Origin of the sequence: Candidatus Thiothrix phosphatis (assembly GCF_035668035.1) — a bacterium.
Classification (GTDB): Bacteria; Pseudomonadota; Gammaproteobacteria; order Thiotrichales; family Thiotrichaceae; genus Thiothrix; species Thiothrix phosphatis.
Map to the genome: position 1 here is coordinate 114,157 of NZ_JAYMYJ010000145.1, position 56,276 is coordinate 170,432.

Sequence of the window (56,276 nt, forward strand, 5' to 3'; positions counted from 1 at the left end):
CATACAACGTATTGCCATCATCCGACAGTTCAAGATCGCCTAAGCCTTCTTTGCCCACCTTGTCAAATACGGTCGGGTCGTGGCTGGGCAGGAATGGGTCGCCAGCCAGCCCACGGGCTGTATTGCTGTTGATGGAGCCGACGTCAATGCCTGCCAGCCCATCCACATTCAGGAAGTTGCTGACGGTTGGTGTCGCGGCAGAATAGTCAACCACATAAATCCCGCCAATACCTAGCGGCCCCATGCCCATGTGCCGCCTGACCACGGCGGATGCAAACGCTTTTTTGGTGTTGCGGTTATAAGCTAACCCCCAGATGCCGCCAACCTGTGAACCCAACGCATCCTGGCTGACGCTGGGGGCAATGCCGGAAGCGCTGTAGCCATAAGAGAGCAACGCGCCAAATGTGCCAGCCATACTGGCCGTGCTGATGGAAGTGTCGCCGTTCACATAGCGGGAGGTCAGCAGTTTCGGGTCGGCCTGACAGTAATCGACCGGGCTGTAAACCCCCATGTTGGCATCACAAGTGGCGCTGGCGGTGATGAACTGCACATTGGAGCCTGAATTTACGCCAGCGGCACCTGATTCGACGCCAGTTGGCAAATTGCTGAATTCCAGGCGGTATTGGGAGCCATTGGTCAATCCAGTCAATACATACCAGCCGTTTGCGTCCGTTGTGGCGGTGGCAGCGGTAGCATTGCTGCTGTTGTAGGCAGTGACGGTGACGCCCGCCAGCCCGATTTCCCCATTTTCATGAAGCCCATTCTGGTTATAGTCCTGGAAGATGATGCCGCCAAACTGCCCACTGGCAGCGTTGCAGGCTTTCACCGCATCATCGTCGATAATGGTGCCACGGGGTGGTTTGGGGTAACTGAAGAACTGTGCATTGACGACGTTGCTAATGTTCAGGCTCAGTTTTTCATTCGGCTCGACCTTGATGTCGCCCACAACCGGGATGGAAATGACGCTGCCATTTGCCCCTGCTGGGATGGTCACAGTGCCCGTTTTGGCTTGGTAGTCGCTATCGGCGGTGGTCGCGGTATCGTCCGCCGTGGCATAGTCAAAGCTGACGCCGCCAGCAGGTGCCGCTGCGCTCAATTGTACGGGGAAGTTCAGGTAGGCCAGGCCGCTGTCGCCTTCCGTCACAACGGCATCGCCGACGTTGAGGTAGGTGTCCGGCGCTGCTCCGCAAACATAGGTTTTCAGGAGCAGGTCATCCAGGATGACCCGGTTACTGACGCTATTGGCGACGCCGGTTTTGGAGACGCCGTAAAGATAGAAACGGATGTAATAAGTTTTGTTGGCCGCCAGGTTGACTGGCATATCCAAGTCGTAATGGCTGATGTAGTAATCGCTGCCATAAAGCGGCCCTTCACTGACGTTCCCGCCAGTGGTTGGGTTGTCTTCATCAATCTGGATCAGATTTTTAATGACGGTTGGTGAGCTAAAGGCTGCATTGTCGTCAAACTGAATCTGTATCTTATATTTCCCGCTGTGGTTCCAGGTATTGAGCGGGCCAAGCGTTGACATGGCCACGCCATATAGGATGTGGTCGTTGGCCAGCGATGACTGGGTGGTAAAGCTGTATTGGAAATATTTGTTGCCGCTGATGGCCTGTGCCAGGGTCGTTGGCAGGGTGCTTGTTTCTGTGTACTCCTCCCATTCTGTCGGGCCAACCGTCAGGTTGGAGGCGACTTCATTCGCTGCCGAAGCAATCAGGCCAGTGTTAAGGATGGCCGGAACCGGGTGGCCGCCCAGCACCTGGCTGATGGGCGTGTAAGGGTTATGGTTCCAGGTGATGCTGGAATTCGCCCCGGTGGTGGTGGGTGAGGGAGGTTGACAAGCCAGTGAGGAGGCATCAAAGCCAAAGTTCTGGTTGCTGGTTGTGGCTCCGCCTATCACTGCCACGCCAGTCAACGGATTGTCCGTGCCGATGCTGAGGCCAGCTGGGATGTCAGCATCAGCTGTATCCGCTTCAATCTGGTAATGGCCGGTTGAAAGGCCATAGAACGTGTATGCGCCATTGGAATCCGTGCTGCCGGTTTGCAGCACCGTGGTCTTCAGGTTGTCATACAACCTGACGGTAATATTGGGCAGCCTGCTTTCGGCAGGGTCCAGTATGTTGTTGGCATTGCTGTCGGTGTACACGATGCCGCTGATATTGCCCTTGACTGAACAACTGGAGCCTGCCGCATAACGGGCGGGCAAGACCATGTCCTGGCGGCTGCTGCTGGTCATGTTCCAAAGCCAGAACGTGGTCTGTGCAAGGTATTGGGTTTCACCATTGGTGCCCGCCACCCGGTCGGCCACTTTCTGCATCAACGCTTTCATGACCGTGATCTGGTTGGCGGTGAAATTGCTGTTGCCATCGATATGGGTGGAAACCAGCGTCGCCATATTCTCGTTGTAGAAGGTGTAATACCAGGTCATGTAATGCAGCAGGTCATCAAGCATCATCTGCTCGCCTACCAGTTGCTGCCAGGCCGGTGAGGCACGATGGATGCTGAACAGCACATCCGGGTCGTACATGGCGGAGAACAGCCGCGCCAGTTTGGATTTTTGCGCTGTTGTCAAACTCTGCCGGTCACTGTTATGAGCCTCGTAACTGTCATTGTTTTGAGGGTCGGGTTCTGTCCGTTCTGCACAATAGCCAGTCACCTGTTGGCTGGAGAACAGGAAGTCATACGTGCTGGGGTGGGCGTTTGCCACGCTTTCATTGGATACGCCGGTGCTGCCGCTATCCAAGCAGCCTTCCGGATGGGTGGCGGTAAAGCCGAAATCGTAGCCGCTGGCGGTGTTGCCGGAAGCAGGGCTGGTGACGGCGATAATCCAGTAATTCCCAGATACGGAGGCATTGGAGTCAAGGCTGGAATCGCCGCCGACATTCGCTTGGGCGATGCCCCAATCTGAGAACGGAGCCTGATTATCGAATTTGGCGATGCGCAACTGGTAGGCGGTGGACGCTTGCATGCCGCCGAGATCGGTAAACTGATATTGCCCGCTGGCATTGGTGGTCGCGGTGGCGACAACGGTATTGCTGGTGGGCTTATACAATTCGACTTGCGCCCCTTCGATGTAGGCATCAGCCCCGTCGTTCTGGATGCCGTCTTTGTTGCTGTCGAGCCAGACTTTGCCGGAAAGGACACTATTGCTCACAATGGTGGAAGATTTATAACCGAAATCCAATGAATGGTTATTTTGCCCGGCACCACCGCTGGTGAAGCTGATGACGGCATTGCCGCTGCTGACGGCTGCATCCGAGTCGCGGATATCTGTCTGGTAATTATTGTCGGTCTTGCCATCGGCGTTTTGTGTGGTCAGCGTGTAACCCGTGAGGCTGGCCTGCGAATTGCTGATGCTCAGTTTGCAGCTTTCCCCATTGTCCATGAAAGCAGCATTGCCGCCCGGTGCATTGCTAAAATAATATTCGCCATTGGCGTCGGTGGTTGTGGTGGCGGAATCTGTACCACAAGCGAGCGTAACGCTGACATTGGCGATGCCGGTTTCCCCTGCGTCCTGAATGCCGTCTTGGTCAGCATCCAGCCACACACGGTTGCCGACTTCAATGGGCGCCGGGTCGCATAACGCCTCCAGTTCACCCATGCCGGTGCTCTTGCTGAAGGTGGTCCAGGAAACGGCGTAACGGTTGTCAGCCGCTCCGGTTTTGTTGTTCAGCCAGGCGACACCATTGGTTCCCCAGGTATTGGCGTCATATCCGGACATCAAGACATCTCCCTTGCCGGGAACCATCGTCAGTCCGCCGGAAGCGATTTCGTTCATGCTTTCCCAGACGTTGCTGGTTGGCCCCGAATCGCCCCAGTAGTATTCATTGCCACTTTTGCTGGACACGGGAATCGTTGTGGAGCAGCCGGGTTCACCGTCGCTCAGGTAGCCGGTATCCGTTTTGCATAGGCGCAAAACATCCCCCAATCCTTCCGTATAATCCACGGTGGTGTCTGAACAACTGGGTTCGCCATAGGCGACGTTGCCATTTTGCAGGCCAGCGCGGTCAATAATGCCCACGATGATTGAGCCGTCGGAATCAAATTCCAGGTTGCCAACCATCGGCGAGTGGTAGTAAAGCCAGCTTTGGGCATCGGCTTGCGGGATCCAGCCATTCCATTGCGCAGTGCTGAATGCATAGCCATAGCGCGGCTGGTCGAGAGCGAAATCCTTGACGTAGGCGAACCCGGCACCAGCGTTGGCGGGGTCAAATTTCAGGACATAGCCCCGAACCTTACCCTGGGTGTACGGATCGCTGGCCGCATCACAGACACCGCCCACGTACACATAACCGCGATGGTATTTGACCGCCCAGGGGCGGAATGTGCCGGATGTGCAGCTGTAAGGCGACGGGAGGTTGATTGCATAGCCGCCCAATACGTCGCCCGCCACGGGTTGGGTCGCTGGCCTGACGTTGGCGATGCCGTACAGTTTCCGGTCGTTCAGGTTGACCAGCCACAAACGCTTGTTGGTTTCGTCGTAGTCCATGTCGCCTATGCCCACTTTGCCGACCATGTCCCAGGCAGCCACGTCGTGGGACGGCAGCCATGGGTCGGTGGAAAGGCTGTTGCAACTGTCAGCGGCGTTACGCGCGTCGTTGCCGGTTGGAATGCCAATGGTGCGCACATCGATGTAAGCGGAGGCTCCGGTCGTGGCGGTCGGGTCGCTCATATCCATTTTGTAGATGCCGCCAGTTCCCAGCGACCCCAGGCCAGAAAAGCGCCGCATGACAGCGGAGGCGTATAGGGTCTTGGTGGATTGCTGGTAAGCCATGCCCCACAGCACGCCGGTGTCGGAGGTATAGGCTTTGGTGGATGCGGGCGGTGTTGCACTGTCAATCAGGCCAGTGGCGTTGTAAGGGAAGGTATGGATGCTGGGATAGCCGCCGACATACGCTGCGTTGGGTGTGCCATTGACAAAGGCGTTTGCCGCAATATACGGGTTCGCCTGGCAATATTCCGCCGGGTCGCTGATGCCGTAATGGGCGGTGCAACTGCCACTTGCCGTAATGAAGCGGGTATTGGTGGCGCTATCTGTCCCGTGTGCGCCGGAAGCCAGCCCAGCAGGCAAGTTGGTGTATTCCAGCCGGTATTTCACGCCAGTGGTCAGGCCGCTGAGGTTGTACCAGCCACGGGTGTCGGTTGTGGTGTTGGCCACCGCTATGTTGGCGTTGTCATAGGCGGTGACAGTGACGCCAGCGATGCCTTCTTCCAGGCTGTCGCGGATGCCGTTTTGGTTATAGTCGCGGAATACCATGCCACCGAATTGTCCGGCGCTGGTGTCACATGCCAGATCAAAGCCAAAGTTCTGGTTGGTGAGTGTGCTATTGGCGCTTACCGTCACATCCGCGAGCGGGTTGGTGGTGCCGATGCTGGCGCTGGCTGGCAGGTCGGTGTCATGGGTGTCGACTTCTATCCGGTAATGCAGGGCGGAACTGACATTGTTGAAGCTATAGGAGCCGTCGGCGGCTGTGCTGGTGCTGGCGACGATGTTGTCATCCGTGGTGGTGTTGGTGGTGCCATTGTTGTCATACAGGTTGACGGTAATGTTGCCCAGGCTACTTTCTGTGGCCGCATCAAACGTGTTGTTGGTGTTTTTGTCAACGTAAACGAAGCCACGGATAGTGCTGCTGGGGCAAGCCGAAGCCAGGGCTACGGTGACATCATCGATGATCAGCTCATTGCCGTTTTTACTGATAGGGGCACCGCCGACCGTGCACCATGCGCTAGTGATGACCGAATTGGGGTCGCACAAGTGGTCATCCGTACCAATATGGCCATAGTTCACAAAGCTAATGGTTGAAGAGGAGCCGATTGCTGTAAATTCAATCTGGTAATGCTGGATGCCCTCCATTCCGCCGGGTGCCTTGAAGTGAATGGAGCCACTGGGTGTATCAACCCGCATGATGCCGGGGCCGTAGTATTCGCTGCCTGCGTCTTCAGGAATGGCCGCAAAATACAAGCGGTATTTCTGTCCGGCGACAGTGGTGAAGGTACGTGACAGTTTGACAGGGTTAGGCCCCCAGTCAGCTTCGCCGGAGTGTACGCTTGGTGTCGTATCGTCCGGGTCGTCACGCAGCTCGATGGCGGTCGGCGGTGCCAATAACTTGCCGTTGCCGTCGAATGCCGGGCTGATGCCAATATCCGGATAAATCCGGCGCATAAAGCCGTTGCCGAAATAGACCGAAGTGCCCTGGGAGGTAAACATTGTGGTCACTGTGCGGGCATACGTGTCATTGCCGCCGCCGGTCGCCGTCCAGTTGCGGATGACGTATGGTGTGGTGGAAGTGTTTTCTCCAAAGTACTGTTCGGCGGGCAAATCATCGAAGTTGTCTGTAAATACGGTGCTGCTGCAGGTTGGCGCTTCGCTGCGCACAATGGTCACATTCGGGCTATTCGGCGGAATATCCATGGCGACCGCAATGGGGTAATCCTCCACTTCCCCGTTGCTGGCGTTGCCGGTTGGGGTGCTGGTTGTGATGCTGGCGTCAGTGGTCAGGCGCAATCGGATGAAGGTGGTTCCCAATTTGATGTCCGTTGGGATGCTGTTCCAGGTGAGGGTGACAGTACCGTCGGTATTGTTGGGGACACTGGCTGATGCTGCTTCATCGGCCTGGAACGCGCCATTTTGGTCGAAGTCTATCCATCCATACAATTTGGCGACAGAGCCTGTTGTGTTGGTTGCCTTGATATCCACGCTATAGGACGTGGCAGTCATTTTCAGGATGGGGAACAACGCAATCCTTGGGTTTCGGGATTGATGGGGTGCCCCATCTTCATCGTAATTATCACCGTTGGCGTTGAAGCTATAGTAACTGGCGGTTTCGGCATCTGCCGGATTATCGCCAAGACGTAAGTTGTTGCTGATGGTATGGCGGGCTGCGCCATAACTGGCAGGTGCATCGCCGAAGTCATAGTAAGGGCTGGACGATACGGTCAGTTTGTAATCTTCCACTTCCCCGCTACTGGAGGGGCCAGTCGGGGATTCTGCTTCGCTTTTTGTCTGGCTAAGGCGCAAGCGGGCATAGGTTGTTCCCGCTGTCAGACCGGATGGAAGGGTAAAGGTGGGATAATAATAACCGCTTGAGTAAATGTATTGGGTGTCAGCTTTTTCCCCTGCATCCAGAAAATCCCCGTCACGGTTAAAGTCAATATAGGTTGTCAGGTACGCAGCTTCATTGGTGTTATTGGTGACGTATGCCGTCAGGGTATAGGGCTGGTTGGCTGTCGTCGGCATGATGGGGGGATTGATCAGGCCATCTTCGTCGCCTTCCCCGGTTGTGTCATCGGCATCGGCGGTGGCGTTTTGCAGGGAGCCATTGTCAGCATCCAGTTTTGCGCCAATCGATAAACCGGCAATGATGCGGTGGCTGGGGCCGTTGTCGGAGCTTTTCGTTTGGTAATTGCCTGTTGAGGTTGAACTGCCAGTATCCGGCGCATCACCGAAATCAGCAGGTGGGCAAATTTGTGAATAGGACACGCCATCAATCCACATGGCGGCCCCGTTGTAAACCAAGCGGAGATAGCGTGCCCCGCCGCTGGGGACTGTATAGGAGATATAAGCTAGGGTGTTGTTTCCTGCTGTGCTGCTCAGGGTTGTGGTGGCTGAATAGCTGGAGTTATCCAACGATGTGCTAATAATGGCGCGGGATGAGGAAGAGACCCTGGCCAGTGACAATGTGACGCTGACACCGCCTGGCACGGTATCCCCCAAGTCAAGGATAAGGGTTCCGCCGTTGCCGTTCAGTTTTGCCGAGTTGGAGGTGGAAGCCGTTGTGCCACTGTTGGCCGGAGCACCTGCCGCCCTACTGGCGTTGTTGACCGAGCCGCTGCTGCTTGCCGAACTGGCGTAACCTGACTGGCTGATGGCGGACACATTGGTTGGGCATGATGCCGCCGCGTAGCTGTTGCCGGTGAATGTGAGCATCAAGGCTATTGCCAACAAGATTTGCAATGCGAGGCCGAAGTCGTGCGAACCGTCCCTGGTGTGGAGCTTGGCGGGTGCATGGGTCTTCATGACTGTTATTCCTTTATCATTATGATTATTCATAATTTATTAGTTTGCCCACAGTGTATTTCTGATAATTTCAGCTAATTTATATGATTCGTATATTATTTGAATAATCTTGATGAATCACAGGTTAATGCCGGTGGCCTGTTGCTGCGACAGGTTGTCTTTCCCCCTGTCATTGGGATTCATGAACGACACTCCATTATTGTTTTCATTTCGTTCTTGCTGTGATGCAGTCGGTATTTATATACCATATATTTATTTGATTGTCTTCGGTCTGTACTAAAACTTTTTCCGCCACTTGCGTGCCGGTGAACATCCCGTTAGATTGCTCGGCAAACCAAGGAGGCATTTATGAGCGATTCGGTCACTATCTACCACAATCCGCGCTGCTCCAAATCCCGTCAAACACTGGAATTGTTGGAAAGTGAGGGCGTTATACCCACTATCGTGAAATATCTCGAAACCCCGCCTGATGCGGCCACCCTGGGCAGTTTGCTCGACATGCTTGGCTTGCAGCCGCGCCAGTTGATGCGCACAGCGGAAGCTGAATACAGCGCGCTCCAGTTGGATAATCCGGCGCTGACCCGTGAGCAGCTGATCCAGGCGATGGCGGAGCATCCGCGTTTGATTGAACGCCCAATTGTGGTCAAGGATGGCAAGGCTATATTGGGGCGTCCGCCTGAAAAGGTGCTCGACCTCCTATGAAAACGGTCTTGATCCTGTATTACAGCCGCCACGGCTCCGTTGCGAAGATGGCGCAGCAGCTTGCACGCGGCGTGGAAAGTGTGCCGGATAGCGTCGCCATATTGCGCACCGTCCCGGAAGTTTCCGAGATATGTGAAGCGGTGGCCGACAGCATACCCGACAATGGTGCCCCTTATGTGACGCTGGATGAGCTGAAAGCTTGTGACGCGCTGGCGTTGGGCAGCCCTGGCCGCTTCGGCAATATGGCCGCCCCGCTCAAGCATTTTCTGGAAAAGACCAGCAGCTTGTGGCTGTCCGGTAGCTTGGTGGGGAAGCCTGCCGGGGTGTTCACCTCCACTTCCAGCTTGCACGGCGGGCAGGAAAGCACGTTGTTGTCAATGATGCTGCCGCTTCTGCACCATGGCATGCTCATTACCGGCCTGCCTTATGCAGAAGCCGACCTGATCAGCACCCAAAGCGGCGGCACGCCTTATGGGCCTTCGCATGTTGCTGGCAGCGACAATTCCCGTCCGCTGACGGATGAGGAAAGGCGTCTGTGCAGCGCGCTTGGCAAACGTTTGGCCCAATTGGCGCATAAACTATGAAACTGTTACTTCTGTGGCGCACGCTGTCGGTTGGCGGCCTGCTCGGGCTGATTGCCTGGATTATTCTCTGGAATGGTTGGTTGACACCAATTCAGCACATGCCGCGTTGGTTGGAGCTGTTGATCCTGCTTGCCCCGTTGCTGTATTTGGTGCGCGGCATCCTGCACGGGCGTATTTCCAGCAGTGTCCACGCTATCCTGATTTCGCTGGTATACGCCACCCTGGGCGTCTGGTATGCCGTAAGCCCGCTTGAACAGCTTTACGGTTACCTTATGCTGGCGTTGAGCGCCGCCCTTTACCTGGGCAGTTTCATGAGCGCCAAAGTTTTGGGCAAGCAGGCCAAGGAAACTTCCTCATGATGCGGATCGGTCATGGCTACGATGTGCACGCGTTTACACAGGGCGACCACATTGTGCTGGGCGGTGTCGGTATCCCCCATACCCACGCCTTCAAGGCGCACTCTGATGGCGATGTCTTGTTGCACGCCATTTGTGACGCCTTGTTGGGCGCACTGGCGTTGGGTGACATCGGGCAGCACTTCCCTGACACCTCAGCCGAATATGAGGGCATTGATAGCCGCATTTTGCTGCGTCATGTGTATGGTTTGGTGAAAAGCAAGGGCTATGGCGTCATCAATCTTGATAGCACCATAATCGCCCAAGCCCCGAAAATGATGCCGCATATCCCGGCCATGCGCACCCATATCGCGGCTGATCTCGGGTGCCATGTTGGGCAGGTGAACGTCAAGGCCACCACCACGGAAAAGCTGGGCTTCACTGGCCGCAAAGAAGGCATTGCCGCCCATGCGGTCGTATTACTGGGAGCAGTACATGATTGAAAAACTTACCGACGATGCGCTCGCCGTTATCCTTGAAGGTTTGCCCGGATGGGTGTTGCGTGAAGGCAAGCTGCATCGGGTCCTCAATTTTAACGATTTTGTGGAAGCTTTCGGCTTTATGTCCCAGGTTGCATTGGTCGCCGAACGCATGAACCACCACCCCGAATGGTGCAATGTCTACAAAACCGTGGCCATCAGCCTCACCACTCATGACGCTGGCGGCATTACACAGAAGGACATCAACCTCGCTGAGGCCATCAACCATTTGGCTGGTTATCCCACGTAAGCATTTGGGGCAGGTCAGGGCGGGGAGGTTTCCCTGCGAACCTTGCGAAACTCGCTACGCTCAGACAGCGCGGCGGTTCGCAGGGAAACCTCCCCGCCCTGACGGGTCAACCTTGCGCGATTTCTAACGCTTCTTCCGCCACTTCCCGAACTTCAGCATCGGGGTCTTGTAAAGCGTTTTGCAGGAAAGGGAGCGCCCCTGCATCGTAAGTCAGCCCTAGGTAATGGCAAGCATCAGCCCGAACCCGATGATCCTTGTGCTGGCTGAGTTTGCCTAGCATATCCACTTGCTGTTGCAGCAGGTTTGATCCCGCCAGATCTTCCATCACCACCCCAATCCCGATGCGGACGCTTAACGCTGTCCGTTCGTCCCCCAATAGGGCCAGCAGAACTTGCATGGTCGCCGGTTCTCGCTGAACCCGTTCTGTGACTTCCGCCGCCCGCCCAGTCGATAACAGGGCAATGAAGTGGATATCGATTTCATGTTCCTCCATCATCCAGCGAGGAAAAATACGCCAATTGTTTCCTGTCATGCTCATGTTTGCGCCTTGCTAATTTTTGTCATGTCCCAGTGTGCTATCGCCCAGCCCCATAATTCTGTCAGGTTGCTGAATTCGCTGGAGTCTGGGCAAGGTTGTTTCAAAAAGTGCAGGCTGGCCACTAGCTGCTGTAGGCAATCTTGTGACCCAATGGCTGGGGCCAGGTTTTGCTTGCTTAGTTTCTGGCCTAGTTCATTCAGCACCAGCGGTGCATGCGCATAGTCGGGTTGCGGGAAGCCCAACAAGTGTTGTAGCCAGATTTGCCGGGGCGTATTGTCCAATAGGTCAGCTCCACGCACTATCTGGTTGACTCCCTGGAAGGCATCATCCACCACCACCGCAAGCTGGTAGGCAAACAGGCCATCGGCCCTCAAAATGACAAAATCCCCAACCTCACTTTCCAGCCGCTGGCAATATTCTCCCTGGATTCTATCGGTAAAACAGATAGGGTCGTTATGGGTGCGTAAACGGATGGAATGCTGCTGGGGAAGGTGTGTCGAGGGTTTGTGACGGCAGGAGCCGGGATAAATGATCCCAAATGCGCCCATGCGTCCATGCATCAGGAGATCCTTTCGGGAGCAGGCACAGGCGTAGGTATGCTGGTGCAGGCGGGAAATCGCTTCGTGGTAGGCGTGCAAGCGGTGGCTTTGATAAAGAATCTCCCTGTCCCATTCAAAGCCGTAAGCGTTTAGTGTCCGGATGATCCTATCGGCGGCACCCGGCTGCTCGCGCGGCTTGTCAATGTCTTCAATGCGGAGTAGCCATTCCCCTTTTGCTTGTCGCGCCGCCAGATAACTGGCGGTTGCTGCAACCAAGGAACCAAAGTGCAGGGGGCCAGTGGGGGAGGGCGCGAATCTGCCAACAATATGCAAAGGCTTCGGGACGGTCAGACCGCCATCTGCTTTTCTTTGATTTCTTGGGTGGTCTTGCAATCAATGCAAAGTTCAGCCGTCGGGCGGACTTCCAACCGTTGCAGGCCGATTTCAATGCCGCAAGCATCGCAGTAACCGTAGTCACCCTCATCCAGCCGGGTGATGGTTTTTTCAATCTTGCGGATCAGTTTGCGCTCACGGTCACGGGCGCGCAATTCCAGTGCAAATTCTTCTTCTTGAGTTGCACGATCCGCCGGATCAGAAAAGTTCGTTGCGTCTTCCTTCATGTGGTCAACGGTGCGGTCGACTTCCTCCATCAGGGATTTTTTCCAGGCGACCAGAATATTACGAAAATGCTCAAGTTGCTTTTCGTTCATGTATTCTTCACCGGGTTCGGGGATGTAAGGTTCAATGCCTTCAACAGGCAGTGCAGATTTTCTTCTCAGATAGGCGACATTGTCGGTTGCCATTTTTGTCTCCAACAAGTTAAGTGGCGATGGTCAATGTTGTTCGTTGTTGACAACTTGTCGTTTGTGATACTGACCAATAATTTGCGCGGCGCATTTTAGCAGAATTGCTCAGAATACACATAACTTTCCTCGATCATTTGCAGATCTATCGTCAAATTTATACCGATTCTCCCTCTTTTTATTTACATGAAGCGGAACCGGAAGCGGACAGCTTCATCACCAGGGTCTGAAATGTTCAGCAACAGTTCTTTAGGAACGCCAACCGGCATCAGTTGGCCTGCGTATTCATGGATATATTCGGTAGGCGGAAAACGACGCAGGGCGAGAACTTTATCCTGTTTGTCCAGGAAACTGATTTCAATCAGGGGGTAAATTTGGGGAAAAGCCGCATCATTTTGAATGGATGCGCTAACGGTCAGGACATTGGGGGTGTTTGGGTGTGAATAGACATTCCGGCTTAAGAGGTTGATCTTGCGGATATCGCGTGGAATGGTGATGTCGCAACCCAGTATGGCGCAAGCTTGATGGGCGAATGCTGATGTTATGGGCTGTTGGGCTAGCCAATCCCGGCTGGTATACAGGAGTTGCAGCAACAGGAGCAAACTCAAGGCGACAATTCCAATATACAGGAAATTGCGTGAGCTTGATGGTGAATGGGTGGATTGGGAAGAAGTGGAAATTTTTGCTTTTCTGGGAAGGCTTTTCTGTTTGCCCGATAAAAATCGCCAATTGAACCGTGGCAAAGAAAATTTTGTGCTGGATTCTTCTTCTGATGGGAGGGGCAATGGCGCGGGTGTCGCAACTCCCAATGGCGCAAAGCGGCGCTCTTCAGGAAGTGTGGGGCTTAAAGTTTTCATGGCGTCAAAAATGGTGTCACATTCACCGCAACGCAATAGGCCTTGTGCAGCGGTCAGTTCCTTCATTGTGACGCGAAAAATCGCGTTGCAGTGGTTACACTGTGTATACATGACTCCACGCCATCTGTGTGATCACTTTATTCTAGTTGTTATATTGTAGGAATTCACATTTGATGGTGTAGAAAATAACACCGACAAATATTTGCATGCAAAAAAGGCAGATTAACGGGTGCACTAACGGCGAGTGCCCGTTACCCTGATCCAACCTTCTTTCTGTGCGATAGCAAAATTGTTTAACACTGCCTGATAGGTATGACGGATGCCGTCCGCCTGTTCCGCCAGAATGCCGGATAAGACCAAATGTCCACCAGGTCGCAAGGCGGCCAGCAGGGCAGGGGCAAGTTCCTGTAATGGGCCAGCCAGAATGTTCGCCATGACGATGTCATATTGCCGGTCGGGCAAGTCCTGCGGGAAATAGACTGGCAGCGAGACGGGCTGGACGCCATTGCGTTCCGCATTGTCGTGGGTGGCCTGTAGCGCCTGTGGGTCAATATCCACGCCAACCGCCAAGTTTGCCCCCAGCTTAAGGGCGGCAATGGCCAGGATGCCGGAGCCGCAACCGTAATCCAGCACTTCTTTGCCAACCAATTCCTGCCCATCCAACCATTCCAGGCACAAGGCTGTGGTCGGATGGGTGCCAGTGCCGAAAGCAAGGCCGGGGTCAAGCAGGAGCTTTATGCTGCTGTCATCCGGCAGCTCATGCCAGCTTGGATAAATCCACAAACGTTTGCCGAAGCACATTGGCTGGAAGCTGTCCATCCAGGCGCGCTCCCAAGGCTGGTCTTCGACCGTTTCCACCGTCAAGGAGGTTATCCGCCAGTCCGTCTTGCGAACCTCCAATGTCAACAGCAGGGGGTCAAGATCGGCGTCTTCCTCATACAGGGCGGTGATGACCAGATTGTCCCACAGGCGCATTTCACCGGGGAGCGGCTCCAGTATCGGGTCGTCCTCCGCATCCTGCCAAGTGATGGAAACCGCGTCGGCGGCTTCCATTTGCCCCACGATCTCGTCCTGGAAACGGGAGGTGGCGTGGCAGACCAGTTGCCGCCAGCTCATTTCATCCCCAGCATTTTTTCGAGGTAATGGATGTCTGCACCGCCTGCCTGAAACGCGGGGTCTTCCATGATGCGGGTTTGCAATGGAATATTGGTCTTGATGCCTTCCACCAGCATTTCGCTGAGTGCGCCGTGCATGCGGCAAATGGCGGTGGCGCGGTCTTCGCCATGCACAATCAGTTTGCCGATCATGGAGTCGTAGTAAGGCGGGACGCTGTAATCGGTGTAAATGTGTGAGTCGACCCGCACGCCCAGCCCGCCCGGCGCGTGATAGCGGGTAATTTTGCCTGGCGAAGGCGCGAAGGTTTGGGGGTCTTCCGCATTGATGCGGCATTCGATGGCATGGCCATGAGGCATGATGTCTGCTTGTTGGAGCATCAGTTTTTCGCCAGCAGCGATCAACAGTTGTTGCTTGACCAAGTCCACGCCCGTGATCAATTCCGTGACCGGATGTTCCACTTGCAAACGGGTGTTCATTTCAATGAAGTAGAATTCGCCGTTCTCGTACAGGAACTCGAATGTGCCAGCGCCACGGTAGCCAATACGGCGGCAAGCTGCCGTGACCTGTTGGCCGATGCGGGCGCGCTGTTCCGGGGTAATGCCGGGGGCTGGAGCTTCTTCCACCACTTTCTGGTTGCGCCGTTGCATGGAGCAGTCGCGTTCGCACAGGTGGATGGCGTTGCCGTAGGAATCTGCCAACACCTGCAACTCAATATGGCGCGGATGCTGGAGGAATTTTTCCATGAACACCACGTCATTGCCAAAAGCAGTCTTGGCTTCGGCGCGGGTCATGGCGACCGCGCCCACCAGCTCATCAGGGCCGTAAACGACGCGCATGCCGCGCCCGCCGCCACCGCCGGTCGCCTTGACAATCAGCGGATAACCGATGCGCGCACCCATCTTCAGGATTTCTTCCGGTTCATCTGGCGTGCCGCCTTCGGAACCTGGGACGCAAGGCACGCCAGCAGCCAGCATCGCTTCCTTGGCGGAAATTTTGTCGCCCATCAGGCGGATGGTTTCTGCGCGTGGGCCGATGAAAATGAAACCGCTGGACTCCACCCGTTCGGCAAAATCGGCGTTTTCTGACAGAAAGCCGTAGCCAGGGTGGATAGCGTCAGCCCCGGTCACTTCCGCAGCACTGATGATGGCGGGGATATTCAGGTAACTGTCGATGGAACGGGGCGGCCCGATGCAGACCGATTCATCTGCCAGCCGCACATGCTTCAATTCACGGTCGGCAGTGGAGTGGACAGCAACAGTCTTGATGCCGAGTTCGCGGCAGGCGCGCAAAATGCGCAGGGCAATTTCACCCCGGTTTGCGATCAGTACTTTTTTTAACATTTCCTTACCTACAGGGTGCTTTACCCAATCACGAACTTTACTCAACGATAAACAGCGGCTGGCCAAATTCGACCGGCTGTTCATTCTCAACCAGGATCGCCTTGATGGCGCCAGCCTTGTCAGACTGGATTTGGTTGAGCATTTTCATCGCTTCTATGATGCATAACGTATCGCCAACCTTGACGCTCTGGCCAACTTCAACAAACGGCTTGGCGGTAGGGGAGGATGCACGGTAAAACGTGCCCACCATCGGGGATTCGACGGTATGCCCAGCAATTGGGGCGGCGGCTTCGATAGGTGCCGCCGTTGGGGTGGGGGCGGTTGCAGCCATAGGGACCGCCATCGTTGGCGCAAAGAACTGCTGCGGCGCTGGAGCCGCCATCATCATGCCGGAGTTGATCCGGCTGATGCGGACGGAATCTTCCCCTTCCTTGATTTCGATTTCTGCGACATCGCTGCCTTCCAGCAGGCTGATCAGTTTTTGTATTTTACGGACGTCCATCATGGGTTAATGCTCGGTCGTGTTTACTGAGTTTCTGTATAGCGGCATACAGTGCGAGTTCATAGCCCAATGCGCCAAATCCCAGGATCACGCCATCGGCGACATCGGAAAAGTATGAGTGATGGCGGAAAGCCTCCCGCCGGTGCACATTGGACAGGTGTATTTCGATGAAAGGTATGGCAACTCCCAGCAAAGCGTCACGCAATGCGATGCTGGTGTGGGTATAGGCACCTGGATTGATCAGGATGTAATCGACCTGCTCGTCCATGGCATGGTGGATGCGGTCGACCAATGCGCCTTCTGAGTTGCTCTGAAAACATAGCAGGGTGTGTTGCTGCTGGTTCGCCGCTGCGGTCAGGCGGGCTTCGATTTCTGCGAGGGTAAGGCTGCCGTAATGGCCGGGTTCACGTTTTCCCAGCAGGTTCAGGTTTGGCCCGTTGAGCAAAAGCATGGTTGCCATTGAATTCCGCCTTTTGTTCCAAAATACCCAGAAAAGGACGGCATTCTACACCGAACTGCGGCGATATGCAGCAATTCGGCGTGAAAATTGGGGATAGGGGTTTGTTTAGCGCCCCTTGAACAATGAGCCGAGGATGCCGCGCACGAGTTGGGTGCCGATCCGGCGTCCGGCGCTGGAGGTTGCCGCTTTGACCGCATTCTTGAGCATGGTTTCACCAATGCTGTCCAACAGGCTGTCAGGCTCGCGCGGACGGCTGCGGGCTGTGCGCCGGGCTTCTTTATCGGCTTCCGCTTGTGCTTTTATGGCAGCGGCTTCTTCAGCGGCGGCGGCGGCGCGTTTCTGCAGCAATTCATAGGCTGATTCACGGTCAACCATGGCGTCATAGCGGCCCGCAAATGGGCTGGCGCGCAGCAAGTCGGCGCGTTCCGCCTCCGTGAGCGGGCCAATCCGGGATTCCGGGGGGCGGATCAGGACGCGTTGCACCATGCTGGGAATGCCCTTGTCTTCCAGCACTGAAACCAGCGCTTCCCCCACTTCCATCTGCATGATGGTTTCGGCTGTGTTCAGGTTCGGGTTTTGGCGGAAGGTGTCCGCCGCCGTCCGCACAGCTTTCTGGTCGCGTGGCGTAAAGGCACGCAACGCATGCTGGATGCGGTTGCCAAGTTGGCCAAGTACGGAGTCCGGTATGTCCAGCGGGTTTTGGGTGATGAAATAGATGCCGACGCCTTTGGAGCGGATCAGCTTGACGACCTGTTCCACTTTGTCGACCAGCGCCTTGGGGGCATCGTCGAACAGCAAATGGGCTTCATCAAAGAAAAACACCAGGCGCGGCTTGTCAAGGTCGCCAACTTCGGGCAGGTCTTCAAACAATTCCGCCAGCAGCCATAGCAGGAAGGTGGAGTATAAGCGCGGCGTATTGATCAGCCGGTCGGCGGCAAGGATATTGACGTTGCCATAGCCGCCTGCGCCGGTGCGGATGAAGTCCCACAAATCCAGCGCCGGTTCGCCAAAAAACTTGTCTGCACCTTGCTGTTCCAACACCAGCAACTGGCGTTGGATCGCGCCAACGGAGGCGGAGCTGACATTGCCATAGGTGTTGCTGAACTCCCGGCTGTTTTCACCCAGATATTGAAGGATGGAACGCAAATCCTTGAGATCCAGCAATAACATGCCTTGGTCATCAGCAAATTTGAAGGCGATATTGAGCACGCCTTCCTGTGTGTCATTCAGATCCAGCAAGCGGGCGAGCAGCACCGGCCCCATATCAGAAATGGTGGCGCGCACCGGGTGGCCACGTTCGCCGGACAAATCCCAAATGATGGTTGGGCAGCTGGCGAATTTGAAACCGTCGATGCCGATTTTTTGTACGCGCTCATCAACTTTGGGGTTGGCGGTTCCGGCTGCGGCGATGCCGGTCAGATCCCCTTTGATGTCGGCCATAAAGACCGGCACGCCAATACGTGCAAAGCCTTCCGCCAGAATTTGCAGGGAAATGGTTTTGCCCGTGCCAGTAGCGCCTGCAATCAGGCCGTGACGGTTGGCGAAGCGCGGATTGAGGAAAACTTTCTCTTCACCCTTGCCGATCAGGATGCCGGTCTGCTCTGACATGGTTATGACTCCTTTGGTTTCTAATATTTTTCAGGTGGCAAGAGTGTAGCAGGAAACGCGGGCCGGTCTCTATTGAAGCTGTAGTTTTTGTAAGGTTTCCAGGGTGATGGCCCCAACGGCAAGCTGGTTGTCTTCCTGGTAGCGAGTCAAGGCGGCGCGGGTTTCCGGCCCCAACAGGCCGTCAAGCGCCGCTTGGTAATAGCCTTGCTGTTGCAGGCTGGTCTGCAATTGTAGGATTTTTCCCGGACTGAGGGTAGCTTCGCATAATGCAGGCATTTGCACGATGCGTTCTGGGCGTATTTTCTGCAAGGTCGGAAGGCTTTGGGTTTCTGCTGGCCGCTGCTCGGCTGTGAGCCTGGCGGGCTGTTCCACGCGGGCCAGTTTGAGGCTGGCATATTCGGCGGGAATTTCCTTGCGCACTATTTTGGCGGGCTCTGCCAACACTTTGCGGGTCACGGTTTCCGTCCGGGCGGGAATGATTTTTTTGACGGTGCGGGCAGGCATGTCGACGACTTGGCAGCTGATTTCTGTGTATTCGGCTGGGACATTAATCAGGCAATTGGAAGGAACCTGGTTGTCGCCGCCAGCCAATACCTGTGGGCAGGCCGGGTTCCAGCGTTGGGTGGCTTCCTTGATCTTGATGCGCTTGGTTTCAGTGCGGTAGGTGGCGGGCAATGTTTCGACCTCGACACGTTCACGCTCCACTTCAATGGTTTCAGTGACCTCATTGAATACAGGGGGAGTGATTTCATACTCCACATAGGCGTCCGCCACTTTTACCTTGCGTTCGCCAGCGCCCATCTGTACAGGCGTCGTGATATACGAAGCGCTGGGTTCAGTGACGGTGACAGGCTGGGCGATGGTGCGGTAACTGGCTGGAGCAAGCACCTGCACTTGGCAGAAACTGTCCGCCTCGCTGGTTTCAGCCTGGGCGGTGGAAATGAACAGGGCAACAGCCAGCAATAATAGCAGGGCTGTAATCTGTGCTTTGGGGTAAAGCTGGATAATTCTCATAGTTTATTTGTGAGTAGCCGCAGGATGATGTTATTAAGGGGCGGATTCTAAACAAAAGCAACTTAAAAAAACCAGTATGTTAGTATTTTCCTTTTGATAGCTGTTATCGTCTATGCAAGTCCGCGCCGAACAGATAGAAGAACATTTACGCCTCTCCCTTGCGCCGGTTTATCTGATTGCAGGCGATGAGCCGCTTCAGGTCATGGAAACGGCGGACGCCATCCGCAAAGCCGCACAGCAACAAGGCTTTAGCGAGCGGGAGGTGCTGAACATCGACACCCAGTTTGACTGGGGCGTGCTGTATGACGCAGCTGGCGCATTGTCCCTGTTCGCTGACCGGAAGTTGCTGGATGTACGGATGCCGACCTGTAAAGCAGGTCAATCCGGTGTCAAGGCCCTGCAACATTACCTGGATTTTATGCCTGTTGACAAGTTATTGCTGATCCAATCCGGGCGGTTGGATAAAGCCTGTAAAAGTTCCGCTTGGGTAAAGAAGATTGAACAGCAGGGCGTATTGGTGCAGGTATGGGATTTGTCCCCTGCGCAAACCCAGGCCTGGATAGCGCGGCGGATGCGTGCGGCTGGCTTGCAGCCCGACAATGAGGCGGTGCGTTACCTGGCTGAACGGGTGGAGGGCAATTTACTGGCGGCAGTGCAGGAAATTGGCAAGCTTGTGTTGCTTTATGGTAGCCAGCCGCTGACAGCGGAAAGCATCATGACCGTGGTGGCGGACAGTTCCCGCTTCAGTGCATTTGATCTTGCTGACGCCATCCTGTCGCAGGATGTGCGCCGCATCCGCCATGTGATGCTGGTTTTGCAGGAGGAGGATACGGCTGCCCCGTTGCTGGTTTGGACACTTTCCGACTTGTTGCGCCAGCTTTATGCCGCTTGTGGCAATATACGCAACAATTTGTCCATTCAGCCCTTGTTGGTGCGGATGCCGAAGCCTCGTCAGGCAATGTTCCAGAACGCTTTGCGGCGGATGATGGCGGCGGACTGGCCGCGCTTGTTTGCGCAGGCAGCGCAGCTTGACCGGCACAGCAAGGGCGTAGGGCAGGCGGTTTCCCGCCACCCACAAAGGCTATGGGATGAAATGTTGGAGCTGGCGTTGCTGTTGGCTGGACATCCGGTCATCACTCCACAATGAGGCCATGGCTGGCGTACCAGCTACGGTCGATTTCCCAGCGCACTTCCTGGATGCCGGGTTGCGCTTTCGCCAGCTTCCCGGCTTTTTCTTGCACATGCGCCAGTTCTTTCTGGGCGGCGATCATGGCCGGGCTGTCAGGATTGTTGGTGTCCAGGTTAGGCTTGGCGATGTTGAAGAAATGCAAGACGGAGACTTCAGGCGAGCGTGGGCTGCTCAGGGTGGCGATGCCATTTTCCACTTTCAAGGCATGGAACTGATAAGGGTAAGCCTGCAATTCCACATCCGTTTTTAACACGCCATTCAACTGGTTGATGGCGGGATCCTGTTTGAGGAACCAAATCAAGGCAAGGCCTGCAACCAGGGCTAGAACGACTAGAAATTGTTGTTTGTTGGACATGACATAAACCTTCAGCAAGTTGCTTGCTTTGTTCCAAAATATGAATTAGCATTTAATTATATTCTAACACAGCTAAGATAATCTTGAACCAAGATTATTTTGATAGCGACCAATAGGCCGTCTGTCTTGCCAGGAAGGTGCAGCCAGTACGAGTGAAAGGTACTGGCTATACCCTCCTAGCGGTTGGGCGTCCTTCAGGGCGCCCTTTTTTATGCCTGATTCTTGCCAAGCTGCACCGCCAAATCAATGGCTTCCCGCAAACTGCCAGTTTCCGCCCCTCCTGTTCCCGCCAAGTCCAGCGCCGTGCCATGATCGACCGAAGTCCGGATGATGGGTAAGCCCAGTGTGATATTGATGGCCTTACCGAAGCCAACATGCTTGAGCACCGGTAGCCCTTGGTCATGGTACATGGCCAATACCGCATCGGCGTTCTGCAGGTTGCGGGGGGTAAATAAGGTATCAGCAGGCAATGGGCCGGTCAGGCTCATGCCTTGTTGTTGCAGGCGCTGGATGATGGGGATGATGACGTCCAATTCTTCCGTGCCCAGATGGCCGCCTTCGCCTGCATGCGGGTTCAACCCACATACCAGGATGTGCGGGTTGGGGATGGCGAATTTTTTCTGCAAGTCTTGATGAAGGATTTCCAGCACTTGCAGGAGCAGTTCCTGGGTTATCAGGCTGCTGACCCGGTGCAAGGGCGTATGTGTGGTGGCCAGGGCCACCCGCAGCTTATCCGCCGTCAGCATCATCACCGGCAACGGCGCGCCGGTCAGTTCCGCAAGAAATTCCGTGTGGCCTGTAAAGGGGACGCCTGCTTCATTGATGACGCCTTTATGCAGCGGTGCGGTCACCATTGCGGCAAACTCACCGCTCATGCAGCCCGCCGCCGCCCGCCGCAGGGTTTGCAGGACATATTCCGCGTTCGCCGGATTCAGCACGCCTGCTTCAACGGGTTCGGCGCAAGCGACCGGCAGGACAAAGCATTCCCCCGCCTCACAGGGCGTCTGCAAACCAATGTCTGGGGAATAGGGGCGCAACCGGATGCTGAGTTGCAGCTGGTTGGCTCGCTCGCGCAGGATGGCAGGGTCGGCGATGACCACCAAGTCTGTCGGCCATTGCCGTCCTTGCAATAATTGCAGGATGATGTCAGGGCCAATACCGGCAGGCTCACCCGCCGTGATGGCGATCCGTTGGCGCTTGGCCATGGGTCAGCGCAATCTCAGGCTGTTGTTGGTTTCAACCGGGATGCGGTATTCGATATAGGCGTCATTGCGCAACTCCAGCAACCATGATTGGTACTGTTGCTCGATTAGCGCCTCATTTTCCCCTTCGGCTGCTTTTACCCGGTTGCGCAATTCACGCTTGCGCAGCGCATCCGCCATCAATTTGCGGCGGGTTTGCTCGCGGAATTCAGCATAATTGATGCCTTCCTTCTGCAATGCTTGCTGGAAAGCGGGCATGCTCAGTTTGTTCTGCTGGGCGATGGTTTCAATCGCTTTGTTGAGGGTGACGTCATCGATCTGGATGCCAGCGGTTTCCGCTTTCTGCATTTGCAGGCGTTCCATGATCAGGTTGTCAACCGCCAGTTTCAGCAGCGCCTGTGGGGAAAGGCTTGCCGCCGCTTGGCTGGAGGCGCGCAGCACCGCCGCCCGCTGGCGGGCTTCGCTCAACATGACGGCATCGCTGTTGACAATGGCGGCGATCTGGTCAAGCGGGACGCCGTTGTCAGCACGCACAGGCTGGATGGCGAGCGCAAGGGCCAGCAGGGTTGTGTACACGAGTGGGTGAAAGTTTGCTTTATTCATATCCGTAAACGCGGTCTTGCAGCAGGTCACGGGTCCCGCTGCCAAAGTTGCCCAGCCCTTTCAATTCCAGTTCGACAAACACCGCGTTGTCACGGGTGGTGTTGTCGGGAAGCAGGTAGTTACGGCTGGCGACACGGGTTTTCCAGCAGCAGCTTTCATATTCTGCACCGATCACCGTTTCCAGGTCACGGTTATTTTGCAGGTCATGCTCCCAGGCACCGATCGCTTTCCAGCGCGGGTTGACCGGAACCGAAAATGACAGGCTGGCCGACTTGAAGTCATTCTTGCGTTGGGCGTAGCCGACGTTGAGGATGCGTTGTTTGTCATCCTTATAATGGATGTGCGCTTCGCCAGCATTGAAGGTTTTGGTGTCGCTGTCCCAATAGGCCGTGCTGCTCAAACGGGTGCGCGGGTTGATTTCACCGGCAGCCTCCATGACGATCTCTGAACGGTCGCCCAATGATGGCGATTCCCCAGGCAAGGTGACCTTGCGGTCATCAAAATAATACATTTGCCCAATACTGGCGCGGAACAGCTCGCGCCCATCTTCTGGTGATTGCACGCGGCTGGTGAGGGAGGCGGACAGGCGGTTGGCGTCGCCAATGCGGTCTTTGCCCGTGAAGCGGTTTTCGGCAAACAGACGGTCGTAATTCAAGCTGCGTTCGGAGGAGTCGAACACTGGAATATTGCTTTGGTCACGATAAGGCGTGTAGGTATAAAACAGGCGCGGCTCCAGCGTCTGGACATAACGCCCGTCCTTTATATTGCGTTCAAAGAACAGGCCCGTATCCAAGCTGGCGGTGGGCAAGGTGCGCGTGATGCGGGTTCCGGCGGCGTCATCCAGCTTATACTCGGTATGGTGCAAGGTGAGGGATGGTTTGATATAGGCGGCGTTGGTGGAGAATTTTTTGCTGGCACGGGTGGTGAAGTCCAACCGGGTGCCGTTGGTTTCGGTGTTGCTTCTGGAAAAGTTGGTGAATTCGGTTTCGGCGCTCAGGTTCAGGCCATTGCCTTTTTGTGGCGGGCGGTAGCGCAGCAGCAATTGCGGTAGCCGCGCATGGGGCGCAACGCCCCCATCCAGCACCTGATAGTTTTGCATTAGGCCGGAAAACGACCAGTTTTCACCAGCAGTCCGGTATTCCAGCCGCCGTTCCAGGTTAACGACACTGGTTGCCTCCAGGGAGTTGCCAAGGTCGACGAAATACTGGTCGTCTGACACCCCTTCAGCCTGCCACGACAGGCTGGAGAGCTCACCCAGGCGGGTGTCGTTTTGCACCTTGAAATAATAGCGGTTGCTCTTGTCGCTGGTGCGGTCATTTGGCAGCAGCACGTAGGACATTGAGCCCTTGCGCTTTTCCGTCAGGTAACGGAATTCACCGCCCAATTGCAGGCCACGTCGCCCTAATAGGGTCGGCGTCAGGGTCAAATCATAATTGGGTGCAAGGTTGAAATAATACGGCGTGCTCAATTGCAGGCCGGAACGCTCATTCGTGCCGATGCTTGGCCACAGGAAGCCAGACTTGCGCGCATCCGTCAACGGAAAGGAAAAATACGGCAAGTACAACACGGGGACATTGCGGATTTTCAGTGTGGCGTTGCGGGCCGTGCCCTGTTCCTGCTTATGGTCCAGCTTGATGGATGAGGCGTTCAAGGTCCAGTCCTGGCTGCCTGCCGGACATGTCGTATAAGTGGAGTTTTCCAACCGGGTCAGGTCTGGCGTTTCCTGCACGACATGCTTGCTGAAGCCGCGCCCATCCGCCTGGTTTAACTGGTACTCGGCATTTTGCATTTCGCCAGTATCTTGCAGCAGGTTGTAATGGAGTTCGCTGCTTTGTGCGCGCATTTTGTCGCTGTTGAAGTTGACATTGCCGCTGCCGCTGACAATGCCTGCCGGTTGCTCATAACTGGCGGTGTCGGCCCGGAGAGCCTTGCCAGCTTGGGATATTTGCACATTGCCCGTCATGGTCGAGACGCCTTGGGCGCGGAACAACGCGGTGTCGGCTTCAATATAAACGGCTTGCGGGGGGAGGCTGGAGGGGCGCTGAACTTCAGTAAGAGGGGCTTCTGTCGCCGGGCATGTCATCCACTCAGTTTGGGCGAATACGACCAGGGGGCTGCACGACAGGCTTATTAATACACAGTGAATGAAATGTTGTTGTAATCGGGTTCTCATGCTTTCCGTGCAGCATTTAAAGGACGCTAACATCGCATACTCCTCAAGCAGACTCAATCGAAAATATCCCTTACAGGAATGCATTTTTCATTGAAACCGTAACACAGAAAAGTGTAACCTAGCCTCACTTGTGAGGGATGGTCCAAGAAAAATACTGGCTATTCCATGTGATTAAGATAATTTCATGTTGGAAATATAGATAAAATTATTTATTTTTCCATAAATTTGAAATATCATATTGAAATGTAGAATATTTACTCAGATAATATTTATTTAAGGTCGGTACCAGGCAACAACCAGGTGTGTTCTTGGAAGGGAGAAACAGTGAGAACTGCTGAATATTCAAATGGAATGTCCAACATGATGGGGTTGGAGGCCAAAAGCCAGAACAACGAAATAGGATATAAACCCATGCAGCCAGAGGAAATAGGTAACAAACGCGGGCGAGGTCGGCCCAAAGGCGCGACGTCCAGCACGCTAGCCGAGGTCAGGGCGCAGGCGGCCGAGGAAAAGCGTAAAATCAGGGATGAGCTCAGTAATAAGGTCAATCTGCTGCGGCATCAATTGGACGAGCTCGACAACAAATACAAAGAAGATGTGCGTGAGTTGCGTGAATCTTTGCGCATGAGCGAGCAGCGTGAAGCCTTTTACCGCGCCGCTTTGGAAGACCGCCTGCAAATCGTTGCAGAGCATATCCACAAAAGCCTGACAGAGTGGGCGAATGCAGAACTTGAGGAAGGCCAGATCACCCAACGAAAGCGTGGCCGTCCGCGCAAGACTTTCAAATAAGTTTACCTATATTCAGGTTTATCATGAGGTGTGGGCATTTCTGCCTGATACACCTCAGAGCAGGCGTTCCAGGATTTTTCGGTAAATAATTGTCAGTGCCTCGAGATCCGCCACTGAAACGCATTCATTCACTTTGTGGATAGTTTTATTGACCGGGCCAAGTTCCATAACTTGGGCTCCGGTTGGTGCAATGAAGCGTCCATCTGAGGTGCCGCCTGAGGTCGACAATTCCGTTTCCTGCCCGTTGACACTGCCAATGGCTTCGATGCCTGCGTCCACCAGCGCCCCGCGTGTTGTGAGGAAGGGGTTGCCAGAAAGTGTCCAGGCCAGATCGTAGCGCAGCTTGTGTTGCTGGAGGATCGCTCCCACCTGTTCACGTAAACCGGCATCCGTCTGTTCGGTTGAAAAGCGAAAGTTAAATTCCGCTGTCACTGTGCCGGGGATGACATTGTTCGCCCCTGTCCCGCCATGGATGTTGGATATTTGGAAACTGGTGGGGGGGAAAAATTCGTTGCCTTTATCCCATTCCATGCCCGCCAGCTCTGCCAAGGCCGGTGCGGCGCGGTGGATGGGATTGTCCGCCAGATGCGGGTAAGCGACGTGCCCTTGCTGGCCGATTACGGTCAGGATGCCGTTGAGGGAACCCCGCCGCCCGTTTTTGACGACATCACCGACACAGCAGGTGCTGGAAGGTTCGCCAACCAAACACCAGTCGATTTTTTCATTGCGTTTTTCCAACGCCTCCACCACCTTGACCGTGCCATTGATGGAAGGGCCTTCCTCATCGCTGGTGATCAGGAACGCAATCGAGCCTTGGTGGTGCGGGTGTTCGCGCACAAAGGTTTCGGCGGCGACCACGAAAGCTGCAATGCTGCCTTTCATATCCGCCGCGCCACGCCCGTACAACATCCCGTCACGGATTTCCGGTTGGAACGGAGGGCTGTCCCAGGCGTCCAGCGGGCCAGTGGGCACCACGTCGGTATGGCCAGCGAAGCAAAATACCGGGGATGTTGTGCCGCGCCGCAGCCACAGGTTGTCCACGTCCCCAAAGCGCATGTGCTCGGCCACAAAGCCGAGGGGAGCCAGGCGTTCGGCCAGCAATTGTTGGCAGCCTTCATCCAGTGGCGTGACGGAAGGGCGGGAAATCAGGTCGACAGCAAGCTTGAGGGTCGCAGACATAGTGGGTGTGAATCCGGTGGGGTTTAATTCTGGAACAATTGGCGGTAGGCGTCTGGTGAGAAGCCGACAACATGCCGTGTCCCCAAATCCAGTAACGGGCGCTTGATAATGGAAGGGGTTTCCTCCATCACAACCAGCGCCAGGGTTTCGTCCATGTTCTCGCGGGTTTCTTCCGGCAGGTTGCGCCAGGTGGAGCCGCGTTTGTTGACCAGTGTTTCCCAGCCAAATTCCGCTGTCCATTCACGCAGCCATACCGGGTTGAGGCCATCCTTGCGGAAGTCATGGAAGGTATAGGCAATGCCGCGCCCTTCCAGCCAGGCGCGGGCTTTTTTCACCGTGTCACAGTTGCTGATGCCGTACATAATGGTCATTGGTCATACCGTTTGTGGTAAGAGCGGCGTTTCCCGGCGCGCTGAGTAATGACGCCCTCGACACGATCCAGGCCGCTGATTTCGATGAATGGGTAGTTTTCGTTAAGCGCAGCCAGGATGTGCCTGCCATCAATGATGCGCAACTGGCGAAAGATATATTCACCTTGGTAATCCACGGCGAACACATAAGCGCCATCACGCGCGATGCCGGTTGGGTCGATGAGGATGATGCAACCCTTGGCGAATTCCGGCTCCATGCTGTCGTCGGTGACTTGCAGGGCGAAAGGTTCGGCCTCGGCGCAGCTGCCCAGCTCGCCCATGCCGCCGCCATGCCGAAAGTCCGGTTGCAGGTTTTGTTTGAAAGTTTCAATGCTGATGCGGGTTTCCGTCATGTCTTAAGCCTCCACAGGCGTATTGCGGCTGAATTCACTGGCGATGACATGGCGTTGCGGTTCATACCAGTGGAGTTTCTCATGCAAGTTCACGACTTCGCCGACAATGGTCAGGGTAGGGGCGCGGACTCCGCTGTCCCGCACCAGTTGCGGCAGGGTGGCGATGGTGCCGATATGCACACGCTGGTTGCGGGTGGTGCCCTGTTCGACCAGCGCGGCAGGCGTGTCGCCGGAACGGCCATATTCCTGCAATTTCTGGCTGATCACTTCGATGCCGGTCAGGCCCATGTAAAACACCACGGTCTGATTGGGCTGGGCAAGCTGCGTCCAGTTCAGGCCGATGGTGCCATCCTTCAAGTGGCCGGTGGCGAAGGTGCAGGATTGCGCATAATCACGGTGGGTCAGCGGAATGCCTGCGTAGGACGAGCAGCCGGACGCCGCCGTAATGCCCGGCACCACCTGGAACGGGATGCCGTTTTCCGCCAGCGTTTCGATTTCCTCGCCGCCGCGCCCGAAAATGAATGGGTCGCCGCCCTTGAGGCGCAGGACGCGTTTGCCCTGTTTGGCGAGATCCACCAGCAGGTCGTTGATTTTATCTTGTGGGACTGCGTGGTTGGCTTTTTCCTTGCCGACGTAGATGCGTTCAGCGTTTTGGTTGGCCATGTCCAGGATCGACTTGGAAACCAGCCGGTCATACACCATCACGTCCGCCTGCTGCATCAGGCGTAATGCCTTGAAGGTGAGCAGATCCGGGTCGCCGGGGCCTGCGCCGACCAGATACACTTCGCCGATGCGGTGCCCGGATGGGTACTGGTCAAGCATTTCTTCCAGCAGGCGGCGGGCGTCCTCTTCGTGGCCTGCGTACACCAGCTCGGCGAACGGGCCTTTCAGCGCCTGTTCCCAGAAGCTTTTGCGCTGCTCTTCCGGCAGGCGCTTTTTCACGATGTCGCGGTATTCTTCCGTGATGCTGGCAAGCTGGCCGCAACTGGAGGAAATCATGGTTTCCAGCCGCATCCGCAATTGCCGCGCCAGCACCGGGGAAGCGCCGCCGGTGGAAACTGCAACCATGACAGGTGAACGGTCAACGATCGAAGGCACGATGAAACTGCACAGCGATTGGTCATCCACGACGTTGACCGGGATATTGCGCTTGTCCGCCAGGGCGGCGATATGCGCATTCACCCTGTCGCTATTGGTGGCGGCGATGATCAGGAAATGGCCTTCGGCGTCGTTGTCCGTGAATTCGCGGGCTAACCAGACGACATTCTGCTGGTCGATGGTGAGGCACATTTCAGCCGTGATTTCCGGGGAAACCAGGGTGACATGCGCGCCCGCCTTCAACAGGCTGTCGACCTTACGCTCGGCGACTTTTCCGCCACCCACGACCAGGCAACGGCGGCCATGCAGATTGAGGAAGATGGGAAAACGATCCATTAATCACCTGGGTAGTTATTTGCCGCGTTTCGGGCGGCTTTCGTAGTGGACGACGCCCCTGACCAGTTCGCCATACGGGAAGTCGGCAATGTTACTGTATTTTGACAGGCCGATGTTGATCAATTCATAAAGGTCCTGCACCGTCTTTTCACCCGCCAGCGCTGGAAACAGCTCCAATTGCAACGCCAAGGCACCGCCTGCCTGCACCTTCAATTCCTTGTTGTGCGGCAACGGGCCATCGATGAAAGTTTCGTGCAGGGCGAAGCGCGAGTTTTGCCGCAGGGTGTCGAGGAAAACGGCGCAATTGGCGAGGCTGGCGGGCGAACGGCAACCAACGCCTTCCCGTGTGGCCAGCAGGAAGCGGTTTTTGCGGCTGCAATCGCAGCGGCGGTTGTTGATGGCTTTTTCAAATACGCAACGGTTTTCATTGATTTCGTGATAGACCGCGCGGAACTGATCTTCATCCATAAGCGGCCCGGCTTATTTTTCCCATTCCATCAGGATGGGTTTTTCACGGTGTTCCTGCAGGCGCTCTTCCGCTTCGAGCTGGCTGGCGGCATGGATCAGTTTGTACTCGGCTTGGTCGCCCGGCTCCTGCCGCATGCGGAAGTTGCGGGCGATTTCGCGGGCTTCCTTGTAGGTTTCGCAGGTATCTTGCAACTCCAGGTTCTTGAGCAGCCGGGTGGGTTGTGTGATGCGGAAAACGTAGTAGGGCATGGGTTCACCTATTTCAATAAAAGCTTTATCTGGGTCAGCAAGGGGGCGGTCAACGGCTCCAGGCGCTTGCGCATCACCGAGCCGACCGCGTCATTGCCGCCAAAATACGGGATCAGGGAGTCTTCTCCCATTTGCGCCAATATTAGCATGGACTTAAATAAGGGCAGGGTCTCGCTGTCCAACCTGCCCACGACGGTTTGTATGTCGGGTGGGTAGTCATCGGCGCACAGTTGGTCCGCCCGTTGCAAGGCGTCAGCAAGGTCGCGCACGCCACGGGCTTCAGGAAACGGCAACCCGAAGCGTGCGCCCAACGCAATGAACAAGGAAATGACCACATCTTGGTCAACAGGTTTGTCCAGCGCCAATTGCAGGGCGCGCAGCCAGTTTTGGCCGGAAACAGAGAGCGCGTCGCAGAAGGCTTGCGCCCATGGATTGCCTACCGCCACGGGTTCTGCCAGACAAGCGCTGACGGCGGGGTGGTATGGGCTGGCCTTGGCGGGCAATGGGATCAGCGCCGGGTCGGCATGCAGGAAGCCGACGTAGAACGGGTTTTTGCGTTTGGCGCGGCTCCACAGCTTTTCCCGCTCTTCGGGGGAAACCAGTCCGCCTTGCAGGCATAAACGCACGGTGTCGACCACATCCAGTTGCACTTCCTCGAAAGGCAGGAACTCCAGCAGGTAGGCGGCGAGTTCTTTGCCTAATGGGCCAGCGGCGACTGCGGGTTTTTCCAGCAGGCGGCGGGCATTGTGGGCGCTGGGGCTGGCCCACCAGGCGCGGCGGCCAGTTTCATGGGTCAGGCTGGGGGCGTGGACGACGGCGACTATGGCTTCCGGCTCACCCAGCAGCAGCATTTGTTCAAGGTTATTGCGGGCATGGCCCATGCGCGTCCAGCGTTTCAGGAAGACCGGATAACCACCGGGAGACCCTGTCACTTTGGTGGAAAACAACTCGCGCACCCATTTCAGATACAGGTCGTCGCGCACCGTGGGATTCAGGCGCACCTTGGCTTCCCCCCGTTCCGTCAGGGCGTGGACGGTCATGGTGGCTTCATTGATGCGCACCGCCTGCAACGGCTGGGCAAGCAACACATTCAGGCGCAGATTGTCTTCATTGGAAAGCTGCAAGGCGTCAAATCCATTTTCCCAGATAACTGCTAAGAATTATCGATGCAGGAAACCCGCAAGCCAATAACCCTCAGGTAGTAGATTGGATTGGGTGCCACCCGGTCATTGCCGGAAGTGTTGATGGGTATCTTTACATCAGGCGGTGTTTTGTGGTTATTATTAACGAACGTTAATTAACTATTGTTGCCTGCATCATGAAATGTGTCTGCGATACCAAACCCAGGATTCTGGAAGTCGCCATCGCCTTGTTTTCCAACCGGGGATATAACGGCGTCTCCATGCGCGATGTGGCGGGCGAGGTCGGCATCTCGCCACCTGCCCTCTATAACCATTTTGACAGCAAGGAAACCCTTTACCGTGAGGCGGTGATGGCGGCTTTCGAGAAAAAGTCTGCGCGCCTGATCGCCGCCTTGTCGGAGTGCGATGAGCACCTGCAATGCTTGCGGCAATTTTTGGAAGTGCTCACCGCCGGGATACAGGATGACCTGCACTTTCACCGCCTGATGCAACGCGAATTGCTGGATGCCGATGCAGGGCGGCTGGCGTTTCTGGAAAGCTCGATTTTCGGCAAAGTGCGGCAGCCGCTGATGGCGCTACTGGAAAAGCTGAAGCCGGGGTGTGACGTGCTGCTGCTTTCCGAAATGATCTTCTGCATGGCCGGGCAGCATTACTCAGTCCGCCCGGCACGGGCGCATCAGGAACAGGCTGAAGAGCGCTCTGCCGCCGCTGTGGTGGAATTGGTGTTACAGATTTTGACCCCCTATTTCGAGGTGGGCCAATGAGATGGCTGTTTACTGCTTATCATATCAATGAGGTCAGCATGAAGTTGCAAACCGGAACACGTTGGAGGGGGCGGCGCATGCAGATTGCGCCTGCATTGACAGGCGTTTTGCTGTTTCTGGCTCTGGCGGGTTGCCAGCCGGACAAGGACGCCGCAGGCAAACCTGCTGCGGGAGGGGGGCAGCCACCCAAAGTGGATGTCAAGACCCTTCGCACCCAGCAGATTGAGCTGAAAGAAACCAGTTCCGGGCGGGTGAGCGCGTTCCGTGAAGCGGAAGTGCGCCCACAAGTGAGCGGCATCATCCAAAAGCGCCTGTTTGTGGAGGGCGGCGTCGTCAAGCAGGGGGATTTGCTGTACCAAGTGGATCCGGCCCCTTATCAGGCGGCGTTGGAAAGCGCGCAAGCGTCCCTGGCGGTGGCCGAGGCCAATGTCGACAGCACCCGCAACAAGGCGGAACGTTACCAAAGCCTCGCCAGCCAAGCGGCGGTCAGCAAGCAGGACAGGGATGACGCCGCCGCCGCCTGGAAGCAGGCCGAGGCACAGGTCAAGGTCGCCAAGGCCGCCATCAGGGGCGCACAAATCAATCTGGGCTACACCCGCATTACCGCGCCGATCAACGGGGTGACGGGCCGTTCCAGCGTGACCGAAGGCGCCTTGGTTGCGGCGCAACAGGCCGCATCGCTGGTGACTATCCGCCAGCTATCCCCAGTTTATGTCGATGTCCAGCGTAATGCGCTGGCGGTCGCCAAATCCACCGAACCGGAGCGGGATCAAAATGTGACGCTGACCCTGGAGGATGGGACGCCTTTCCCGGAAACCGGCACCCTGAAGTTCAACAGCGCCAGCGTTGATGAATCAACCGGGACGCTGAACGCCCGCGCTGTGTTTGAAAACAAGGAAGGGTTGCTGCTGCCGGGCATGTTCGTGCGCGCCACGCTGGTGACCGGCGTCATCCAGGATGGCTTGCTTGCCCCCCAGCAGGGTATTACCCGGATTCCCAATGGCGGCGCATCCGCGCTGGTGGTCAACGCCGACAACAAGGTGGAAAGCCGCGACGTGGCGGTGTCACAAACAATCGGCGACCAATGGTTGGTCAGTTCGGGTCTGGCGGCGGGCGACCGGGTGATTTATTCCGGTTTGCAGAAAATCAAGCCCGGCGCGCTAGTCCAGCCTTTGGAGGACGGCAAGCCCGCCGATGCAGGCAAGCCCGCCCCCACCCCGCAGCAGAAACAGGAGTAGCTTATGGCGAATTTCTTTGTTGACCGCCCGGTTTTCGCCTGGGTGATCGCCATCCTGATCATGGTGGCCGGGGTGTTGTCCGTTTTCCAACTGCCGATACAGCAATATCCCTCCATTGCGCCGCCAACCATTGCGGTCAGCGCCTATTATCCGGGTGCATCCTCCAAGGCGGTGGAAGACAGCGTGACGCAGGTGATTGAGCAAAGCATGACCGGGTTGGACAACCTGTTGTACATGGCGTCCCAAAGCGACAGCAATGGCAACGCCACGGTCAACCTGACGTTTGGGGCCGATATCGACCCGGACATTGCGCAGGTGCAGGTGCAGAACAAGTTGAAAACGGCGGAATCCCTGTTGCCCGACGCGGTCAAGCAGCAAGGCGTGAATGTCACCAAGTCCTCCCGTTCTTTTCTGCTGGTGGTCGGGCTGGTTTCCAGCGACGGCAGCATGGACCGCAATGCGCTGGCCGATTACGCCTACAGCCATTTGAAAGAACCGCTGTCACGGGTGAATGGCGTCGGCAACCTGCGTATTTTCGGTTCGCAGATGGCCATGCGCATCTGGATGAATCCGGAAAAGCTGACCGCGACCGGCCTGACGCCGGTGGATGTGCTGAATGCGGTTTCCAACCAGAACACCCAGGTGGCGGCAGGGCAACTGGGCGGTTTGCCTGCGGTGAAAGGCCAGCAGATCAACGCCACCATCATCGCCAAGACCCGGTTTGAAAATGTCGCGCAGTTTGAAAATATCCTGCTCAAGGTCAAGCAGGATGGTTCGCAAGTCCGGCTGAAGGATGTGGCGCGGGTGGAGCTGGGGGCGGAAACCTATGGCTCCGAAGGCTTCTTCAATGGACGCCCCGCTTCCGGTATGGCGATACAGCTGGCGACCGGTGCCAATGCGTTGGACACAGCCAAGGCCGTCAAGGAAAAGATGGTTGAGCTGGAGCAGTTTTTCCCCAAAGGAATCGAGGTTGTCTACCCTTACGACACCACGCCTTTTGTGCGCATCTCCATCGAGGAGGTGGTGCAGACGTTGGTGGAGGCCGTGGTGCTGGTGTTCCTGGTGATGTATTTGTTCCTGGGCAACCTGCGCGCCACCCTGATCCCGACGATCGCCGTGCCGGTGGTGCTGTTGGGGACGTTCGGCATCCTGGCTGCGTTCGGTTTCAGCATCAACACCTTGACCATGTTCGGCATGGTGCTGGCGATTGGCCTGCTGGTGGACGATGCGATTGTGGTGGTGGAAAACGTCGAAAGGGTGATGGAGGAGGATGGCCTGCCGCCGCGCGAAGCCACCCGCAAGTCGATGGGGCAGATCATTTTCGCCTTGGTCGGGATCGCCATGGTGCTGTCGGCGGTGTTTGTGCCGATGGCGTTTTTCGGCGGCTCCACCGGGGCCATTTACCGGCAGTTTTCCATTACCATCGTCTCGGCCATGCTGCTGTCAGTAGTGGTGGCGGTGGTGCTGTCGCCTGCCTTGTGCGCCACCATCCTCAAGCCACCCAAGCATGGCGAGTCCAAAGGGTTTTTCGGCTGGTTCAACCGCATGTTCAAGCGCGCCACTGGCGGCTATGTCAGCGGGGTGGGCGGCGTGCTCAAGCGCCCGGTGCGCTTGCTGCTCATTTACGTCATCCTGCTGGCCGGGTTGGGCTTCTTGTACCAGCGGTTGCCCGGATCGTTTTTGCCAACGGAAGACCAGGGCGTCATTTTGACGCTGGTGCAATTGCCTGCTGGCGCCACCCAAGAGCGCACCAAGGAAGTGCTGAAACAGATCGACGCCTATTTCCATCAGCAGGATGCTGTGGATGCGGTGTTCACCGTGGCGGGTTTCAGTTTTGCCGGGCAGGGGCAGAACATGGGCATCGCTTTCGTCAAGCTCAAGGACTGGGATGAACGCCCGCTGCCATCGCAAAGCGCCAGCGCGGTGGTGGGCAAGGCGTTTGGCGCGTTGAGCCAGATCCGTGACGCCCAGATTTTCCCGATCAACCTGCCGCCAATCAGCGAGTTGGGCACCGCATCCGGTTTTGACGTGATGCTGATGGATTACGCCAACCAGGGGCACGACAAGCTGGTGCAGGCCAGGAACCAGTTGCTGGGGATGGCGACGCAAGACCCACGCCTGACCGGGGTGCGCCCCAATGGGATGGAGGATGTCGCCGTTTTCCACCTCAATGTCGATGAGGAAAAGGCCAGTGCGCTGGGGTTGGGCATCAGCGATGTCAACCGCACGTTGAGCGCCGCTTGGGGTTCCGCCTACGTCAATGATTTCATCGACGCAGGCAGGATCAAGAAAGTCTATGTGCAAGGCGACGCGCCCTACCGCATGGCACCGGAAGACGTGAACAATTGGTATGTCCGCAATACGGAAGGGAAAATGGTGCCTTTCAGCGTGTTCACCAGCAATTTCTGGGAGTTTGGCTCACCGCGCCTGGAGCGTTTCAATGGCGTGCCGTCGGTGAACCTGCAAGGGCAGGGTGCGGCGGGCGTCAGTTCGGGTGATGCGATGAACATCATGCAGGAACTGGCGGGCAAGTTGCCTCCTGGCTATGGGTTGGCATGGTCAGGCATGTCGTATCAGGAACGTTCCAGCGGGGAGCAGGCTCCCTTGTTGTATGCGCTTTCCCTGCTGGTGGTGTTCCTCTCGCTGGCCGCCTTGTATGAAAGCTGGTCAGTGCCGTTTGCCGTCATGCTGGTGGTGCCGCTGGGGGTTCTGGGGGCGTTGGCGTTCACTTCGTTGCGCGGCTTCAGCAATGACGTGTATTTCCAGGTGGGTTTGCTGGCGACCATCGGGCTGTCGGCCAAAAACGCAATCCTGATCGTGGAATTCGCCAAGTCCATGGTGGATGAGGGCATGGATGTGCTGGAAGCCACCCTGCAAGCGGCGCGCATGCGTATCCGCCCCATCATCATGACTTCGCTGGCGTTCGTTTTCGGCGTGCTGCCACTGGTGATCAGCACTGGTGCCGGGGCGGGCAGCCGTCAGGCGATTGGCACGGCGGTGACGGGCGGGGTTTTGGCCGCGACATTTCTGGCGGTCTTTTTCGTGCCATTGTTCTATGTGCTGGTGATGAAGCTGGTGCAAAGGCGCACGCCCGCTGGGGAGCTGACGGTCAAGAAGGCTTCTGCCTGACGGGCTGCAAAACGGGCTTCCCTGTTTAACGGGAAGCCCGGCTGGTGAGGTTCAGCAACCGTTCCACCAGCATTTCCCCACACTTTCCTGGAACTTCATCGCCCCATCGTATTTGGGTGCGCTGCTGCGCGGCTGGGCGAGGTATTCCTTGACGCCGAAGTTGCCGTAACGGTTGAAGGTCTGCGGCACGCTGAACAGCATGAACAGTTGCCCGCCGGTGGATTTCCAGGCGTCCAGCAGGCTACGGTAGCGTTCGCGCATGCGCGGGTCACGGTTGGCGGCCTTGAAGAAATCCAGCAAGCGGTTTTTGCGGTCATCGTCAATGCTGCTGTCCCCCCAATTGACCACCAGGTGCTGGCCACCTTCATAGGCGTATAGCGCCTTGCCGAAACTTTTTGTGACGGCGGATTGCAGGATGATCTGGTTTTTCAGCGCATTCAGGCCGTAAGGGTCATTGTCATTGTCGATAGCGGCGAAAACATCATCCAAAGAGGTGGCCTCCGACAAGGTCTTGGGGATTTTCGCAGTGTCCTGGCAGGCCGCATGGGTGCTGCGGTTCCAGCAGGCGTAAAAGTATGCGCCCATCGCCACCGCGTCCACGTATTGTTTGGTGTCGCCATAATTCAGCATATTGCGGGTCAGGTCGGGATTGCTCTGGTAAGTGCCGAGGACTCTGACCAGGCGGCCAGTCCCGCCGAATTCGTTTTCCCAAATCCGGAACATTTCGCTGGCGCGCTTGGCGTAATAATACGCGCCATCCCAAAACGGGTTGCTGGCGGCAGTGTATAAGCCTTTGCCTTTTTCACGCACATACAGGGACGCCCAGAAGTTGCCGTTCCAGGCTTCATTGGTGTATTCGATATGGGCTTTCAGGCCGGGTTTGAGGTGGTCGCGCACATAATCGGCGAAATTGCGCACGTAGTCGTCGGTGGCGTTATGCACAATATTGAACCATGGGTGCGCGTTCAACTGGTTGGCCAATTCCACCTGCACTTCAAGCGGCGCGCCACGCCCGTAACGCTGGAGGCGGTTGGTGACGCCGGAGCCACCCCAGACGGCGTCATCCATCTTGCTGCGTTGGTCCCAGTTGAAATCCTGCAACAGGCAGCTGGTATAAGCGTCGCCGGTCAGGGTGGAGCAGGCGAGGTAGCTGGGGCTGGCCTCCATCAGGTTCATCATGCGGATGGTGCGGAAATCTTTCAGGAAGTTCAGGTAATCGGGGTTGAAGACAATCGCATTGCGGTCATTGCGCAAGGTGTCTTCAAAGCTGCGGAACTGGCCCGCCGGACACGCGCCCGCATTCGCCACGCGCACAAACGGGTTGCCTTCACAAATGCCGCCGGGCATGACGACCCGGATGTTTTTCACCGTGCCGGAAACCACCTGCAACACCATGCGGTTGGCCGCCACATTGCCGCTCAACGTGGCGGGCAGATTGATGTTGATGACATCGCGCCCCGCTTCGTGGCTGGCCAGCGATGCGTAGCCGGAATAGGCGAGTGTTCCTGAACCTTCGTACAGCACGACATACTGCCCACTGGGGAGCATGCCGCTCACCACGCTGTCGAGCAGGAAGGTGCGGATTATGCTGGGATTTTGCCCGTTGCAGCTGGTGGGCAGCGCATTTGGCCAGCCGTGTTCGTCATAGCTCACATCCTTGCAGGAATACTCTGCGAAGGGGCGCGCCGTGCGGAAAATATCCACGAATGGCATGGGCAGAACAATGTCGTTCTGTTCGGATTGCGGCGCTTCGGTGTTGATGCCGAGAGAGGGCTGGAACAGCTTGGCGGGCGTCTGGCCGTAAGCGGTCAGCTGCGCGGCCAAGGCGTTTTCAAACTGGTCGGGGGATGCCGTCCATTGCAGGTCCAGGCTGCTGGCGGTGGAAGCAAGCTGGATGCCATTGGCTGCATTGCGGTCGCTGTCCATGCTGAGAAAGAAGCGCTCCAGATTCTTGCCGGTGTTGTAGGCGCAGGCAGCCGGGTCTGCGTTACTACTGCAAATGGCGGCGGCGATATCCTGCTGGTTGATGGCCGCCTTGCCCGGAATGGCGACTTGGGCGGCAGCCAGAGAGAGGAGCAAACCGCCGCCGGAGGGATAGGTAAAGCCGCCATCCGCCGCGCTCAACTTGCCGGTGGAATCATATTGCAAACCGGCAATGGCTGTTTCAGCGTTATTGCGGGTTGGGTCAAGCACCAGCAAGCGTCCCGCGCTGCTGGTGGAAGGGGTGCCGGAATTGTTGTTGCCGGTTTGCGGATTGCCGGTGCCTCCGCCCCCGCAACCTGCCAAAAATGACGCGAGCATGACGGCCAACCACCAACTGATGCGTGCGGGAGTCAGCTGATGATGTATAAGATTTTGTATTGTAATAATTTTTTTCCCGGTCATTATGAGTTGCCCCTATCGTTTTCTCGTCAAGTCATGTTTAGAAAAGGATTATGGATGAAAATTCCCACTATAGTAGTTTTTATCGCTTTATGTGTCTCGGGTTGTGCGAATAATTCAGCGATAGATCAATTTTCAAGCAATTCGTTGCCGCCAGAAACGGCGGTTCCCCTGACGATTAGCCGTAATCCAGCCGTGCATGCACAGGTATACATGTCACCCGCAAAAGGCGGGGAAGTCATTGTCCAAGTGCAAGGAAGGCCGCCGCAACGTCTGGCAGGCATTGATTTAGGACTCTATTCCGCCTACCAATCAGCATTTTTTCGTTTGTTAGACCAAGATCATGATGGGGTCAGTGAATTAGCTGTCCTACAGAGTGTTGATTTTTCTGGGATAAAAAAATGCTATGACGTTTTTCGATACCATTTTCGAAGTGCTAGGTTCGAGCGTGTTGCCGCTAGGTATTTTTGCACTAATGATAGATAAAATTAAAATATTTATTAGTAATATTTATTAGTACAAAAGTTGATAGGTTGAATTATTGTTTAATAAAAAATACTTTAGTATAATATTTACTTTGGCATATTAATCGCCAATTAATGGTTAAAATTTTTTAAAGGGCTTAAGCGATGGAAGACCTGTTTTTTCCAATGCCGTTAGATAATGTTGATTCCTGGGTGGAGGATGCATCTTTTTCCACTATGGAAAGCATGGACACGCAAGTCCTTGCACAGCGCAACCCTGTTGCGGATCCTTATCTGGGCATTGTCTATGGTTTTGATGACTCCCCGCAAAATACCGAATGGTTACTAAGCAGTGGCTGGGCCAATATGCCTGAAACTGACCGGGATGGTTTTGTTGCAGCTATCCTGGATGTGTACCCAACCCAGGTTGAAGCATTGCAGACATTGTACATGAACGCATTTGGGCGCTTGGGCGATCCGGAAGGCTTGGCCTATTGGACGCTGAATATGCTGCATACAGGCACCACTGACCCGACCAACCTGCTGCTCCCCGTCATCAATGAATCACCCGAATATGTGGGGATGCTTAAAACCGCCTTGGGCAACCGGGAGGATCTCGCCTCCCTGAAAACTGGGCAAGAGATTGAAGATTGCATCCGCACCTTGGACAGTTCCACCCAACAAGGCCTCTACGGCAAATTGATTGACAATTTGTATGAAAACATTTTTGGCCGGGTGGCTGATGCTGGCGGAAAGGCTTATTGGACCAGTGAGTTGGAACAAGGCCACACCAACCTGTTGCAAATCATGGGTTCACTGATCAATGGCGCAGGAACAACCGATAAGGTTTTGCTGGAAACCAAAGGCGCTATCGCCTATGACGCTGTGCAGGCGCTGGTGGATCATAATGTCATCACCAGCCGTGATATTACCCAGGCAGGAACGGTGAAGATCCAGGCCGCACTGAGTGGGATGCAGGAACGGCTATCAGAATACGATTCTTCTGAAATCAGCAGCCTATGGGCTGACAAAGAAACCCTGATTGGCAAAATGCTGCAGGACGCTGGCCTGTCGTCATGACGTCTGCTTAAAAACCGAAAACGCCCATATTGGCATTAACGGTGCGGACAGGGCAGTTGCCGCGGAACATTTCCCATTCATCGCAGCGTTTGCCGCTAGGAAGCACGCAGTCGGCCTTTTCACCATCGGGGGTTTGGCGGACTTCCAACTTGCCGTTGTTCTGGATGCAGTTCAGGGATGCAGGGCTGGCAGCGCGGGAGGCGTTGGGGTCAAGCGTCATCGGTGCTTTCGATGTGCTGGCGCAAGCCCCCAGCAACACAGTGATGGCCATGACAAAGCCCGTTGTCAGTTTCATGTTTATCTCCGTCAATTGGTTCAACTGGCGCAACGAATGCAGAGGGTAGCATAAGGCAATGCATCCAGGCGCGCCGCGCTGATTTCTTCGCCGCATTTGGCGCAAATACCGTATTCATCCGTTTCGATCCGTTTGAGGGCGGCACGCACCTGTTTAAGTTCGAGGTGGGTTTCTTCCTTCAGGTTCCTTAACACATCTTCATTTTCACGCTCAGTCACTTGTTCGGCGGAGTCGGCGCTATGCTCGCTGGAGAGGTCGCTGCTGACGCCATCCAACCGCGTCACCAACACTTTTTCCAGTTCTTTTAAGTGTTTATGCTTTTCTTCGTACATGTTTTCTGTTCTCATTACGTGCTTGTAAAGGATTTATCATAGCGCATTGCCGGGCTTCCGGCATGGCGAAGCGTAAGGAGGGAGCTGAATGCGCAAATTGTTGGCTGTAACCGTGGCGGGTATCTTGGTGGGCTGTTCCGGTGGGCATAATCTGGATTCGCCGATTAAAACCTGCAAGGCGGTCACGGCAGTGCTGGCGGGCGATAAGGCTGTCATCTGGCAAGGGGAACAGCAGACTGAGCAAAAAGGCGTCCACTTGCAGGTGACGTTGGATTTTTCATTGGCGGGGCAGCCGCCAGGCGAAGTTTCCAAAGCCGTCTGCATCTATGGCCTGAGCAGCCAGGATATGGATTACCGCAACGCCATGGGTGAATACGCCAACACCCCATCCCAAATGCTGGTCAATGGCCAGCCGATTCCCAGCAACGATTTGGTGCAGGCGGTGAACCGTGCAACCGCCGATACCGCCAAGGCCATTGGCCAGGAAGCCTTGCAGAAAATCAACGGACAAAAGTGATGCTGGCTTTCAGGCCAGGGTGATTGTCCTGCAACAGCACTTTGGCTGCGTGCAGGTCGGCCACCGCTTTCACCAAGCTCAACCCCAAGCCATTGCCGGGTGTGCTGCGGGCATTGTCCAGACGGGTAAAGCGTTTGAGCACCTGTTCGTGTTTGTCTTCTGGAATCCCCGGGCCATTATCGGCCACGCTGATGAGGATGTGCCCATTCAACGCGCTTGCCTCCAGCTCAATGTGGCCGCCGGGAGGGGTGTATTTCACCGCATTGTCCAGCAGGTTGGTGATGGCTTGGGCAAGCAACTGGCGATGCCCGTGGATGTGCAGCCCGGGTTCGGTGCGCCAGTTCAGGCTGCTGCCTTGTTCTTCCGCCACGACTGTGTACAGGTCGGCAAGTTCTTCGGTCAAAGCCCCTAAATCCACTTCCGCCCAGTCCTTATGCTGGTGGGAGGACTCGATTTGCGCAATGCTGAGTAAGGCGTTGAAGGTCTTGATCAGGTCATCCACCTCCACGATGGTGTCCTGCACCAGTTGTGGATAATCGTTTTGTTCCGGGGGATGGTATTGGGTGGCCTCCAGCCGGTTACGCAGGCGGTTCAGCGGGTTGCGCAAGTCGTGGGCGAGGTTGTCGGTCACTTCCCGCATGCTTTGCATCAGTTGTTCGATGCGGGCCAGCATGCTGTTGAGCACCCGGCTGAGTTTGTCGAATTCGTCATTGCGCCCGGCGACAGGCATCCGCTGCGACAGGTCGCCGCTGATGATGTCCTTGGCGGTTTGGCTGACGGCCTGGATGCGGCGTTGCACGTTGTAGCCCATGAAACTGCCTCCCGCCACCGCCAAAGTGAAGATGATGGCGATGGCGGCCAGCACGGTCTGTAGCAGGCGATCCAATAGGGTGTGCTGTTCCTTGAGGTCGGTGACGACCAGCAGTTGGTAGCCGCCGGGCAGGATGGTGAGCATCAGACGGGCGGGTTCATCGCGGCCTTTGGCGCCGGTTATCTGGCTGAGGGGCAAGGTGGCGACGCCTTGGGTAGGGTTCTGGTGGATGGCTTCAAATTCAATGTCCTTGGTCAAATCCTGCTGGCTGCGGTGCACCAGCCTGGAAATCAGGTAGCGTGACCCGTTTTCGCTGTTGCGCACGCCGATGGCTTCGATCAGCCCTTCCACTGCGACATTTTGGTAGAGGTTGAGCAGGGCGTCGGTTTCCAGTTGCAGGCGGGCGTCGGTCTGCTGCTGCATTTGCCCCTTGGCCATCCGGTAGATGAAGCCCAGCGCCCCAGCGGCCACTATGCTGAAAATCAGGGCGTATACCAGCGACAGACGGAAAACTGAGGTGTTAAACAGCTTCCGGGTCATGCAACAGATACCCAGCACCTCGGATGGTGTGCAGCAGCGGCGTATCGAAATCCTTGTCGATCTTGCTGCGCAGGCGGCTGACGTGCACGTCGATGACATTGGTTTGCGGGTCGAAATGGTAATCCCAAACCTTTTCCAGCAGCATGGTGCGGGTGACAACCTGGCCTGCATGGCGCATCAGGTATTCCAGCAGGTTGAACTCGCGCGGTTGCAGGGGAATGCTGACGCCACCACGGGTGACGCGGCGTTTGAGCAAGTCCATTTCCAGGTCGCGCAGTTTGAGGATGGTCTGTTCCTGCGTCGGCTGGGAGCGGCGCAGCAATGCCTGCAAACGCGCCAGCAATTCACTGAAGGCGTAAGGTTTCACCAGATAATCATCCCCACCGGCGCGCAAGCCTTCCACCCGGCTGTCGACATCACCCAAGGCGCTGAGGATCAGCACCGGGGTCTGCATACCCTGCGCGCGCAATGTCTGGATGATGGACAAACCGTCGCGCCCGGGCAGCATGCGGTCAACAATCAGGACATCATAATTGCCGCCTTGGGCCAGGTGCAGGCCGCTCTCGCCATCGGCGGCGTGGTCAACAACATGGCCGCTTTCAATCAGGCCTTTCTGGATGAAACTGGCGGTCTGGCGGTCGTCTTCAATGATCAGGATATTCATGGTTTATAAGCATAATCCAGTCTGTCAATTTGGGAAATGACGGATTGTTAATGTTGGAATGCTCGCCCATAACATGAATACTATGTAATCTTTTTGCAACCCCCCTGTAAGGTTGCTGCTGGCAGAATGCAAAACATGAACAAACTTTTTCACAGGAGATTTCCGATGCGTCAAAAGAAACTGGCAGTGGTGGCTGGCTTGCTGGTGTGCTCCACCCTCGTCCTGGGCAGCTTGGCGGCAGTGGCGGACGTGCCGACACCACCTCCCCCCCCTGCGCCGGTTGCGTCGGCAAGCACGCCTGCCCCCGCTGTGACGGCTGGCTCTTTGCCTGAGCTGACTACCCTGATCAAACAAAACAGCGCGGCTGTTGTGAATGTCAGCATGGAAGGCAAGAGTGGCGGCGCTGCGGATGACGACCTGCCGGAAGGCTTGCCGCCGGAGCTGAAGCGCTTTTTCCGTGGCCTTCCGGACATGCAGGAGCACGACACCCGGGCGATGGGTTCCGGTTTTGTCGTGTCACCGGATGGCTACATCATCACCAATGCACATGTGGTGGATGGGGCCAAGTCCGTGACCGTCGGGCTCAGTGACAAGCGCGAATTGCCTGCCGAAATTATCGGGGTCGACAAACTCAGCGATATTGCCTTGCTGAAAATCAAGGCCGATAACTTGCCGGTTGTGCAATTGGGCGATTCCGACAAGTTGGAGGTTGGGCAATGGGTGGTCGCGCTCGGTGCGCCGTTCGGCCTGGACCACAGCGCCACCCAAGGTATCGTCAGCGCCTTGTCCCGCAGCCTGCCAGATGGGACTTATGTGCCATTCATCCAAACGGATGTGGCGGTGAACCCTGGCAATTCCGGCGGTCCCCTGTTTGATCTTGGTGGGCGGGTTGTCGGGGTGAACTCGCAAATCTATAGCCGTAGCGGCGGCTATATGGGAATTTCCTTCGCCATTCCGGTCAACGTGGTCAAAAACGTGATTGAGCAGCTCAAGACCAACGGGCAGGTTAGCCGCGGCTGGTTGGGGGTGGAGATCCAGGACATGGATCAAGGGCTGGCGAGTTCCTTTAATTTGGCCCAGCCGGAAGGTGCGTTGGTCGCTGGTGTGCAGCCAAACAGCCCTGCAGAAAAGGCAGGCATCCAAACTGGCGACATTATTGTCGGCTTTGGCGATGGCAAGGTGACGTCAGCTTCAGATTTGCCCTTGTTGGTGGGCAATACGCCAATTGGTTCCCAGGTGCCGATCAAAATCAGGCGTTCCGGTGTGGAGAAAACGCTGGATGTGACCATCGCCAAGCTGGACAACAAGGATCAGGAAGGCCCCAAGGCCGCTTCTGACCAGAAGGAAAAAGGCATGTTGGGGCTGGCGGTCAGCACCTTATCCGCCGATGAGCTCAAGGAGCGCAAGCTGGACAATGGCGTGCTGGTGCAGGAAGTGTTGGCGGACAGCCCAGCGGAAAAAGCAGGTTTGGAAGCTGGCGATGTGATCGTCTCTGTCAACAGCCAAGCCATCAAGTCCCCGGCGGATCTCAAGACGGCAGTGCAGTCCGCCCCAGAGGGCAGGCCACTGGCCATGCTTGTCATGCAAGGGGAACGTATGCGCTTCCTGGCGGTCACTAAGTAACAGATACAACACATTTTCTTGGCACACTCCAAGCACTTTGCCCCGTCAGCGGATACGCACGATGACGGGGTTTTTTTATGGCCTGCCGGTTATCTGAAGATTCCGATGGGTTATGAAGCGGGCAGGGGACAAAGCCGGGGCAGCTTTGCAACATGATGGGATCACTTTTCTACGAGGGTTCCCCCATGTCAGACATGTCAGATAATGCCGCACTGTATATGCTCCAAGCCGGAGACTTAATCAACGAAGCAGCAGGCACTGCCCCTGTTTCAACAAGGGATGCCCCTGCGCCGCCGGAACTTGGCGCTGCTGGCCCTTCCGACAAGGGAACGGAGGTTGCGCCTGGGGACGCCGCTGTTATCCGGGAAGAAAAACCAGTTGCCGCTTCCAATCGCGTGGTGTTGACGTCTGCGTTGGAAGTCTACCAACAACTGGTGGCGCAACTGGAAGCCAACCGGCAGGCCATCAGTGACAAGCGCCGCGAACTGGCAGAGATTCGCCAAGATATCCGCGACCTTTCCACCGAAGTCAAGCGCGAACCGCGCTTGGAAGACGACACTAGCAGCCATGACCTGCACACCAGTAAGGTCGCCGTGCAGCACGACGACTGTGGCAGCATTATTGCCTATGCGGAACAGGTGCGGCGCAGTGTGTACGACAACGTCGGCCAAGCCGAAGAGTTGCTTTTCCCCATGGCGCAAAGCCTTGCGCTGTTGCGGTTACGGGTGAGCCACATTCGGCTGCTGGAAGAGCTGCTGGCGGCTCAGGAATCTGGTTTGCGGTTGGAAATCCAGCAACGCAATGCTGACGCCTGCATCTGGCAGCTTGCCGACATTCTCAAGGTCTGACCGCTGTCCGGCCTAGGCCCGTACACTCTGTGGGTGGCGGATGAGATTGTCCGGATCGTATTTGCGCTTGAGCGCCTGTAAACGTGTGTAGTTCTTGCCGTAGTAGGCCGTCTCCCAATTGGAAATGCCAACATCCGGGTAATTGCGGTAATGCGCCCGGACGCCGCCATTGGCCAGTATGCCCTGAATTTCCCTGACAATCTGCTCGGCGGCTCCGGTTTGCGTTGGTTTGTCGTAATAGGTCTGGAGCTCGCCGAGGTATCCCAGCGCACGATGTGGGTAAGCTGCGGTTGTTTCCAGCGCCGGATTGCTGATTTCCCCGCCCAAGGTGTTGATTTGCAGGATCGTGTTGACTTTGGCGGTGGCGATTTTTTTGCAAATGCCCGGCAGCATTGCTTTCAGGTCGTTGAAGCCGCTGTAATAACCGGCGGAGACATTCTTGAAATAAATCGGCTCGGTGGTTCCCCGGTAGCGTTGGACGCCAGTCAGGAAAGGATCCTTGCGCGGGGCCATCGCTTCGGTCGCGCCGGTTTTCAGCTTGGCGAGAATGGTTTTCAGGGTGGCGCTGGGTGCGCCGCTGGCGTCGGTCACCAGGATGGTCAGGGTTTTGCCATTCAGCACCCATGAGGAATAAGCGCTGCGGGGCAAGTCCCGCATCAGGCCAAACCAGCGCTCCGCCAGCTTGACGGCGCTGTCCGGCGTCAGGTTGCGGTACTTGTAGCGGTAACTGCTGAAAAATTGCGGGGCAGGGTGGGTCTGGAACTCCAGTTCGGTCACAATGCCGAAATTGCCGTTGCCGCCGCCCTTGCACGCCCACAACAGCTCGGGCTCATCGCGGGAATCCCGTATTTGCCCGTTGCCATCCACCATCCGCACCCGTTGCAGGCTGTCGCAGGTCAGGCCGAACTGGCGGGCGAAAAAGCCATAGCCGCCGCCCAGCGTCAGCCCGGCCACCCCGACTCCGGCGCAGGAGCCAGCCGGAAGCAGGCGCCCGAATTGGTTGAGGTATGCATACACGCCGCCCAGCTTGGCTCCCGGCTGGATGGTCAGGCGTTTGCTGGCCTTGTCGTAAACCGGCTTGTCCATGCCGGACATATCCACCATCAGGCTGCCTTCTGTGACGGAGAAGCCTTCGAAACTGTGCCCGCCACTTTTGATGGTGACCGGCAGACCGGCCTTGCGGGCGTAGGCGACAGCTTCCTGCACACCTTTTTCATTGGCGCAGACGGCGATGAGTTTGGGCATGGCGGTGATGCGCTTGTTGAAAATCTGCCGGTGCTTGGCGTATTCGGCGTCGTTGCGTTGCAGGAAGCGGACATTGCTGCTGGAAACCGGGGCATTGCTGTCGGCGCTGGCTGGGACGTGATGAAAAAAAGCGGGAATACTGGCGGCTATGACCAGTGAATCCAGCAGGAATTGGCGGCGGCTGGGCATCTTCTGAACCTCAATTGGCTGGAAGGACTGACAGAGTATAGGCTCGACGCATACTCCCTTGCCAGCAGCTATCGGCGCACGCCAATCCGCTTCACAGCGCGCCGCTGCGCTTGATGTCGAGGTAATGGTTGATGAGGTTGACCGACAGGTCTGGCGGGGCTGCATCCAGGCAACGGACGCCCGCCGCCTTGATCCGCTCCAGGGTTGCCTCCCGCGTTTGCAGGTAATGCTGGACTGCCGCCTTGTGCAGCGCATCCTCCAGATTGTCCACCGGCTCTTCCAGCGCGCGGTCGATGGCTTGCTCACGCATGCTGGCCAGCAACACCAGATGGCGCTTGCGCAGCAGGTGCAGGGCGGGCAGCAGGTCGTCGAGGTCTTCATCGCGCAGGTTGGTCAGCAGGATGACCAGGGCGCGTTTTTTCTGCCGCACCAGCAGTTCGGTGGCGGCCTGCGCATAATCCGGCGCTTGCGGGGTCGGTTGCAGGTCATACAGCGCATTCAGCATGTGCTGGACATTATGTTGCCCCTTGTGCGCGGGCAACCAGCGGCTTTCCCCGGCAAAACTGCCCATGCCCACCGCATCGCCCTGCCGCAATGCCACATAGGTCAGCAGCAGCATCGCATTCAGGGTGTGGTCAAAATGGGAAAGTGTATCGTCTTTCGCCAGCATGCGGTGGCCGCAATCCAGCAGGAAAATGATTTCCTGGTCGCGTTCATCCTGGTATTCGCGGGAAATCGGTTTGTGCATCCGGGCAGTGGCTTTCCAGTCAATCTGGCGCAGGCTGTCGCCCTCGCGGTATTCGCGCAACTGGTGGAAATCTTGCCCCTCGCCACGGCGGCGCTTTTTCAGGATGCCCATGTGGCTGAGGTGGTGGTCGGTCGCCATCAGCGCATACTGGGCGACGGCGGCGAAATTGGGGTAGACGCGGGTTTCGGATTCCACCGGCAGCTTCAAATCCCGCCACCACAACTGTAGCGGCGACAGCACCCGCACCTGTAGGCACGGGAAATGCTGCCTGCCGCGTTCGGTGGCGGTCGCCTCGTACAGCGGTTCGGCGAATTTGCCTGGCCCCAGCGTCAGCCGCAGCGGGAAGCCGGTGGCCGCCAGCGCTGGCGGGAAATGGTCAAACACCAGCAGCGGCAGTGGACGCTTGCCGTCATTGTGCAGTTTCAGCCGCACCATCCGTTTCACCCCTAAGGGCAGGGAATGCGGCGCGAAACGTTCGGCGCGTGGGGCAGGCTCCCCCACCGCCCACAACAAATCGGCACCCGCCAGCAGCAGGCTTGCCCCCGCTGTGACGTACCACATGCTGATCAAGTCAGGGAACAGGCTGGCCAGCAAGGCGACGGCGGCGTTTGCCCCGGCCAACTGGAAACTGCGGCGGGCGGGCAGGATCATGTGCGCGGCGCTTCGGTCTTTTCCAGCACGCTGGCCAGCAGGTGGTCGGCGGTGTAGCCTTCCAGCTCCATTTCCGGCGTCAGCGAAACGCGGTGGCGCAATACCGGCAGGGCGACTTGCTTGATGTCATCCGGATGGACGAAATCGCGCCCAGCCAGCAGCGCATTGGCGCGGGCGGCGCGCACCAGGGCAATGCCGCCGCGTGGCCCCGCGCCGAAGCGCAGGCCCTGCCACTGCCGGGTGGCGCGGGTGATGCGCACGGCATAATCCATAACGGTTGCATCCACGGCGACAGTGGCGGCAGCCTGCTGCATGTCCAGCACCTGTTGTGGCGACGCCAGGGTTTGCAGGCTGTCGAGATTGAAGCGGTCGCCCACCTGTTGGTCGGTGACGGCCGCAACCATTTCCGCCTCTTCCTCCAGCGCCGGATAACCGATGAAAATTTTCAGCAGGAAGCGGTCAAGCTGCGCCTCGGGCAGTGGGTAAGTGCCTTCCTGCTCCAGCGGGTTCTGGGTCGCCAGCGCCATGAAGGGCAGGGGAACCGGGAAGGCTTTGCCTTCAATGGTGACCTGCTGCTCCTGCATGACCTCCAGCAGGGCGGACTGGGTTTTGGCCGGGGCGCGGTTGATTTCATCCGCCAGCAGCAGATGGGTGAACACCGGCCCTTTGCGCACATTGAAGCTTTGGTTCTGCATGTCGAACAAGACATGGCCGCTGATGTCGGCGGGCATCAGGTCTGGGGTGAACTGGATGCGCGCGAACTGTCCGGCAATGGTTTTCGCCAGCGCCCGCACCAGCAGGGTTTTGCCAAGGCCGGGCACGCCTTCGATCAGCACATGCCCACCCGCCAGCAGGGCAGTCAGGGTTTCATTCACCACCTGTTTCTGCCCGATCAGCGCCTTGCCGATTTCAAGGCGGATGCTGTCAGCCATCCGGCTGGCCTGTTCAAGCGTCAGGTTTGGGGTTGTCATCGCGTTGTTTCCTTGTGCCTGGGTAGAGTTGTTCGACGGCGGTGGCGAAAGCGTCGTATTGCGTATCGCCGTGTTTGCGCTTGCGCCGCCACATGAACAGGCCGCTGGCGTGGATGTGTTCCAGAATGCGGCGGCGTCCGGCGGGTGGCGTAGGGATCAGCGGGCCGAAGCGCGGGCTGAAAGCAAGCAGGGTCAGCGGAATGAAGGCCGCCAGCGTCAGCACCAGCGCCCAGGCGCGCTCCCAGATCAGCTTCCACAGCGGCGGCATGTCGTCCATATGCACCAACCAGACGGCATGCGGCTCATCGTACAGGCTGTGCGCCATCCGCCAGAAGAATTCGGCATGGTCGTAGTCCTCCAGCGCGTGGTTTTCGATGAAGTCGAGGTTAGCGGCCAGCGTCACCAGCCCTTCGCCATGTTCCAGTTCCAGCAGCCAGGTTGCGTTCTTGTAGCGTAAGGGATGGCCTTGCCCATCGCGGCTTTCCAGCGCGTAGAAAAAATCCGGATCCACTTCAAGCGGATGGCCCATGCCAGACAATTGGGCCTGTATGGGCAGGTCGTCTTCTTCCGGAATGACATGCTTGCCAAGGGTGACGCCGAGGGCGGTTTGCAGGCGGTCATTGACGGGTTCCGCAGGGGCGTCGGCAGTTTCATCTTCGCCCCCTTCATCCCCTGTGTCATCGTACAGGGTGTCGTTGTTGGGCGTGCGGGCGCGGGTGATCAGGTGGCCGCCGCGCTTCACCCAATCGAGAAGGGCATCGATTTTCTGTGGCGACAGGGTGTAACGCTCGGTGTCGATCACCAGCACGGTGTCTGTGTCATCAGGCAAGTCCCGCAGGCCGTCCTTGCGTTCGGCGGGGATGCCCATGCGCTTGAGGAACAGCCGGGCGGCGAATAGCTGATTGGTGCGGGCCTCGCCATGAAAGCCGGTGTATTCGTCGATTTCCTTCAGTTCGAACGTTTGCAGGAACCATAATGTCAGCACCGTCATTGCCAGGATGGCGAAAATGCTGATGAGAACGTGCTGGAGCTTCATGCCTCCACCTCAATCCGGGCGGGTTCCACGGCGAAATGCTGTGCCCAGCCGTTAAACAGCGTTTCCGCCAGGGTGGCGGCAGGCGGACGGTGGGCGTAGGCAATTTCCTGCCAGGCGCGGGTGGCTGCCGTCAGCCAAGCCAGACGTTCGCTGCTCAAATGCCCATGCGCCAATTGCAGGATGTCGCCTTCGGTGTGGCTGGACTGCACCGGCAAATGGTCATGGCGGGTCAGACGCATCAACGCTCCCCGATACAATAGGCTGAGGGCTTCGCGCAATTGGCCGTCGGCCCATAGCTGGCGGCAGGCGGCGGCGATGTCGGCGGGCAGGGATTCAGGGCGGATGTCCATGCCAAACAGGATGTCAGGCGGGGCTTGCCCCACCGTTTTGCGCCGGACAGGTTTCAGCAGCGCCGCAATGCGTTTGCGGTAGACGAAGGCGATCACCGCCAGCACGACAACCGCGATCCACAATGCGCCTTTCACGAAACCGGCGAACAGCATTTGCAGGGATTTGGCCCATTCAGCGGGGTCATTCTTATCCGTTTCATCGTGCTGGCGGGGAACCCAGATTTTGTAGGCGCGGATGCTGTTCAGTTCTTCCGCCTGCATGACGGTTTTTATCTGCTGGGCGGATTCTGCGGGCGGCAGGCGTTCAGGCGCCAGGTATTCGGTGACGGCTTCATCCGCCATCACTGGAGCCAGCGGTAGGCAAACGCCAGCCAATAGGACGGCGGCCAACAGCAGGGCCAGCGGCGTTTGCGCAAGCTTGCTTAACCGCTCCCCGAGGTTACGGAAGGCGAGTTCGATGTCCCAGGCTTCCAACTGGGTGCGGCGGTTCAGGTACAGGCTGAAACTGGCCGCGAGGTACAGCGGTTCCACAATCCAGACCGTAAGTGTGTACAGCACCAGGAAAATGAGGTTGCCCCAATACCTAGCGTCGGTGTCCAGGGTGTCGGTAAAACCGTTGAACAGGTAATTCCATGCGCCATCCGTGGGGTCAAGGATAACGATCAGCGCATACAGGCTGAACACCAGCACGTATTCCAGGTGAATGCAGGCGACCAGCAGCCATACCGCCTGCGCATGGGTTTGCAGGTGCAGCAGATCCTGCCGTTCCTTGCGGGGTTTGCCACGCAACTGCTCCAGTTGCCAGATCGGCAGGTTAAAACCCCGCGACAAGGAAAAACGCCGCCAGGTCAGCCCACCCAACAGCCCGGTGTTGCGCGCCAGCCCGGGCAGGGCGCTGAACACTTCCGCCGTTGACAGGCGCTGGTTGAACATCTGATGGCTGAACATATGCAGCAGCGCCCGGTCATACAACGGTTTGAACCACCAGAGGGTCAGCGGGGCGAAATGGAGGTATTCCACCGGCAGCAGCAGCCACGTCAGCAACGCGGCGCTGAACAGCAGCAGCGTCCAGGCCGGAAAGAGCCAGCGGGCGTTGTGTTGGACTAGCGCGAAACCAAGGTCAATGGCTTCCCATGCCGAGCGCAGACGGATATTGGCGGCGATGTCGTCAAGCTTCATCCGTCGCCTCGCCACGTCCCAACAGGGTGAAATAGCCGATCACCAGCAGCCATAGCCCAATGCCGACGGCGTATTTGAGCGTGACAGGAATCCAGGTCTGCGATGACCAGAAGGCCTCCACGAACGCCGCCATGATGAACAGCGTGGCCGCGCCGTATACAATGCCGATGGCTTCCTGCGCATTGTCGCGCAAGGCCAGCAGGCGCGATTTGCGCTTCGGCATGACCAGCGCCTGCGCCAGCTTGAAGCCCGCCGCACCCGACAGCATGATCGCGGTCAGTTCGAAGGCGCTGTGCCCGGCCACAAATCCCCAGAAGGTTTCGATATAACCGATCTGGGTCAGATGCCCAGCCACCGCGCCAATCGTCAGCCCGTTGTAGAGCAGGAAAAACAGGCTGCCCAGCCCGTACAGCAAGCCGCCCGCGAATACCTGAAAGCCGATGCCGGTGTTGTTTTTGATGTAAAAGCCGAACATCAGCACATCGCTGTCGGCTTCACGTTCACGCCCCAGGCGGGAGGAACGCTCCGGGTTGTACATCTCTTCCATGCCTGCCACCTGCGAGCCGTCGATCACCGAGTACACCAGTTCCGGCTCAAACTGGATGGCGACCAGGATGGCGAAGAAACTGCCGAAAAACAGCAGGCTGGAGAGCAGGATGGCGACCCATTCCCGCCGCGCCAGCCGGGGCAGGTCACGCAGGTAGAAGGTGATGAACCGGTGCGCAAAGTGCAGCCGTGAGGTGTACAGCTTATTGTGCCCACGCATCACCAACTGGTTGAGCTGTTCGATCAGCAGGGGGCTGTACATCCGCGATTGCGCCAATGCCAGATGGTGGCAGAGCTGGCGGTAGGCGCGCGGGAAATCCAGTTCCGGCTCCGTCAGGCCGTCCCGTTCCCGTTGCTTGCTGGGAATTTGCTGATAATCCAGCCAAAGTTCGAGCTGATCCCACAATGGTTGGTAGTGGTGGATGAACTGTTCCTGTTTCATGCCCTGCCGCCTCCGGCCAGCCAACTGGCGACGCCGTACAGCCACTGCGCCGCATTTTCCTGTTTTGCCGTCAGCGGGCCGGTCATGCGGGCGAGCTCTTCCAGCCGCGCTGGGGTCAATGTGTGGCTGCGCTGGGAAAACAACATGATGGCCTGTTGTTCGGGCAGGGTGAGGGTAATTTCCGGGCGCATGGGTTCAGCGTTGATCACATGGTTATGGCCATTGCGGCGGGGTTTGTGCAGCACCACAGTATTGGCGGCCAAGTCGCCAAGGCGCTGAAACCGGCGGTTCAGCAGCATGCTAATGAAACCGAAGCCGTAGAACAGGGGCAGGAAGTCCACCACCCGCAGCAGGTTGCGCACAATGGAGGCGGATGGTGTCACCGGGCTGGCGTCTTCCTGGGTGACATAGAGGTCGAGCATTTTCTTGCCCGGCGTTTGTCCCTGGCGGCGCAGCTCAAAATACACCGGATAAAACCATTCCAGCAGGAAGGTGAGGATCAGGGCGAGGCCAATGCCCATTTTGCCCAGCATCGCCAGCACCATGAACAACAGGATGCTGATGATGGAGCGCAGCAGCAAATCCACCATCCACGCCAACAGGCGGGGAACCGGCCCGGCGGGGGAAAGCTGCAAGGCGATGCCTTCAGGCGTATTGACGGTGTAGATCGTGTCCAGTCTCATGCAGACCTGTTGAAACCCTTTTGAGTGGCTGATTTGTATATTTTTCGGCGACCAGAATGAAGACCCGCCGCTGATATGTCAACCATCAGCTGACCAGTTTGCGCAACAGGGGCCAGTATTGATCTGCTATATTCCCGCCCATGCCAGAAATCCAGACTTTGTACGACAATACTGATGAGTTCGGCCCCATCACCGTCACCGATGATGGGCAATGCCGGATATTGTCGTTTGCCGCCAACGATGAGCAAAGTTGCTGCTTGAAGGCGGCACCGCATGTGCTGCAATTTGAGTACACGCAAGCGATGCTGCTGGTGTTGTTGTTCCAGCAACCGCAGCGGGTGTTGATTCTGGGTTTAGGCGGCGGCAGTCTGGTGAGCGCCTTGCATCATTGCATTCCCGGCGTCCGCATCACGGCGGTGGAACTGCGCCAGAGCGTGATTGACCTGGCTTACCGCTATTTCCAGATGCCGCGCGGAAAACGGGTGCAGGTGGTGTGCGGCAATGCGGATGCTTATATATGCGCAGAACAGGCGCACAAGCAGGATGTGGTGTTCGCTGACCTATACCACAGCTGCGGGGTGGATGACGTGCAGTTGAAGGCGGATTTCATTGCCCGTTGCGCAGCCATCCTCAAACAGGATGGCTGGCTGGTGCTGAACTGTTGGAATGAGCATCGTGAAGACATCATCCTGCGCAAGGCTTTGCAGGAGTGTTTCAGCGACATCCGGACAGTCCTCACCAGCAGCCGCAATTGGGTGATTTTGGCGGGCAAAACGCCGAGCTGGCGCACCAACAGTGAAATGAAGGAAACCGCTTTCCAGTTATCCAGCGCATTGGGTTTTCCATTAACCCGGCATCTGGCGCGTATGCGGGCGTTTTGACTAAAGCTCAAAACATGTCCGGGCTGGTTGGCTGTTTTTATCGCCAGATCACACAAACGAGGGACGCGGTGACAGCCCCGGTTAAGGGGCTTTTTTGAATCCTGTTACAGATTTCAAGTTGATGGCTTGAACGGGTTGACGACCAGCAAGCGCCCGCGAATGTTCAGGTGATGTTGCATGTCTTCTGAGTACAGCACGCCGCAGCCTGCCCGCAAGGCGGAAGCCACGATCAGGCTGTCCCAGTAGGAAAGGCGGTAGTCCAGCCGCAAACCGGCGGCGGTGAGCAGGTCTTCCGGCTCCTGCGCCAGGACGGGGTAGCTTGCCATGAAGTCAGCCAGGAAGGTTTGGATGTAGGCGTGGTCTTTGCCCGCCTTGCGTATCAGGTTGACGCTGATTTCGTTGGTGACCTGAACGCTGCTGCACACATCGCCATCGGCGACCAAGCTGGTGCTATTTGGTGTTTGGTGTCGTCGACTTGATGAGCGCGTAAAGCCAGATGTTGGTGTCGCAAAAGGCTTTGTTATCGGGCATAGATGTCTTCCCGCTCCATGGGTGTGAAGCCGGGCAACTGGATGGGGTTTTGCAGGTAGGTGCTGATGAATGCGCGGCGGGGCATTTGCTGTTCGCGGCGTTGGCGCACGAGTTCCTGTAGCGCAAGGTGGATGACTTCGCGCTTGTTGCCGCGGATGGCTTCTTTGATGAGTGTATCATCCAGCACGATATTGGTGCGCATGGTGAACCCCTTGTATGTGTATTGCTATACACATAGTAGCGGGGCAATGGGTTTTCATCAAGAACGGACGGAAAGCCCGCCTGCTCGCAGCTTCTGGGCTACTTATCGCCAGTTGCAGCCGTGTAAGCAATCATGAACACCCACTCATTGCCTCATCAATGACAATTTAACTTCTTTAAGCCCTATACTGAGCCCAACATTTTTGAAATTTTCCGTCATCGCTGCGGATTGGCTAACAACTGCCCTTCCTGATGCCGTTGCCGGACACCACGCCCGCGACCAGCAGGCCGATGGGGGACAAGATCACCCCCACCACGGCCCCCAGCATTTCCAGCGCGCCCACCGCCATCGAAACCACGCCTGCAACCATCGAGAACCCCGCCAGCCCCGCCACCACGCCGCCCGCGACCATCGCAAAGCGGGCGAGGGCAGGGTGCTCATGGGCGGCGTTGGTCAGCCAGGAAACGGCGTCGCCCAGCATCCGCAGCCCCTGGGTGGCCATATCCAGCAAGCCGCCATCCTGCCCCAGCGCCAATTGGAAATCTTTCCACTTGGCGTCCAGCGACATTTGCTGGCCAGCGTAGTTTTTCTGGATGGCTTCATAGCTGCCGTCGATTCCCCGCGCTTTGTCGAACGCCTCAACCGAACGGTGGATCGGTTCCTGCTGTTTGTGGATCAGGTTGAACATCTTGCCGCCCTGGCGGCCGAAGATGAGGGAGTTTTCCGTCATGATGTCGCTTTCGGACAGGCCACGGCCTTTGTACTTGGGCAACATGACCTTTTCATAGAAGGCCACCGGGTCAGTCGACAGCAGGCTGCTGGTGTCCTGGTCCAATACCCGTTTGCCGGGGACAAACTTTTTCACCCCGCCCAGCTTGTCGAACACCACGGCATCTTCATTCCAGATGCCATAATCAATCATCTTGTGGGCCATCGCCTTGTTTTTGACGATGCCATTCATGCGCTGGAAAGAAGTCATCAGCGCGTCGCCCGCCGCGCCGCCTTTCATTTCGCCGATGATCGGCTCCAGCTTCGCAAACAGCGCCTGGTCGGAAAGCTGGTAGGCGGAAGAGCCTGCCTTGCTGACAAACTGGCGCAACTGATCCCAGTTCACATTGCCGCCGGAACTCTGGATCGCCTTGAAACCGCCGCTCATCAGCTCATTGAAGCGTTCGGGGGATTTCA

Annotated in this window: 53 protein-coding genes and 1 pseudogene (2 of these 54 only partly in view); 16 read left to right on the top strand and 38 right to left on the bottom strand. The window is 56.9% G+C overall.

Going from position 1 to position 56,276, the window contains the following annotated elements; genetic code table 11:
• A protein-coding gene (locus VSS37_RS18210; RefSeq protein ID WP_324697489.1) for an SdrD B-like domain-containing protein crosses the window boundary here: on the bottom strand, positions 1 to 8,017 show its beginning. It extends 12,287 nt beyond the left edge of the window; the window shows 8,017 of its 20,304 coding nt (coding positions 1-8,017); it begins with the start codon at positions 8,015 to 8,017; the stop codon falls past the left edge of the window.
• A 348-nt stretch (positions 8,018 to 8,365) separates the two neighbouring features.
• Here VSS37_RS18210 and arsC point away from each other — a divergent pair, with 348 nt between their 5' ends.
• From arsC to VSS37_RS18235, 5 genes are read left to right on the top strand one after another with little or no spacing between them, the layout of a single operon-like run.
• A complete protein-coding gene (gene arsC / locus VSS37_RS18215; protein WP_324697491.1) occupies positions 8,366 to 8,719 on the top strand; it encodes an arsenate reductase (glutaredoxin) in 354 nt (117 codons plus the stop codon).
• Positions 8,716 to 9,303, top strand: coding sequence for an NAD(P)H:quinone oxidoreductase (gene wrbA / locus VSS37_RS18220; RefSeq protein ID WP_324697493.1), 588 nt, complete (start codon positions 8,716 to 8,718; stop codon positions 9,301 to 9,303). The genes arsC and wrbA overlap by 4 nt, the downstream gene beginning before the upstream one ends.
• Positions 9,300 to 9,662 (top strand): DUF2069 domain-containing protein, encoded by a 363-nt coding sequence (locus VSS37_RS18225; protein ID WP_324697495.1) that lies wholly within the window; start codon positions 9,300 to 9,302, stop codon positions 9,660 to 9,662. Before wrbA ends, VSS37_RS18225 begins: the two co-directional genes overlap by 4 nt.
• Entirely contained in the window at positions 9,662 to 10,141 is a 480-nt protein-coding gene (gene ispF / locus VSS37_RS18230; RefSeq protein WP_324697599.1) for a 2-C-methyl-D-erythritol 2,4-cyclodiphosphate synthase, read from the top strand. The genes VSS37_RS18225 and ispF overlap by 1 nt, the downstream gene beginning before the upstream one ends.
• Positions 10,134 to 10,427 (top strand): 4a-hydroxytetrahydrobiopterin dehydratase, encoded by a 294-nt coding sequence (locus tag VSS37_RS18235; protein ID WP_324697497.1) that lies wholly within the window; start codon positions 10,134 to 10,136, stop codon positions 10,425 to 10,427. Before ispF ends, VSS37_RS18235 begins: the two co-directional genes overlap by 8 nt.
• 106 nt (positions 10,428 to 10,533) lie before the next feature.
• Here VSS37_RS18235 and VSS37_RS18240 read toward each other — a convergent pair whose 3' ends face one another.
• The 11 genes and pseudogenes from VSS37_RS18240 to VSS37_RS18290 all read right to left on the bottom strand — a co-directional run bounded on the left by VSS37_RS18240 (position 10,534) and on the right by VSS37_RS18290 (position 19,204).
• Positions 10,534 to 10,965, bottom strand: a complete 432-nt coding sequence (locus VSS37_RS18240) for a HEAT repeat domain-containing protein (protein ID WP_324697498.1) — start codon at positions 10,963 to 10,965, stop codon at positions 10,534 to 10,536.
• Positions 10,962 to 11,897: a tRNA glutamyl-Q(34) synthetase GluQRS gene (gene gluQRS / locus VSS37_RS18245; protein ID WP_324697499.1), complete on the bottom strand. Its 936-nt coding sequence runs from the start codon at positions 11,895 to 11,897 to the stop codon at positions 10,962 to 10,964. The genes VSS37_RS18240 and gluQRS overlap by 4 nt, the downstream gene beginning before the upstream one ends.
• The gene (dksA, locus tag VSS37_RS18250; RefSeq protein WP_324697501.1) at positions 11,852 to 12,307 is read right to left on the bottom strand and encodes an RNA polymerase-binding protein DksA; all 456 of its coding nucleotides are present in this window, start codon (positions 12,305 to 12,307) and stop codon (positions 11,852 to 11,854) included. Before dksA ends, gluQRS begins: the two co-directional genes overlap by 46 nt.
• 182 nt (positions 12,308 to 12,489) lie before the next feature.
• Complete coding sequence (locus VSS37_RS18255) at positions 12,490 to 12,915, bottom strand: DUF3426 domain-containing protein (RefSeq protein ID WP_324697502.1); 426 nt, start codon at positions 12,913 to 12,915, stop codon at positions 12,490 to 12,492.
• Positions 12,916 to 13,215: 300 nt separating this feature from the next.
• Positions 13,216 to 13,275, bottom strand: a pseudogene (locus VSS37_RS21885) (MJ0042-type zinc finger domain-containing protein); the annotation flags it as partial.
• A 123-nt stretch (positions 13,276 to 13,398) separates the two neighbouring features.
• The gene (prmA, locus tag VSS37_RS18265; protein ID WP_324697504.1) at positions 13,399 to 14,280 is read right to left on the bottom strand and encodes a 50S ribosomal protein L11 methyltransferase; all 882 of its coding nucleotides are present in this window, start codon (positions 14,278 to 14,280) and stop codon (positions 13,399 to 13,401) included.
• Positions 14,277 to 15,620: an acetyl-CoA carboxylase biotin carboxylase subunit gene (gene accC / locus VSS37_RS18270; RefSeq protein WP_324697505.1), complete on the bottom strand. Its 1,344-nt coding sequence runs from the start codon at positions 15,618 to 15,620 to the stop codon at positions 14,277 to 14,279. The genes prmA and accC overlap by 4 nt, the downstream gene beginning before the upstream one ends.
• Before the next feature lie 37 nt (positions 15,621 to 15,657).
• Positions 15,658 to 16,125, bottom strand: coding sequence for an acetyl-CoA carboxylase biotin carboxyl carrier protein (gene accB / locus VSS37_RS18275; protein ID WP_375339153.1), 468 nt, complete (start codon positions 16,123 to 16,125; stop codon positions 15,658 to 15,660).
• On the bottom strand, positions 16,109 to 16,582 hold the full coding sequence (gene aroQ / locus VSS37_RS18280; protein WP_324697508.1) for a type II 3-dehydroquinate dehydratase: 474 nt from the start codon (positions 16,580 to 16,582) through the stop codon (positions 16,109 to 16,111). The genes accB and aroQ overlap by 17 nt, the downstream gene beginning before the upstream one ends.
• A gap of 105 nt (positions 16,583 to 16,687) precedes the next feature.
• Positions 16,688 to 18,190 carry a helicase HerA-like domain-containing protein gene (locus VSS37_RS18285; protein ID WP_324697510.1) on the bottom strand — a complete coding sequence of 501 codons (1,503 nt, stop codon included), beginning with the start codon at positions 18,188 to 18,190 and terminating at the stop codon, positions 16,688 to 16,690.
• Between the two features lie 69 nt (positions 18,191 to 18,259).
• Positions 18,260 to 19,204 carry a peptidoglycan-binding domain-containing protein gene (locus VSS37_RS18290; protein ID WP_324697512.1) on the bottom strand — a complete coding sequence of 315 codons (945 nt, stop codon included), beginning with the start codon at positions 19,202 to 19,204 and terminating at the stop codon, positions 18,260 to 18,262.
• 112 nt (positions 19,205 to 19,316) lie between these two features.
• On the opposite strand from VSS37_RS18290, the gene holA reads away from it, so the two are divergent.
• Positions 19,317 to 20,351 (top strand): DNA polymerase III subunit delta, encoded by a 1,035-nt coding sequence (holA, locus tag VSS37_RS18295; protein ID WP_324697514.1) that lies wholly within the window; start codon positions 19,317 to 19,319, stop codon positions 20,349 to 20,351.
• Here holA and VSS37_RS18300 read toward each other — a convergent pair.
• The 4 genes from VSS37_RS18300 to VSS37_RS18315 form a co-directional block, all read right to left on the bottom strand.
• Positions 20,338 to 20,748, bottom strand: a complete 411-nt coding sequence (locus tag VSS37_RS18300) for a hypothetical protein (protein ID WP_324697516.1) — start codon at positions 20,746 to 20,748, stop codon at positions 20,338 to 20,340. The two genes, holA and VSS37_RS18300, sit on opposite strands and share 14 nt — an antisense overlap.
• Before the next feature lie 209 nt (positions 20,749 to 20,957).
• The gene (gene pdxA / locus VSS37_RS18305; protein ID WP_324697518.1) at positions 20,958 to 21,953 is read right to left on the bottom strand and encodes a 4-hydroxythreonine-4-phosphate dehydrogenase PdxA; all 996 of its coding nucleotides are present in this window, start codon (positions 21,951 to 21,953) and stop codon (positions 20,958 to 20,960) included.
• Between the two features lie 3 nt (positions 21,954 to 21,956).
• Positions 21,957 to 22,553, bottom strand: a complete 597-nt coding sequence (locus VSS37_RS18310) for a SurA N-terminal domain-containing protein (protein ID WP_324697520.1) — start codon at positions 22,551 to 22,553, stop codon at positions 21,957 to 21,959.
• Positions 22,546 to 24,726: an LPS-assembly protein LptD gene (locus tag VSS37_RS18315; protein ID WP_324697521.1), complete on the bottom strand. Its 2,181-nt coding sequence runs from the start codon at positions 24,724 to 24,726 to the stop codon at positions 22,546 to 22,548. The genes VSS37_RS18310 and VSS37_RS18315 overlap by 8 nt, the downstream gene beginning before the upstream one ends.
• Before the next feature lie 411 nt (positions 24,727 to 25,137).
• Here VSS37_RS18315 and VSS37_RS18320 point away from each other — a divergent pair, with 411 nt between their 5' ends.
• Positions 25,138 to 25,515 carry a DNA-binding protein gene (locus tag VSS37_RS18320; RefSeq protein ID WP_324697523.1) on the top strand — a complete coding sequence of 126 codons (378 nt, stop codon included), beginning with the start codon at positions 25,138 to 25,140 and terminating at the stop codon, positions 25,513 to 25,515.
• A gap of 54 nt (positions 25,516 to 25,569) precedes the next feature.
• Here the strand turns inward: VSS37_RS18320 and dapE are convergent, their stop codons facing one another.
• Genes dapE through VSS37_RS18355 form a run of 7 tightly spaced genes read right to left on the bottom strand, consistent with a single transcriptional unit; the run spans position 25,570 to position 30,732 of the window.
• The gene (dapE, locus tag VSS37_RS18325; RefSeq protein ID WP_324697524.1) at positions 25,570 to 26,694 is read right to left on the bottom strand and encodes a succinyl-diaminopimelate desuccinylase; all 1,125 of its coding nucleotides are present in this window, start codon (positions 26,692 to 26,694) and stop codon (positions 25,570 to 25,572) included.
• Positions 26,695 to 26,717: 23 nt separating this feature from the next.
• A complete protein-coding gene (locus VSS37_RS18330; protein WP_324697526.1) occupies positions 26,718 to 27,065 on the bottom strand; it encodes an ArsC family reductase in 348 nt (115 codons plus the stop codon).
• Entirely contained in the window at positions 27,062 to 27,457 is a 396-nt protein-coding gene (locus VSS37_RS18335) for a S24 family peptidase (protein WP_324697527.1), read from the bottom strand. The genes VSS37_RS18330 and VSS37_RS18335 overlap by 4 nt, the downstream gene beginning before the upstream one ends.
• Positions 27,458 to 27,460: 3 nt before the next feature.
• Positions 27,461 to 28,891: a siroheme synthase CysG gene (cysG, locus tag VSS37_RS18340; protein WP_324697530.1), complete on the bottom strand. Its 1,431-nt coding sequence runs from the start codon at positions 28,889 to 28,891 to the stop codon at positions 27,461 to 27,463.
• Positions 28,892 to 28,906: 15 nt separating this feature from the next.
• On the bottom strand, positions 28,907 to 29,359 hold the full coding sequence (locus VSS37_RS18345; RefSeq protein WP_324697532.1) for a hypothetical protein: 453 nt from the start codon (positions 29,357 to 29,359) through the stop codon (positions 28,907 to 28,909).
• Between the two features lie 12 nt (positions 29,360 to 29,371).
• On the bottom strand, positions 29,372 to 29,608 hold the full coding sequence (locus VSS37_RS18350; protein WP_324697533.1) for a hypothetical protein: 237 nt from the start codon (positions 29,606 to 29,608) through the stop codon (positions 29,372 to 29,374).
• An 8-nt stretch (positions 29,609 to 29,616) separates the two neighbouring features.
• A complete protein-coding gene (locus tag VSS37_RS18355; protein WP_324697535.1) occupies positions 29,617 to 30,732 on the bottom strand; it encodes a hypothetical protein in 1,116 nt (371 codons plus the stop codon).
• A gap of 194 nt (positions 30,733 to 30,926) precedes the next feature.
• On the opposite strand from VSS37_RS18355, the gene VSS37_RS18360 reads away from it, so the two are divergent.
• The 3 genes from VSS37_RS18360 to VSS37_RS18370 are packed head-to-tail and all read left to right on the top strand — an operon-like array spanning position 30,927 to position 35,881.
• Positions 30,927 to 31,514 carry a TetR/AcrR family transcriptional regulator gene (locus VSS37_RS18360; RefSeq protein WP_324697537.1) on the top strand — a complete coding sequence of 196 codons (588 nt, stop codon included), beginning with the start codon at positions 30,927 to 30,929 and terminating at the stop codon, positions 31,512 to 31,514.
• Between the two features lie 38 nt (positions 31,515 to 31,552).
• Positions 31,553 to 32,752, top strand: a complete 1,200-nt coding sequence (locus VSS37_RS18365) for an efflux RND transporter periplasmic adaptor subunit (RefSeq protein WP_324697538.1) — start codon at positions 31,553 to 31,555, stop codon at positions 32,750 to 32,752.
• A 3-nt stretch (positions 32,753 to 32,755) separates the two neighbouring features.
• Positions 32,756 to 35,881 carry an efflux RND transporter permease subunit gene (locus tag VSS37_RS18370; protein ID WP_324697540.1) on the top strand — a complete coding sequence of 1,042 codons (3,126 nt, stop codon included), beginning with the start codon at positions 32,756 to 32,758 and terminating at the stop codon, positions 35,879 to 35,881.
• A gap of 51 nt (positions 35,882 to 35,932) precedes the next feature.
• Here the strand turns inward: VSS37_RS18370 and VSS37_RS18375 are convergent, their stop codons facing one another.
• Positions 35,933 to 38,182, bottom strand: a complete 2,250-nt coding sequence (locus VSS37_RS18375; protein WP_324697542.1) for a hypothetical protein — start codon at positions 38,180 to 38,182, stop codon at positions 35,933 to 35,935.
• 39 nt (positions 38,183 to 38,221) lie between these two features.
• Here VSS37_RS18375 and VSS37_RS18380 point away from each other — a divergent pair, with 39 nt between their 5' ends.
• Both VSS37_RS18380 and VSS37_RS18385 read left to right on the top strand, forming a co-directional pair.
• Positions 38,222 to 38,749: a hypothetical protein gene (locus VSS37_RS18380; RefSeq protein WP_324697543.1), complete on the top strand. Its 528-nt coding sequence runs from the start codon at positions 38,222 to 38,224 to the stop codon at positions 38,747 to 38,749.
• Between the two features lie 224 nt (positions 38,750 to 38,973).
• A complete protein-coding gene (locus tag VSS37_RS18385; RefSeq protein WP_324697545.1) occupies positions 38,974 to 39,807 on the top strand; it encodes a DUF4214 domain-containing protein in 834 nt (277 codons plus the stop codon).
• Between the two features lie 7 nt (positions 39,808 to 39,814).
• Here the strand turns inward: VSS37_RS18385 and VSS37_RS18390 are convergent, their stop codons facing one another.
• The gene (locus VSS37_RS18390) at positions 39,815 to 40,102 is read right to left on the bottom strand and encodes a putative hemolysin (RefSeq protein WP_324697547.1); all 288 of its coding nucleotides are present in this window, start codon (positions 40,100 to 40,102) and stop codon (positions 39,815 to 39,817) included.
• A gap of 20 nt (positions 40,103 to 40,122) precedes the next feature.
• On the bottom strand, positions 40,123 to 40,434 hold the full coding sequence (locus VSS37_RS18395; RefSeq protein ID WP_324697548.1) for a TraR/DksA family transcriptional regulator: 312 nt from the start codon (positions 40,432 to 40,434) through the stop codon (positions 40,123 to 40,125).
• Positions 40,435 to 40,522: 88 nt separating this feature from the next.
• Between VSS37_RS18395 and VSS37_RS18400 the strand changes: the two genes are divergently transcribed.
• Positions 40,523 to 40,951 carry a hypothetical protein gene (locus VSS37_RS18400; protein WP_324697549.1) on the top strand — a complete coding sequence of 143 codons (429 nt, stop codon included), beginning with the start codon at positions 40,523 to 40,525 and terminating at the stop codon, positions 40,949 to 40,951.
• Here the strand turns inward: VSS37_RS18400 and VSS37_RS18405 are convergent.
• The gene (locus VSS37_RS18405; protein WP_324697551.1) at positions 40,935 to 42,302 is read right to left on the bottom strand and encodes a sensor histidine kinase; all 1,368 of its coding nucleotides are present in this window, start codon (positions 42,300 to 42,302) and stop codon (positions 40,935 to 40,937) included. The two genes, VSS37_RS18400 and VSS37_RS18405, sit on opposite strands and share 17 nt — an antisense overlap.
• Positions 42,283 to 42,966 (bottom strand): winged helix-turn-helix domain-containing protein, encoded by a 684-nt coding sequence (locus tag VSS37_RS18410; RefSeq protein ID WP_324697553.1) that lies wholly within the window; start codon positions 42,964 to 42,966, stop codon positions 42,283 to 42,285. Before VSS37_RS18410 ends, VSS37_RS18405 begins: the two co-directional genes overlap by 20 nt.
• 165 nt (positions 42,967 to 43,131) lie before the next feature.
• Between VSS37_RS18410 and VSS37_RS18415 the strand changes: the two genes are divergently transcribed.
• Together VSS37_RS18415 and VSS37_RS18420 are read left to right on the top strand one after the other, a co-directional pair.
• Positions 43,132 to 44,589 (top strand): DegQ family serine endoprotease, encoded by a 1,458-nt coding sequence (locus VSS37_RS18415; RefSeq protein ID WP_324697554.1) that lies wholly within the window; start codon positions 43,132 to 43,134, stop codon positions 44,587 to 44,589.
• Positions 44,590 to 44,774: 185 nt separating this feature from the next.
• Positions 44,775 to 45,437 (top strand): hypothetical protein, encoded by a 663-nt coding sequence (locus VSS37_RS18420; protein ID WP_324697556.1) that lies wholly within the window; start codon positions 44,775 to 44,777, stop codon positions 45,435 to 45,437.
• A gap of 12 nt (positions 45,438 to 45,449) precedes the next feature.
• Here VSS37_RS18420 and VSS37_RS18425 read toward each other — a convergent pair whose 3' ends face one another.
• The 7 genes from VSS37_RS18425 to VSS37_RS18455 all read right to left on the bottom strand — a co-directional run bounded on the left by VSS37_RS18425 (position 45,450) and on the right by VSS37_RS18455 (position 53,477).
• The gene (locus VSS37_RS18425) at positions 45,450 to 46,871 is read right to left on the bottom strand and encodes an FAD-binding oxidoreductase (RefSeq protein ID WP_324697557.1); all 1,422 of its coding nucleotides are present in this window, start codon (positions 46,869 to 46,871) and stop codon (positions 45,450 to 45,452) included.
• Positions 46,872 to 46,962: 91 nt separating this feature from the next.
• On the bottom strand, positions 46,963 to 48,270 hold the full coding sequence (locus tag VSS37_RS18430) for a DUF58 domain-containing protein (RefSeq protein ID WP_324697558.1): 1,308 nt from the start codon (positions 48,268 to 48,270) through the stop codon (positions 46,963 to 46,965).
• Positions 48,267 to 49,241 (bottom strand): AAA family ATPase, encoded by a 975-nt coding sequence (locus VSS37_RS18435; RefSeq protein WP_324697560.1) that lies wholly within the window; start codon positions 49,239 to 49,241, stop codon positions 48,267 to 48,269. Before VSS37_RS18435 ends, VSS37_RS18430 begins: the two co-directional genes overlap by 4 nt.
• Positions 49,216 to 50,277, bottom strand: coding sequence for a DUF4350 domain-containing protein (locus tag VSS37_RS18440; RefSeq protein WP_324697562.1), 1,062 nt, complete (start codon positions 50,275 to 50,277; stop codon positions 49,216 to 49,218). The genes VSS37_RS18435 and VSS37_RS18440 overlap by 26 nt, the downstream gene beginning before the upstream one ends.
• Entirely contained in the window at positions 50,274 to 51,806 is a 1,533-nt protein-coding gene (locus tag VSS37_RS18445) for a DUF4129 domain-containing protein (protein WP_324697563.1), read from the bottom strand. The genes VSS37_RS18440 and VSS37_RS18445 overlap by 4 nt, the downstream gene beginning before the upstream one ends.
• Positions 51,796 to 52,794, bottom strand: coding sequence for a stage II sporulation protein M (locus VSS37_RS18450; protein ID WP_324697564.1), 999 nt, complete (start codon positions 52,792 to 52,794; stop codon positions 51,796 to 51,798). The genes VSS37_RS18445 and VSS37_RS18450 overlap by 11 nt, the downstream gene beginning before the upstream one ends.
• Positions 52,791 to 53,477 (bottom strand): RDD family protein, encoded by a 687-nt coding sequence (locus VSS37_RS18455; protein ID WP_324697566.1) that lies wholly within the window; start codon positions 53,475 to 53,477, stop codon positions 52,791 to 52,793. Before VSS37_RS18455 ends, VSS37_RS18450 begins: the two co-directional genes overlap by 4 nt.
• Positions 53,478 to 53,635: 158 nt before the next feature.
• Between VSS37_RS18455 and VSS37_RS18460 the strand changes: the two genes are divergently transcribed.
• The gene (locus VSS37_RS18460; protein WP_324697568.1) at positions 53,636 to 54,358 is read left to right on the top strand and encodes a spermidine synthase; all 723 of its coding nucleotides are present in this window, start codon (positions 53,636 to 53,638) and stop codon (positions 54,356 to 54,358) included.
• 113 nt (positions 54,359 to 54,471) lie between these two features.
• Here the strand turns inward: VSS37_RS18460 and VSS37_RS18465 are convergent, their stop codons facing one another.
• The 3 genes from VSS37_RS18465 to VSS37_RS18475 form a co-directional block, all read right to left on the bottom strand.
• A complete protein-coding gene (locus VSS37_RS18465; RefSeq protein WP_324697570.1) occupies positions 54,472 to 54,801 on the bottom strand; it encodes a PIN domain-containing protein in 330 nt (109 codons plus the stop codon).
• Between the two features lie 77 nt (positions 54,802 to 54,878).
• Complete coding sequence (locus VSS37_RS18470; protein WP_324697571.1) at positions 54,879 to 55,091, bottom strand: type II toxin-antitoxin system VapB family antitoxin; 213 nt, start codon at positions 55,089 to 55,091, stop codon at positions 54,879 to 54,881.
• Positions 55,092 to 55,323: 232 nt separating this feature from the next.
• Positions 55,324 to 56,276: the 3' portion of a hypothetical protein gene (locus VSS37_RS18475; RefSeq protein ID WP_324697573.1), read on the bottom strand. The gene runs 622 nt beyond the window's last position; 953 of the gene's 1,575 nt are visible here — the last part of the coding sequence; its start codon lies beyond the right edge, outside the window — the gene reads right to left on this strand; it ends in the stop codon at positions 55,324 to 55,326.

Bases quoted from the DNA above. Each gene is read 5' to 3' on its own strand.
- wrbA (WP_324697493.1), top strand. From the start codon at position 8,716: ATGAAAACGGTCTTGATCCTGTATTACAGCCGCCACGGCTCCGTTGCG.
- arsC (WP_324697491.1), top strand. From the start codon at position 8,366: ATGAGCGATTCGGTCACTATCTACCACAATCCGCGCTGCTCCAAATCC.
- VSS37_RS18380 (WP_324697543.1), top strand. From the start codon at position 38,222: ATGATGTATAAGATTTTGTATTGTAATAATTTTTTTCCCGGTCATTAT.
- accB (WP_375339153.1), bottom strand. From the start codon at position 16,125: ATGATGGACGTCCGTAAAATACAAAAACTGATCAGCCTGCTGGAAGGC.
- VSS37_RS18450 (WP_324697564.1), bottom strand. From the start codon at position 52,794: ATGAAACAGGAACAGTTCATCCACCACTACCAACCATTGTGGGATCAG.
- accC (WP_324697505.1), bottom strand. From the start codon at position 15,620: ATGTTAAAAAAAGTACTGATCGCAAACCGGGGTGAAATTGCCCTGCGC.
- VSS37_RS18235 (WP_324697497.1), top strand. From the start codon at position 10,134: ATGATTGAAAAACTTACCGACGATGCGCTCGCCGTTATCCTTGAAGGT.
- VSS37_RS18240 (WP_324697498.1), bottom strand. From the start codon at position 10,965: ATGAGCATGACAGGAAACAATTGGCGTATTTTTCCTCGCTGGATGATG.
- dksA (WP_324697501.1), bottom strand. From the start codon at position 12,307: ATGGCAACCGACAATGTCGCCTATCTGAGAAGAAAATCTGCACTGCCT.
- VSS37_RS18400 (WP_324697549.1), top strand. From the start codon at position 40,523: ATGCGCAAATTGTTGGCTGTAACCGTGGCGGGTATCTTGGTGGGCTGT.
- VSS37_RS18395 (WP_324697548.1), bottom strand. From the start codon at position 40,434: ATGTACGAAGAAAAGCATAAACACTTAAAAGAACTGGAAAAAGTGTTG.
- VSS37_RS18430 (WP_324697558.1), bottom strand. From the start codon at position 48,270: ATGATCCTGCCCGCCCGCCGCAGTTTCCAGTTGGCCGGGGCAAACGCC.
- VSS37_RS18360 (WP_324697537.1), top strand. From the start codon at position 30,927: ATGAAATGTGTCTGCGATACCAAACCCAGGATTCTGGAAGTCGCCATC.
- VSS37_RS18470 (WP_324697571.1), bottom strand. From the start codon at position 55,091: ATGCGCACCAATATCGTGCTGGATGATACACTCATCAAAGAAGCCATC.
- prmA (WP_324697504.1), bottom strand. From the start codon at position 14,280: ATGAGCTGGCGGCAACTGGTCTGCCACGCCACCTCCCGTTTCCAGGAC.
- VSS37_RS18440 (WP_324697562.1), bottom strand. From the start codon at position 50,277: ATGAAGCTCCAGCACGTTCTCATCAGCATTTTCGCCATCCTGGCAATG.
- aroQ (WP_324697508.1), bottom strand. From the start codon at position 16,582: ATGGCAACCATGCTTTTGCTCAACGGGCCAAACCTGAACCTGCTGGGA.
- cysG (WP_324697530.1), bottom strand. From the start codon at position 28,891: ATGGATCGTTTTCCCATCTTCCTCAATCTGCATGGCCGCCGTTGCCTG.
- VSS37_RS18315 (WP_324697521.1), bottom strand. From the start codon at position 24,726: ATGAGAACCCGATTACAACAACATTTCATTCACTGTGTATTAATAAGC.
- dapE (WP_324697524.1), bottom strand. From the start codon at position 26,694: ATGTCTGCGACCCTCAAGCTTGCTGTCGACCTGATTTCCCGCCCTTCC.
- VSS37_RS18310 (WP_324697520.1), bottom strand. From the start codon at position 22,553: ATGAATAAAGCAAACTTTCACCCACTCGTGTACACAACCCTGCTGGCC.
- VSS37_RS18445 (WP_324697563.1), bottom strand. From the start codon at position 51,806: ATGAAGCTTGACGACATCGCCGCCAATATCCGTCTGCGCTCGGCATGG.
- VSS37_RS18365 (WP_324697538.1), top strand. From the start codon at position 31,553: ATGAAGTTGCAAACCGGAACACGTTGGAGGGGGCGGCGCATGCAGATT.
- pdxA (WP_324697518.1), bottom strand. From the start codon at position 21,953: ATGGCCAAGCGCCAACGGATCGCCATCACGGCGGGTGAGCCTGCCGGT.
- VSS37_RS18405 (WP_324697551.1), bottom strand. From the start codon at position 42,302: ATGACCCGGAAGCTGTTTAACACCTCAGTTTTCCGTCTGTCGCTGGTA.
- VSS37_RS18420 (WP_324697556.1), top strand. From the start codon at position 44,775: ATGTCAGACATGTCAGATAATGCCGCACTGTATATGCTCCAAGCCGGA.
- VSS37_RS18390 (WP_324697547.1), bottom strand. From the start codon at position 40,102: ATGAAACTGACAACGGGCTTTGTCATGGCCATCACTGTGTTGCTGGGG.
- VSS37_RS18345 (WP_324697532.1), bottom strand. From the start codon at position 29,359: ATGGATGAAGATCAGTTCCGCGCGGTCTATCACGAAATCAATGAAAAC.
- VSS37_RS18425 (WP_324697557.1), bottom strand. From the start codon at position 46,871: ATGCCCAGCCGCCGCCAATTCCTGCTGGATTCACTGGTCATAGCCGCC.
- VSS37_RS18320 (WP_324697523.1), top strand. From the start codon at position 25,138: ATGCAGCCAGAGGAAATAGGTAACAAACGCGGGCGAGGTCGGCCCAAA.
- VSS37_RS18375 (WP_324697542.1), bottom strand. From the start codon at position 38,182: ATGCTCGCGTCATTTTTGGCAGGTTGCGGGGGCGGAGGCACCGGCAAT.
- VSS37_RS18290 (WP_324697512.1), bottom strand. From the start codon at position 19,204: ATGAGAATTATCCAGCTTTACCCCAAAGCACAGATTACAGCCCTGCTA.
- VSS37_RS18225 (WP_324697495.1), top strand. From the start codon at position 9,300: ATGAAACTGTTACTTCTGTGGCGCACGCTGTCGGTTGGCGGCCTGCTC.
- VSS37_RS18385 (WP_324697545.1), top strand. From the start codon at position 38,974: ATGGACACGCAAGTCCTTGCACAGCGCAACCCTGTTGCGGATCCTTAT.
- VSS37_RS18370 (WP_324697540.1), top strand. From the start codon at position 32,756: ATGGCGAATTTCTTTGTTGACCGCCCGGTTTTCGCCTGGGTGATCGCC.
- VSS37_RS18350 (WP_324697533.1), bottom strand. From the start codon at position 29,608: ATGCCCTACTACGTTTTCCGCATCACACAACCCACCCGGCTGCTCAAG.
- VSS37_RS18410 (WP_324697553.1), bottom strand. From the start codon at position 42,966: ATGAATATCCTGATCATTGAAGACGACCGCCAGACCGCCAGTTTCATC.
- VSS37_RS18435 (WP_324697560.1), bottom strand. From the start codon at position 49,241: ATGACAACCCCAAACCTGACGCTTGAACAGGCCAGCCGGATGGCTGAC.
- VSS37_RS18455 (WP_324697566.1), bottom strand. From the start codon at position 53,477: ATGAGACTGGACACGATCTACACCGTCAATACGCCTGAAGGCATCGCC.
- VSS37_RS18285 (WP_324697510.1), bottom strand. From the start codon at position 18,190: ATGTCAGAGCAGACCGGCATCCTGATCGGCAAGGGTGAAGAGAAAGTT.
- VSS37_RS18335 (WP_324697527.1), bottom strand. From the start codon at position 27,457: ATGACGGAAACCCGCATCAGCATTGAAACTTTCAAACAAAACCTGCAA.
- ispF (WP_324697599.1), top strand. From the start codon at position 9,662: ATGCGGATCGGTCATGGCTACGATGTGCACGCGTTTACACAGGGCGAC.
- VSS37_RS18330 (WP_324697526.1), bottom strand. From the start codon at position 27,065: ATGACCATTATGTACGGCATCAGCAACTGTGACACGGTGAAAAAAGCC.
- VSS37_RS18415 (WP_324697554.1), top strand. From the start codon at position 43,132: ATGCGTCAAAAGAAACTGGCAGTGGTGGCTGGCTTGCTGGTGTGCTCC.
- holA (WP_324697514.1), top strand. From the start codon at position 19,317: ATGCAAGTCCGCGCCGAACAGATAGAAGAACATTTACGCCTCTCCCTT.
- VSS37_RS18300 (WP_324697516.1), bottom strand. From the start codon at position 20,748: ATGTCCAACAAACAACAATTTCTAGTCGTTCTAGCCCTGGTTGCAGGC.